Origin of the sequence: Veillonella sp. 3_1_44 (genome assembly GCF_000163715.1) — a bacterium.
In the GTDB taxonomy this organism is placed as follows: domain Bacteria; phylum Bacillota; class Negativicutes; order Veillonellales; family Veillonellaceae; genus Veillonella; species Veillonella parvula_A.
The window spans coordinates 537,874-595,544 of the sequence record NZ_GG770199.1 but is presented as its reverse complement, the minus strand read 5'-3'; the positions used below and the strand labels follow the sequence as shown (position 1 = coordinate 595,544).

The following is a 57,671-nucleotide window of genomic DNA, read 5'->3' as shown; positions in this document are numbered from 1 at the left end:
TAGGTGTTTTTGTTGAGGTGCTTTCAAATAGAGAGAAGAGGCGCCCATAACTACGAGATAGATTATACCGAGGATAATGAAATTATCTACCAATCCAACCTGAGCTACGAGGTATTGCATAAGAGGCCCCGCAATGAGTGAAGCAAATCCAAAACCCATAATGGCTAAGCCGGTAGCAAATCCTGGGCGATTTGGAAAGTACTTTACGAGCGTAGACACTGGTGTTATATAACCAATGCCTAGTCCAATACCACCAATGATGCCGTAGAAGAGGTAGAGTAAGGTAAGATTATGTATGCTAAGTGCATAGGCCGTACCGAATAATCCGGTTACCCAGAATAACATAGCGAGAAGGCCACTTTTTTTAGGACCTATTTTTTCTGCAAAGGATCCAAGAAAACCCGCAGATAGTCCGAGCATTAAAATGGCTAATGAGAATGTCCATGTTGTTTGCGATAAGGTAAAACCCATATCTACCATGATTGGACGTGTAAGTACGCTCCATGCGTATACGCTACCAATGGATATGTGTAGACCAATGGCTGCTAATGCAATAAACCAACGATTTCTCATAAGAAAACTCCTTTCGTATAAATGAGATACTCAAATATAGATAAAGAAGCCTTTGTTACGAGAAGTCAATAAAAAAGACCATCTGAACAAAAGCTTGCCCAGACGGTCGGCTATCACACGATGTGTGTGCTACTGTGCATGTAGTCAATTCTACGCATCCGTCAGCCCAGTAGGAATATATCATAAATATAGCAATTGATAATATGTTTTGTCGGTGATCTAAGTCACTATCGTATGCACTATGAAGATTTATAATTGAAACAAGGAAAAAAATCCTTGGATTTCTTTCCTTGTTTAGATATGATATAATTTATATCAAAGTGAGGCATAAATGGTTTGGACGCCAGCTCTCGCTTCTCGAAAATGTATTTGAAGAAACGGGCTGACTTCACAGTCGGGCCTTTTTTCATGCGTTCACACACCGCCAATCCTCGAGTTGATTAGCAAAGGCTGGACATATTTAGAGGCCTCAAGTTCAATATAGTGGTGTTAATAATTAAAGTAAATAGATAAGAGGTTCCTAATAGTCACTTAGGTGACCAATAGGAACCTCTTTCGTTTTGTAATCGTTTTCATAAAATATGTTAAAATACAGTTAATACTACTGTTCAATAGGGGGGACGTATTTATGAAACATTGTATTACATTACTAAGTCTTGGGTTATGTTTAGTGTCACCATTGCTTTCACAAGCTAGCGATATAAAGCCTCTGATACATGTTACGAATGTACATAATGGCCAATATGATGAGGCATTAGATGCTATTACAGACACAAAGATTTATGGCCCTTATCAATTTCGAGTATTAAAGGATGCTATTGAAACGCAGGGCGAAACAAAGGACATTAATGGTAGGGTGTTTAGAACCTCTGATGGGGTATTTATGCATGTAAAGGCTAGATCCGTTGATAATGGCAGTACATCCTTAGATAAAGAGGTTAAGAAAATTATTAAAGATAGAACGATTCCAGAACCTACAGTTAAGATGGTATTACCTGTTAAGCATGATGTAATAGAGGTCAACAATGATGGCGTGCGTAGTTTATTTATGGAATTTATGTATGGGTGGCCATTAGAGTATCGAACGGATATGGTATTAGTTACAGATTATGGAGATACTAGATACTACTATAATTTACAGTTTTATCGACATAAGTTACCTAAAGGTATTCGTATTGAACAGTTGCGCCAAATGATTATGGATGCGCAGTTCAGTCATAAATAAGCTATAATCCTTCAGATCCCAATATTTGTTCAGCCTATTATATTCAGTGGGCCTACAATATTTAGCTAAATAGGTATAGTAAAAGCAAATAGTAAAGAGGTTCCCAATAGTCAACTAGTGACCATTGGAAACCTCTTTTATTGTGTTTGTATTATATAGTTATAAAACTATTACAAAATACTTTTACCCATAGGGAATATAGTTTTACCGAATACTTTGTTTACAAGTACCGCACCGGAACCGTAGAAGCCCAAGAGGGAGATGAATAATTCAGACCATGCTGTAAGAGCGAAGAAGCCTGTGCGACCACCTAAAAATAAGTCTGTTGAAAGTCCGAAGAATAGGAAGCAGATAAGAACCATGATAGTAAATACAACTTTGTTTGTTTTCAAAGATGCGATTGTACCAAAGATGGAGAAAATCAAAAAGCCTAAAAATGCGAATGCTAATTGTGTTACATCAAAACCTTTTTGTAGTTCTGCACCAAAGGCGCCCATTTGAATGAGCCATACACCTGCCATAGTGGACCAGAATAAGCCGTATGCACCGAATACAACGGAACCGAAAGCATTGTTCTTCTTGAAATCAAAATAACTTGCAATTATTTGGCCCAAAGAACCTAATAAAACTGCCCAAGGGATAAAAACGGATGTTGTTGGGCCAGACCAGCCTACGCGGGACGTGGATACCACAAAACATACAACAGCGAGACCAAGTAGACCAAGACCAGTAGGATCCGCTACATTTTCACTCATTTCAACTTTTCTTACTTCCTTTCCATTTGTTTCTCATTTCTCCGTCAACTAACTACAACTACACAGTCAAATCTTCACATGATTACAACTATTGTTATCTCCTATTAAATACTGTGTGTACTGAATTGACAGATAACCATTGTGAAAGTACTGCCTCATAAATGTAACATATATCACAGTTTTAGGGCAATAGAGTGAGTCATAGATGTATGCCTAAAACGCATATAAAGAAATACGTTAAAAACATATAAAAAGCGAAGAAATAATGAGGAATAAGATTTTAACCTTATATATTTCTACGCTTTTATCAGAATTAGTATTTAATGTATATAAATTTGTTATAGATTAAGGAGTACAATGCTATCTAGGATATTATTTAACTCTTGTCGATGTATTTGGTGCATAGGACCTAGGTATTTCCTAATTGAGTTCAATTATGAAATTATATTCACATAATCATTTATTAGAATTAGTGATAAATGATGTGTTGATATATGATGTACGTTGAGAAAATCAAAAGGCTTAGCGCATAATTTTTAACATTTTGACAAGCCCTATGTAATAGGCGTACCCTTTAATTAGAAACATTTGTTATTATGTGATGTATTTTTTGTGTTGTTATGTAAAAGGGGCGTAGAACATGGAAAAGAAAATGGGGCAACAGCCAAGCAGGTATAAAGCTCTCTTGACTGCTGTTTTAGTAACAAGTACGTGCGGTTGTTTATGGGGTAGTCCTGTTTATGGCGAAACTCCTGTTACTGATGGTAATGGTAATGAGTATTTAGCTAGTGATAATACCAATATTACCGGTAAAAAGAATACGGTAACTAGTGGTAAAAATGCTACTATCGTAGGGGATAATAACACAATCAGTAAAACCTTTCCAAACGAGAAGGGGAAACCAGTTAACTCCATGGGCAGTGAAGATGTGCGAATTGTAGGTTCAAACAATACCGTTCAAGGTAGTCGTAGACAGCATGTTATTGGTGACAATAACACATTAATTGCTCGTGATAAGGGAACTGTTACGGATTATAAGCATAAAACAGGGCGGGAGTCGAATACGTCTGATTTGACAATCGGTAGAGGCAATTTCCTTCGTGGTAATGATACCTATCGAAATGAATGGGATTCATTGACCGTTATTGGGAACAATAACAAAGCTGAATATAGTGTAGAGTCTGCTGGCGGTCCTGCTGCAGGTATTGTTATCGGGGACAATCAAAATCTTGATACCATAAGAGATTCTGTTGTTATAGGCAGTATGTCTCCGGCGGAACAGGCCGAAAAATCAGAAAGTGATCCGAGGGATAAAAAATATACAGTCGGTAGAAGTAGTACTATCATTGGATATCACTCAGCCAATTCTTCAGGAGGCAGTGTAGTCATTGGTAATCACTCAAAGGCAAATAGTATTTTCCAAACCCTAACCGGTCATGGTTCCGTTATAGAGGGCGGAACGGAAATGAGTCGTTCATCGGGAGCATTTTCGTCATCCTATGGTAGTTTTAATAGTATTGAAAGTACTTCAACTGAAAATGATGAAGCCGATAGTATCGGTAATACGATAACCGGTAGTTTGAATAGAGCCTCTGGATCAACAGGAACCATGATTGTAGGTTCCGGGAATGAAGTAACAAATTCTAAGGCCTCTGTGATACCTCTTCCTGAATTAGGGACTACTTTGGGGAACTTTTATCTTGAAAGCGCTGAAATAGCCGGTATGGATAAGATAAATGGAAATCATGAAGGAACCGTAGAGGCTGGTCGTAAAAACATGAAGGCCTATATGGCGGGTCATGCCGGAGCCGTATCTATTTTAGGCAATAGTAATAGCGTTGATTATACGATGCGTTCCCAAATATCGGGTACTAATAATGCGTTAAAAGGCCAAGAAGGGCACATGAATGTTTATAATAACATGAGTGGATATGGCAATGAAGGTAGTAACATTAGCCGAACTACAATAGTTGGGACAGGTAATAGTCTAAAAAATGGCGAAGACAATGTGGTTATCGGTGATTTTCATAAGCTTGATGGTGGCAAACATAATGTCGTACTAGGCTCTATGGCTTCAGAGGAAAAAGAAGTAACAAAGACCCTTAAAAATTCTTGGGATGGTAGTGAAACTAAATATACGGTTAAGGAAATAGTTCCTACGAGACGCAATACGGCTAATATTGAAAATGCTGTTATGCTCGGATATAATACGGATGTTAAAAATAATGGTGGTGTAGCGTTAGGTAGTGATTCAGTAGCCTCTAGAGATAAAGGGATTGCTGGCTATGATCCTTCTAGAAATGCTACCTCTACAGAAGGTTCCCCAACTTGGAAGTCCACAGCAGCAGCCCTTTCGGTAGGAGATTCAACAGGGAATACGGTTTTGACACGCCAAATTACGAATGTTGCAGCCGGTAGTGAAGATACAGATGCGGTCAATGTAGCTCAATTAAAACGGATTGCCACAGAATCTGCATCTACTATGGAACACCGATTCAGTCAAGTGGATACTCATATTAATCAGGTGGATAGTCGAGTTAAGCGTGTAGGGGCAGGCGCGGCAGCACTAGCTGCACTACATCCACAGGAGTTTGATCCATATGATAAATGGAATATTGCTGCCGGGTATGGCAATTATCGTGGCGCTAATGCCATGGCGCTTGGTATTTTCTATCGCCCTAATAGTAAAGCTTTATTCTCTGTTGGCGGAAGCTTCGGTGGAGGCGAAGATCTCCTTAATCTAGGTGTTAGTTTGAAATTTGGCAAAGGTAATCCTTATGCGGAGTATTCCAAGGCAGGGCTTATTAAGGTTATTAACGACCAAGATGAAAAGCTTAAACAACAAGACGAAAAAATCAATACCATGCAAGAACAAATTAATAAAATGATGGCTAAATTAGATCTTTAATATAGCTTTCTGTATTTATACACAGCCGACTATGTTACAATAATGTAATGTGGTTGGCTGTTGTATTATGCGAGGTAACTTATGACTGAAATTCAACTTGTGACCATCAGGAACCTCTTTTGTCGTGCAAGTAATTTATATAGTTATAAAACTATTACAAAATACTTTTACCCATAGGAAATACAGTTTTGCCAAATACTTTATTAACTAATACAGCACCGGAACCGTAGAAGCCCAATAGGGAGATGAATAGTTCAGACCATGCTACAAGAGCAAAGAATCCTGTGCGACCACCCAAGAATAGATCTGTTGAAAGACCAAAGAATAGGAAACAGATTAGTAGCATAATAGCGAATACAACTTTATTTGTTTTCAAAGATGCAATAGTACCAAAGATAGAGAAGATTAAAAAGCCCACAAAAGCGAATGCTAATTGTGTTACATCGAAACCTTTTTGAATTTCAGGACCGAAGGCACCCATTTGAATCAACCAAATACCAGTCATAGCGGACCAGAATAAACCGTATGCACCGAATACAACGGAGCCGAAAGCATTGTTCCTCTTGAAATCAAAATAACTTGCCATTAATTGGGCCAAAGAACCTAATAAAACTGCCCAAGGGATAAAAACGGATGTTGTTGGGCCAGACCAGCCTACGCGGGACGTGGATACCACAAAACATACTACAGCGAGACCAAGTAGACCAAGACCAGTAGGATCTGCTACATTTTCGCTCATTTCAACTTTTCTTACTTCATTTTCCATTTGTTCCTCATTTCTCTGTCAACTAACTACAACCATACAGTAAAATATTCACATGATATTGTGCGGTTATCTTCTGTTCAATACACTAGCTATTGAATTGACGGCGTATCTATGTGAAAGCACTGCCCTACAAATGTAACATACATCACATTTTTAAGACAATAGATCTGGTATAGGAGCTATGCGTAAAATATATAATGTGAAAAATGAAATAAAATTGAGTAAATAAAAGAAAAACCGTACAAAATGAGAAGTTTAAAATTTTAACTCCTATTTTTGTACGATTTTAATTTATAAATCTCTTATGTATATGAACTCTTATGTATATGAATTTGCTATAGATTATTGATAAGAATTTAGAATATATCAATGACTATACTCAATATATGAGTAGTGCCTTGAATATGACTAATCTTATTATAAATTCTATGAAACGGTGTATATATTATTTATTTAAGGTTTCAATAATGCTTAGAATATCATCTGCTTTTCGGGCAATATGTGTTACGCCTAGTTCTTGGTGGAGGGATTCTTCTCTAAAGCCCCATGTAACACCGATACAGAGTAGACCAGAGTTTTTCGCAGTAGCTACGTCAACTTCAGAGTCACCTACATAAATAGATTCTTCTGGTGTAGACCTTAGTTCTTTTAACGCTTGAAGTACCATGTCTGGTGCTGGTTTACGTTGTAAGCCAGGTCTTTCACCAATGGCAACAGGTAAGCGGTCGCCAAAGTACTCTTTATTGAGTGGTGTTACACCTTCTTGGATTTTGTTGGATACGATAGCTAATTTATAGCCCTTTTCACGTAATACATCTAGCATATCTAGGATGTCTGGGTAGGGCGCTGTTGTGTCTTTTAAATGCTTACCATAGTAAGCTTTGAATTCCTCAATGTATGGCTCTAATTCATGATCAGCTACTGTACTTGGGAGACACTGACGCATTAAATATGTTACTGCATTACCGAGTGCTGCTTTTATCTCTGCTAGAGATTTTTCCGGGAAGTTATGTGTACGTAGAACATGATTTACGGCGTTAGCTAAATCTGTAGCCGTATTGAGCAATGTGCCGTCGCAGTCAAAAACGATAGTCGTATATTTCATAGGAGCCTCCGATATTAAATCAATATGTACTTTTTAAGTATATGATAAATATGTAGAAAATCAAGAGAATAGACCTATTAGTTACTATAATTGTGTTACAATAATAAGGAGTATAAGTACAGTGTATAGGAGGCGTAGTATGACTGAAATACAAGCTCTTTTATTGATAAAATCTATTCTTGAATCCGCAGATATTCACGGTATTGAACATATGTTAAGTGAAGATTGTGAGTATCTGTCTACAGGCCGTGGCATCATTGGACGAAACCGCAATGAAACTGTTGAGTTTTTGTCCTCTATGACTGAGTCCATCAAGGCTGATAATGTGTCTGTTACGTGCAAGGTCATGCATATTACCGATGTGTATGAGGAGGATGCGCTATTTCACGAGGGTCGTCATGGTTTAACCGTTTCCTATGAAAACAACGATAATTACGTGTATATGATTTTTGTAGATGTAAATGATAAAGGCCTTGTAGATCGTATCGTTTCAAGCCAAGAAAATTATAGTATTGAGTATGATGATCTTCGTTTTGGCGCTGATGAAAGCGAATATGCTTTTATTTCTGCACCAGCTACTGTGAAAGACTGGATTACAGCCCTTAGCATGTGGTTAGAAACGGCGAATGTAGATATTGATGATTTCTATCAATATATCGATGAAGATACGCGCGTTGTATTCCAAAAGGGTGATGCTGAATCTATTACCCTTGAAAGCGGTCTTGATGTAGAGGATTACTTTGATCAATTAATGAACCAACACTTTGATGCAGTGCCTCATATTATTCGCGATGAAGAAGATGGATTAATCTTAACCTACGGCCCTATGAGTGCCATTGCTACCCTCAATGAAGAAGGTGCACTAGTACTTATCAGTATTTATATCGATACACGCGATGAAGATGAAGCGACTGATGAGGTTGGTTATATCGAAGAGGACTTAACGAAGGAAACTATTATTGAAGAGGCTCTATATTAGTCGATACTACTCATTTGATATATCTAATCTAATTAGGATTAATAGATAAAATAAAAACTACCAGTTAAACATATATCTTTTAAACAGATCTTCTGCTATGGAAGGATAAGCCACTAGATATTATGAATAACTGGTAGTTTTTTGTATTATTTACATTTCATCATGGTCTTTAATGAGACCAGCTTTTTTCTTTTTCCAATAGGAGTAGTAGAATGGCAAGATTACGATACAGCCACCTAGACCCCATAATAATTGGTTAGTTTGAGCTTGTGCTAACATCCATAGGGATGTGCCGATAGCGATGACTGGGATTAAGTAGCCACCAGGGATTGTGTAGGAACGAGCTTTGTCTGCCCATTTACGACGGAAGATAATAACAGCCAAACACGTTGGTAGGTATTGTGTAAAACGAGATACCGCACTAATGGCTGCTAGTGTTGTAAAGGAACCAGACCAGGCAAGTAATACACTGGCAATGGCAGTAACGATAGCTGCTATATATGGTGCATTATAACGATTACGTTTTACCAAAGCACTTGGTAGCATACCATCTTCCGCCATGGATGTTGCCACACGAGGCGCATAGTAAGCTTCAGCAAAGTTGATACCACCCATAGAGATTAAGGTACCTACTAATACGATATACATACCAATAGGACCAACGATCACGTTGAATGCATCTTGTACTGGAGCCTTGGTATTTGCCAAGTCAGTACCAAGTACGCCAATAGATACGGCGAGGATTGCCATATACAGGATGGATACAAGTAGCATACACATGATAATAGCACGTGGTAAATTCTTTTTAGGATTTTTCATATCCTCTGCAGCAATGGCAATAACTTCAAACCCTGTATAGGCAAAGAATAGAAGAACCGCAGCTTGAGCAAATGATCCATCTACATAGATGTCTTGAGGGAAGACTGGTGTAAAGTTAGCTCCATTTATAAAGAAAATACCAATTGCAATAAATAGGGCAAGAGGGACTAGCTTAGAAATAGTGATTAAGTTGTTAACGAATTTGGATACGTTAACACCAAATATATTTACAATGGTAAGTCCTACAATTAAGATAAATGAAATGACATCCTTTGCAAAATCACCACTTAAAGCTGGTACTGCAGCACCTAATGCTGTAGCAAAGCCAACGGCCATAGCCGCCCAGGCAATAACGGTGACGATCCATTTTAGAACGCCTACTTCAAAGGCCCAGAAATCACCTAATGCATGTTTTGCATAAAGGTAAGGACCACCATTGCGTGTAAATAAACTGGCTGCTTCAGCAAAGCAAAGGGCGATACAACCTGCGATAACGGCGTCAAATAAGAGTACACCTAGGCTAGCGGAACCAATTATGGAATATGCTTTATTAGGCAGTAGGAAAATACCTGTTCCTACAATACCATTGATGCCAAGGAGTACAATACTCCAAAAACCAAATTTTCCTGTTTCTTTCATGATACAATCTTCCTACTATTTAGTTACATTTTCTTGAGTTGCTTTTACGAATGCAGTAAATACACGCTTTGCATTTTCGTCATTTGTAGACATCATTTCTGGGTGGAACTGACAGGCTACTAACCAAGGATAAGATGGATCCTCTAAACCCTCTACAGTACCATCCTTAGCTTTAGCTACAACATGTAATCCTTTACCGACGCTTTTAACTGTTTGGTGATGATGGGAGTTCGTAATCCAAGTGTTACAACCTATAGCACCAGCCAGTTTTGATTTGGATTCAATATCTACCGTATGGGTACCTAGAGACGGTGTTTGATTCTGAGAGTGTTTTATTGTACAGTTTTGATCATATTTTAAATCTTGGAATAAAGAGCCCCCACGATATACGTTTAAGATTTGTAAGCCACGACAGATACAAAAGATGGGAATTTGTTTTTCTTCTGCTGCTTTGATTAAAGCAAAGTCGAATTGATCGCGCTCTGGAAATACATCGCCAAGACCTTGCAAAGGTTCTTCTCCATAGTGAAGAGGGTATACATCATGACCGCCGGATAATAACAAGCCGTCAAGCTTTGCTACCGTTTCGCGAGCTACATCAAGATTTTGGGTAAATGGAATTATAACAGGAATGCCACCAGTTTCCTCAATAGAACGAGGATAGTCTTGGTTTACGTAAGAACGCAATAAATCTACGTAAGGACCACCATTATCTCGTAAGATATTGCCAGATATGCCAATAAATGGTTTCGTCATAATATCACCTCATATGTGTAAAAATCTGTACAACCTGATGTTAGTGTATCAGATTTTTATGGATAAAAACACTACTAATAGATATAATTATAAGCCTTATAATTGAGAAAATATGTTAAAGTTGATACATTTTACTATATTTTCTTTCAAGATATAGTTGTATAAGTTTATTGCGAAACATGATATGATAAACTACGAATGAACTGTACGGGAGGTTTACTATGGTTTTTCTAACATCTTTGCAAAGTATCATACCTATTGTGCTACTTATTTTGTTAGGATATATATTAAAAGGGCGGGGCATGTTTAATCCCACATTTAGTGGTAATTTATCGCGATTTATCATGTCGGTTGCATTACCAGCGGGAGTATTTGTATCTGTATTACATCACCTACATACTTCAGATATATGGAATTTACGATATGGCATGTTAGTGGTTGTCTTAACATATGTTATTGCATATATCGTAGCTTTCATTATGATGAAAATGCTGAAAGTTCCTAAAGGACGACGTGGTATTTTTATCAATATGGTAGTAAATGATAACTGCTTATTTATTGGGTTACCAGTGCAAATTGCACTCTTTGGGCAAGATGCGCTGCCGTATTTCCTTTTATATTACATCGGTAACACTATTTCCGTATGGATGGTAGGGGTATTCCTTATAGAACTAGATCCACTACCAAATTCTGAAGTAGATTTTAATAATGGTTCCCATAAGATTGATAGTATAAATAATAGGTTAGTATCTACTAAAGGTAAAAGTAAGAAGCCTAAATTTGATTGGAAGAAGTTATTACCACCACCTTTGATAGGTTTTTTTGTGGCATTAATCTTCTTGTTCTTTGAAATTCCTTTACTTCCAATTTTGCATACTACCTTGAATTACTTAGGCGATATGGTAACCCCATTGTCGTTAATCTATATTGGTATTGTGCTTCATGATGCTGGCTTAAAAAGTATGCGTTTAAATAAAGACTCCATCGGTGGGATTGTAGGACGATTTGTCATATCCCCGATTATCATGTTCTGTTTGATTACGGCTTTACAATATGGAGCAGGCATTGTTCTAGAACCAATTGCAATCATTACCTTTGTTGTACAATCAGCAGGACCTGTTATTGCAGTATTGCCAATTGTAGCTAATGAATCAAAAGCTGATTTACCATTTGCTACAGGTTTAGTTATGATTAGTACCATACTATTTGTTGTAGTAATTCCAATTATAATGGAAATTTTAACAATGATAGGTATACAGGCTTAAAATAAGAAGAAGATTAAAATAAGTAAATAAAAAATAGGTTCCTAATGGTCATATAGGTGACTATTAGGAACCTATTTTTATGTAAGTATATATAGCTTATCTAAAGAATCTACCAACGAGTGGCATGCTAGCACCATCGTTTTTATTGAGGCCTTTTAAAAGGACCATGATAATAACGTAGAGCAATAAGCCTTCGATACCAGTGAGTATAAAGTTAGCCCACATTGGTAAGATATCTGTTAAATAGTGGTAACTCAAGAAGATGAGTATACCCATAACACCGGCACTGACCACGTTTTTCCAAAGAAGGGAAATATCGAGGAAGTAGCCTGTGTATTTTTTGATATAAATCAAGTTGAGTAATGCGGCAAAGCCTATATCAGCAACGGTTGCCCAGGCGGCACCGCCGATGCCTAGCCAAGGAATAGCAGTCAGTGTCCAGTTAAGGATAACCTTGATTATGAGGGAAATTCCCATATTTATGACTGGAATACGTGGCCTGTTGAGCCCTTGTAAGATACCTGTTGTTACTTGATGTACACCTAGGAAGAATATAGAGAACGCCGTGATTTGCGTTGCTAGTTCTGCCTTAGGCGCATTGTAAATCAGTGTAACGGTGGGGGCAGCCAGTACATACAATAGCACTGTAAATGGTACGGTTGCCATAAATGTTAGTCGCATAGAGCCTGCAGTGCGATCATATATACCTTGATGATCTCGTTTGGCAAAGGCATGAGAGATAGCTGGTACAATGCTTGTCGCAAGGGCTGCGGTAATAATGGTAGCTAAGTTGATGAGTGGTACTGCCATCCCGGTAAGGTAACCGAAGAGTTCTGTTACTTCGTTCATCGGGAACCCCGCATCTAATAAGCGACGTGGTACGATAAGTAAATCGAGATTCGCCGTCAACGGTAACATGATACTTGCTAAGGAAATTGGTATGGACAATGTTAAGAGTCGTGACAAAATTTCTTTAGCTGATTCACGAGGGCCATCATAGCTTTCACCAGTACTACTAGCCTTAGGTAATTTGTAGTAATAATACAACAGCACCAGGAAGGCTCCAAAAGCACCTACACCTGCACCCAAGCTAGCACCACCTGCTGCGGCTGGTAAACCGTAAGGCAATAAAATAGCAGCAGCACCTAGCATAACGATAACCCGTAGCAATTGTTCTACAATTTGGCTAATCGCTGTGGGCGTCATCATTTCATAGCCTTGGATATACCCGCGGAAACAGGAAATCCATGTTACAAAGAATACTGCCGGAGCGAGCGCGATGATAGAGTAGTAGGCACGGCTTTCAGCAATGAGACCACTAGAGATTAACCAATCTGCACCAAAGTACATGGCAAGACTGGCGATAAAACCTGTTATAGTCAACATTGTAAAAGAAATATTGAATACTCTCTTAGCACCACCAAAGTCGTGTAAGGCTAATCGTTCTGCCGTCAAAATAGAGATGGCAATCGGCACACCTGCGCTCGAAATTTGTAATAGTAACAAATAGATAGGAAAGGCCATCTGGTAGATACCGATGCCTTCACCACCCAAGATACGGGATAGAAGAATCCAGTTGATACTACCGATGGCTTTCACTACGAAACCGGCAATTGTTAAAATTAAGGTTCCTTTTAAAAATCCACTAGTCATTGATTATAGTTTGTTAGAAGAACCTAATACATTTTTGATTTTGTGAGCTACCATGCCTTTAATAGCATCACGAGCAGGTCCTAAATATTTGCGTGGGTCAAACTCAGATGGGTTTTGAGCCAAGTATTCGCGTACAGATGCAGTCATAGCAAGGCGAAGGTCTGTATCAATATTGATTTTGCAAACCGCCATTTGAGCTGCTTTGCGAAGCATTTTTTCAGGTACGCCTTGTGCACCAGGGATGTTGCCACCAAATTCATTACATTTTGCTACGAATTCAGGCAATACGGAGGATGCCCCATGCAATACGATTGGGAAGTTAGGCAATAATTCGCCAACTTTTTTTAAACGATCAAAATCGAGGTAAGGGTTGCCTTTGAATTTGTATGCACCATGGCTAGTACCAATAGCGATTGCTAAGGAGTCTACACCTGTGAGATGGACAAACTCAGCAGCTTGTTCAGGATCAGTGAAGCGAGCATCTGCATCAGATACGTTTACATCATCTTCAACGCCTGCTAAACGGCCCAATTCTGCTTCTACTACAACGCCGTGAGCGTGAGCATATTCAACAACTTGTTTTGTGATTTTTACGTTTTCATCGAAATCATGATGCGATGCATCAATCATAACGGATGTAAAACCACCATCTACACAGTCTTTACAAATTTCGAAGGAATCGCCGTGGTCAAGGTGAAGAGCGATTGGTAGATTGCTGTCTTCAAGAGCGGCTTCCACAAGTTTTACAAGGTAAATATGTTTAGCATATTTACGTGCGCCTGCAGATACTTGCAAGATAAGAGGAGATTGTTCCTCTTTTGCTGCATCTACAATACCTTGTACGATTTCCATGTTGTTTACATTGAAAGCGCCAACAGCATAGCCGCCTTCATAGGCTTTTTTGAACATTTCTGTAGTAGTAACTAATGGCATGTTGTCCTCCTTGGCCATAGGGCCTGTTATATCATGTTATTAATACTGTGACTGCTAATATTTCTAGCTTGTAAGAACTAGATGAATTTCTGTTATTGCAATCATATATCAATTCAAGTTAAGTATATCAAGAAACACTATAAAGGGCCAATATTTTTTGTATAACTTATGCATAAATTTCGTCTTATTTTGTGACCCATGTGGGGTATTTCTGTGTGTTAGCATTTATTTAGTGGTGTTATATCAGCTCAATCGTTCAGCAATACATTCATATCCTCTGGCATCTCTGCATGCAGTTCGAGCCATTCATTTGTTATGGGATGGTAAAAGCTTACGTGCGATGCATGCAGTGCTTGGCGTTGAATAAATTCTAGATGACCACCGTATAAGTCATCACCAGCTAGTGGATACCCTAGTTGAGATAAATGAACTCGAATCTGATGAGTGCGCCCTGTGTGTAATAAGCATTGCACATGAGTAAAGTGATTATAAACTATTATAGAGTTGTCAGCTGGACATATATTACTATTATTAATCATATCATCAGAGTTGTTTTTACTATAGTTAAATTTGCTTGTATTTTTACTAACCACTGTTATATCCGTGCGAGCCGGCTTTCCTTGGTCTGTACAACAACGCTCAATGATACTGTCTGGTTTACGACCTATAGGCCAGTTAATGCTTATACGCACAGAAGGGAGATGCCCTTCTACAATGGCGTCGTAGATTTTGTAAAAATGGGTGTGTTTTTTATCAAAAGCATGTTGTACTACGGATGTCTTAGCAATGATGACAATACCAGAAGTATTCTTATCTAATCGATGTACGGGATGGAAATCATAATGCTGATTTGTTTCTTGGTAGTAATGAAGTACACCATTTGCCAGTGTATGATTCCGTACAGTAGAAGTGGGATGCATGAGAATCCCTGCCGCCTTATTAATGACTAAGATATACTCATCCTCATATATGATATCTAAACTCATAGGGCTTAGGCTAAACTCTTGCTCTGGTGTTAACTTCATAACGAGATGATCGCCACCGTGAATGAGCGTATTCCAAGTAGCAAATTTACCATTAACTGTTATGATGCCTTCATTTCGTAAACGGCGTCTCATGCGCTGGGAGATATGCTGTTGTTTTATAACATGATTTATAGATTGTGTGTGTACACCAGAATCTACAATTAAGTCGATTATTGTTGCTGTTTTCATACGTATTATTATAACAAATAAAATATAAATGAAGAATTTTTCATAATTCGTTGTTTTTATGAAGGTCCATATAGTATAATTTGAATTATTAAATTTTATACATTATTTATGTGTGAACTTTTTTTACTGTAAAACTGTGTGTTTAGTTATAACAGTATATTTTATGAACTATATATGTATGTTAAGGACTGTATGGTTATAGCTTATTCTATAAAAGGAGAGGTTTATGAATATTAACAAGAAATCTGTATTAGTCGCATGTGTGTTAGCGGCTATGTCTACAACAACTTTTGCGGCGTCCACTACGACATCTACTAGTAGCACAACGGTAACAAACCAAGACACACCAACATCTACTAGTACACGTGTAACTCGTGAGGAACATACAACGACTACATCAACTTCTACTGTTCGTACAGAGAGCTCTAGCTCTTCTAAAAGCACTAAAGCTAGTGTAGGCGTAATGACTCCTCAAAAACTTGAAGAACGTAGTGCACTTTCTGGCTATATCGCAGCTGATGTGGCGAGCGCATTAAACCCTTATCGCAATGCTCCTAAATCTTTAAAATCTGGTAAAGGCACTACTTTCAAAAATGACGAAGTGCTTGAACATGGTGTATTGGCAGCTATGAAACAAGGTGGTAAATGGGGTGTTATCCGTCCAGATGGTACCGTTGCTATTGAGCCTAAATATAAAGAAATTAAAGATGTTGATTATAAAACGGGCAATGTGTTAGCTCAAGTAGATAAGAAAACAGACACTTGGGTTACCCCTAAGGGTGTAGAAATCTCTGAAGAGGAAGCTTTAAAAGAACGTGTTAAACAAGAAGCAACTCAAGAGTATGCAAGTGATTCTTATGTAGAGTTTAAAGAAAAAGGTAAATATGGCTTTAAAACTACTGACGACAAAGTAGTGATTGCTCCACAATTCCGTCAAATCGTGACTGGATTTAGCGAAGACCGTGCTTTTGTTAAAAATGCTAAAGGTAAAATTGTAGCTATTGATGGTACTGGTAAAGAATTATTTAATGCTCCATCGAAAGAGGTATATAGATACCGTAATGGTCTGGCTGAATACCGCCGCTCCGTGAGTGGCTTTAATTTAGGTGGCCTTGTAGGTGGCTTCATCGTGGGCGGTATCCTTGGAGGTGCGCTTTTAGGTGGTCAACATTATCACGTAGGTGGTTTTGCCTATGATGGTGCAAAACGTGGCTATATCGATCGCTCTGGTAATATTGTTATTGACAGCAAAAAAGATAAAGTATGGCCTATCACAGCTTATGGCACAGTAATTAAAGATGCTGGTAACTTATATTTTGTGAACCGTAAAGGTGAAGTTGTTATTCAACCAGGCGATTACGATGCAGGTGAAATGGATAAATTAAATGGTCTATTAGCGTTAAGAGACAATAAGACTGAGAAATGGGGCATTTTCGATGTATCAACAGGTAAGCAAGTAGTAACCTTTAAATATGATTCTATTTCCTTTGCAGGGACTGATCGTTTAGTAGTTGTGAAAGATCATGTTAAAAACCTTATCGATATGAATAGTGGTAAATCCTTGTATTCTGCTCAAACAGAAGCAACTATTGAACCGTTCAACAACGATACTGTAACATGGGTTCATACTGGTAAAGAGGGCTATACAATCATAGATAATAATGGTCATATTTTATTTAGAGATACAAACAAACTTATTGAAGACGCTAAGTCCTTTAACCATGGTTTCAGCTCTGTTAAGTCTAAAGGTAAATGGGGAATCATGAACTCCAAAGGCGAATGGCTTGTACAACCTACATATGATGCGGTAAACGTTTTATAATATAATTGGTTGTAGAATTCCTTTGAATTTGTATTGTCTTTAGTTTTGGCTTAATTAGTATTTTAGTTATAGTTCTTAGCTATAAACTAAATACAACGTAATATCGTTATACAGAAACTAGCAATGTACATATATTATGTATGTTGCTAGTTTTTTTATTATTTGTCTTGTGTATTGCATAACCGTATTAGAGAACTTTCACTATACTTATAAAAACCTTATTAATACATAGCTAACAATTATAATTAAGAAAATCGATTTACCTAGAAAATAAGCGTATTTTAAGGTATAATTATAGAGATGTATTCTGATTTGGTGTAGTTTTACACTTTCACTTGGAATATGAGGATGATGAAAGTAATGCTATGAACCTTATGCCCAACAGGTTCAGGTGTAGGAGGTATAAAATGGCTAAAGATTGTTCCTTTGACGTTGTGTCTGAAGTGGATATGCAGGAAGTGGATAATGCGGTAAACCAAGCAAAAAAAGAAATTGGTACGCGTTATGATTTCCGTGGCTCTAAAGCGGAAATTAGTCTTGAAGGCGACACTATCAAAATCATCGGTGATGATGAATACAAATTGAATGCCATTATCGATGTATTAAAAGGCAAGATGGTTAAACGTAATGTAGCGATTAAAAATCTTGACTACGGCAAAGTTGAACCAGCAGCAGGTGCAACAGTTCGTCAAATCATTACGATTAAAAAAGGCATTACTAAAGAAAATGCTAAAGAAGTAGTAAAAGCAATTAAAAACATGAAAATTAAGGTGCAAGCCTCTATCCAAGAGGATCAAGTGCGCGTATCTGGTAAGGATAAAGATGATTTGCAAGCAGTAATCCAAATGTTAAAACAATTGGATATCCCTGTAGAATTGCAATTCGTTAACTTCCGTTCTTAATACTATATGTCCATAGGATAGGTTAGTTAGACTCGTTTGTGTCGCTAATACTATCAGTGTAGGAGGCCTTATGAAAGTGGAGGACATGAAGGGTGGATATACCACAGGTTCATGTGCTACGGCAGGTATGAAAGCTGGTTTATTGGCCCTCTTAGATAAGAATATTGTGGACCAAGTGGTCATTGAGAACCCTCAAGGGCAGTACATTGAGGTTCCTATTAAAGCGGTAGAGATTATATCCGATACAGAGGCGAAGGTGACCGTCATGAAAGACGGCGGCGACGATCCTGATGTAACTCATGGAAATGATGTAGAAACGACAGTGTCCCTTGACAATACTGGTGAACTTCGATTTCGAGCTGGCTTTGGTGTAGGTACTGTAACGAAACCAGGCCTTGCTATGCCACCAGGAGAACCGGCTATCAATCCAGGGCCCCGGGCAATGATGAAAATAGTTTTTGAAGAACATTGTGTCCATGGTCAAGGTGTGACGGTAACCGTTAGTGTTCCTAATGGTAAGGTATTAGCTAAGAAAACATTAAATCATACACTTGGTATCGAAGGTGGCATTTCTATTATTGGTACTACAGGTATTGTTAAGCCTATGAGTGAAGAAGGGTTTAAGAACTCGTTAGTACCACAGCTGAAAGTTATGAAGGCTAACGGATGTGAAACAGCTGTTCTCGTACCGGGGCGTATTGGTCAAGATCTTGCAGAGCAAGTATTAGGTATCCATAAGAACCAAATGGCAGAAACGAGTAACTTTATCGGATTTATGCTAGAAAAGGCTGTACAGATTGGATTTAAGCGAATCCTAATTATCGGTCATATCGGTAAGTTAATCAAACTAGCTAGTGGTAGCTTCCATACTCATAATCGCATGAGTGATGGCCGTATGGAAAGCATCGTGGCCTATGCAGCCTTAGAAGGGGCATCGCAAGCGGTTTGTGAAGAGTTATTTAATTGCCAAACTACAGAGTCTACATTCCCTATATTGGAGCGAGAAGGCCTGACTGGTGTGTACCAACGTGTTGTAGATCGTGCATCTCTACGTAGTGAGCGTTATATAGCTAACGAAGCAGAGGTGGGGATCATTATTACGACCTTAAAAGGTGAGATTTTGGCAATGGATAAGCATGCAAAAGAGATAGGAGAACTTGAACATTGGCACATACCTTGTATATCGTAGGCATTGGTCCGGGTAATCCTGATTATGTGGTGCCTAGAGGCCTTAATTTAATTAAACATGCTACAGTATTGGTAGGCAGTGAACGGTCCTTAGAGGACTTTCAAGAGCCTGGACAAATTACATATCCTGTAACGGGTAAACTTAGTTTATTAGCCGAACAAATTGAGCAGGAGCTCAAGAGCCATGACGTGGTGGTCATGGTTAGTGGTGATACAGGCTACTATAGCTTGTTGCCCTATTTAAAGAAGAAATTTACTGCTAATCCTATTGAGGTGGTACCAGGTATTAGTTCTATGACCTTTGCCTTTGCCCGACTCAATGAGGTATGGCATGATGCGGATTTAATGAGCTTTCACGGTCGCCAACCGGCACCAGAGAAACTCGTATATGAAGTAGGTAAAAAGATGGGATTCTTGACGGATCCTGAATATAATCCAGCGCATATTGCGCGTATTTTAATAGATGCAGGTTGGCCAAAAGAAACGAGAGCGGCAGCCCTTGAGCGCTTGAGTTATGATGATGAAAAAATCGTAGACTCTACGCTAGAGGTGTTAACTGAGCTTGAAGGCTTTGGTCATTCTGTAATGGTGGTACTAGGATGAGACATTTTTTCGGAATTCCTGATGAGGAGTTTATCCGCGGCGATGTGCCGATGACGAAGTGCGAAATTCGCAAAGCCGTTATGAATGAGGCACGCATCGAGGAGGATAGCATAGTCCTTGACGTAGGTGCTGGTACGGGCTCTATTTCTATTGAAGCAGCCTTGGCAGCTCCTAAAGGGCATGTATATGCAATTGAGCGCTTTGATAAAGGTATCGACCTTATCAATGAGAATATAAAGAAATTCAATGTAAATAATATGACCGTAATCAAATCCAAAGCTCCTGAAGGCATGGAAGAATTGCCAGAGCTTGATGCGGTTATCATCGGTGGTAGCGCTGGTGGCATGACAGGCATCATGGACGAAGCGCAACGTCTTTTAAAAGTAGGTGGCCGTCTAGTAGTAACTGCTGTAACGATGGAGACTGGTTATACAATCTTGAAAGAGTTGAAAGGTCGTCCTTTCACGTATGAAGGTTACCAAATGTCCATCAGCCGTTACCGCAAGGCTGGTCCCTATCATTTGTTAGACCCATTGAGTCCAATTTTCATTGTATCTGCAACGCGTATCGCAGAAGGAGAGTAATATGGTTGACGTACATATCGTAGGTGCAGGCCCTGGGGATCCTGAGTTAATTACTCGCAAAGGGTATCGTTTAGTGCAAGAGGCAGATGTTGTAATTTATGCGGGTTCCTTGGTAAACCCTGCCATTTTAGAGGCTTGTAAACCAGGTTGTGAAATTCATAACAGTGCTACGATGAACCTTGATGAGGTTTTAGCTGTTATGAAAGCTGCCGTTGAGGCTGGTAAACGTGTAGTTCGCCTTCACACAGGTGATCCTGCTATTTACGGTGCTATTCAAGAGCAAATGGATGCATTGGCTGGCATGGGCATTTCTTATGAAGTCGTGCCGGGTGTAAGCTCTTTCCTTGCTACAGCAGCGGCTTTGAAACAAGAGTATACATTACCAAATGTATCTCAAACAGTTATTATTACGCGTATGGAAGGTCGTACACCGATGCCTCCAAAGGAAAAATTGCGCATGTTAGCATCTCATGAAGCGACAATGTGTATTTTCCTTAGCGTTCAAATGTTAGATAAGGTTGTAGCTGAACTCATCGAGGGTGGTTATGACAAAACAACTCCAGTGGCTATCGTGGTAAAAGCGTCCTGGCCAGACCAACGCATTATCCGTGGCACATTGGAAACCATTGCGGATATTGTAGCTAAAGAAGGCGTATTGCGCCAAGCTATGATTGTAGTAAGTCATGTATTAGATAGTGAATACGAATTATCTAAACTCTATGACAAAGGCTTCGCTCACATGTACCGCAGTGCTAAGGACTAGTATGATGAAAGAACTAGAAACTGGTGCGCCTATGACGGGAGCAAAGAAGAATAGAACGGCTATTCTCTCCGTTTCTGAACGAGGTGCGAAGCTAGGTCAACGCATCAAGTCTTTGGTGGCACCTCATGCGGATTGCTTTGAAAAGGAAAACCGTTCCTCTGGTGGAGAGGCTATTTATTTTGATTCCCTCAAAAATCATATTGGACAGATTTTTAAGGATTATGACCAAGTACTATGTATTATGGCGCTTGGCATCGTAGTGCGTATGATTGCACCATATATTGAACATAAATCCAAGGATCCTGCGGTAGTCGTAATGGACGAAGTAGGACACCATGTGATTAGCTTATTATCTGGTCACCTTGGGGGCGCTAACGAATGGACGCAGTCCATTTCGCTGGCCATCGATGCGGACCCGGTCATTACAACGGCAACGGATGTAAACGGATTGCCAGCGCCTGACGTCTTGGCGCGCCATGAGCATCTGTTAGTAGATGATTTTCAAACCTTAATTAATGTGAACTCTGCCATCGTTGGGGGAGAGCGCGTTGATTATTATATCGATGCAAGCTTAGAGAATGCTGATCATTTAGAGGAAGCTACAAAAGCTTATATTGGTGAACATGGCATAGTTCACGTTGTTTCTTTGGAACAACTAGATTCTATTCCATGTAAAAATGAAAGCGCTGAAGAGGGTGCTTCTCGCGTTGTCATTACGGACAAAGTAATGACCGAGTATGGTCATCAATTGATTTTACGCCCTCGTACCTATACGATGGGGATTGGCTGTCGTCGTGATACGCCAAAGGAATTAATCCTTGATGCTATACAACAATCTTTGACTGCACATCAGCTTTCACCAAAGAGCCTTGTAACGGCCGCATCGGTCATCGTTAAACAAGACGAAGTAGGCCTCTTAGAGGCTATGCAAATAATGGGGTGGCCTATCGTGTTCTATACACAGGAGGAGATGGCACCACTCATTGAAGAAGAAGAATTAAAAGAATCTAATTTTGTAAAAGGAACTATAGGAGTAGGAAACGTATGCGAGACAACGGCATTACTAGCGGCCAAGAGCCGAACACTAATACAGCACAAAACAATTTATCCCAAAACAACGGTAGCCATTGCACAGGTAACATCAAAGTAATTGGCATAGGCCCTGGCGATGAAGAGTTTATGACGCCTCAAGCACGCGAAGCTATCTTAGCGGCTGACCGTGTTGTAGGTTATTTGACTTATCTTGACTTGATTAAAGACCTCATTGAAGGCAAAGAAACTGTAGGTACTGCAATGATGCAAGAAGTAGATCGTTGCCAACAAGCTGTTGATTTAGCGGTAGAAGGCCATCAAGTCGTAGTTGTATCATCTGGTGACTCTGGCGTATACGGCATGGCAGGTCTTGTGTTGGAACTTGCTAATAAAGTACCAGCAGAAAAACGTCCTTCCGTAGATATCGTACCTGGCCTTAGTGCTGTAAACGTAGCGGCTTCTGTTTTAGGCGCTCCGTTGATGCATGACTTTGCAGTTATTTCTCTTAGTGACTTGATGACTCCATGGGATTTAATTAAAAAACGTGCTGACCTTTGTGCACAAGGTGACATGGTTATCTCCTTGTATAACCCGCGCAGTAAAAAACGCGTTACTCATTTAGATGAAGTTCGTGAAATCGTTCTTAAATACCGCGATCCTAAAACACCTGTTGGCATCGTGCAAAAAGCAGGTCGTCCAGGGCAACACATGGTAATTTCTGACCTTGAGAATTTCACAAACGAAGAAGTGGATATGCAAACACTTGTTATTATCGGCAATAGTCAAACCTATGTTGAAAATGGTCGCATGATTACACCTCGAGGCTACAAATTATGATTTGGGTCATCGCTGGTACCTTAGATGGTCGTACCTTAGCGGTAGACATCCAAGAACGGACAGGTGAAGAGGTTCTCGTTACTGTTGTGAGTCAATATGGGGCAGAGCTTGCTGCCCATAAAGGCATTACTGTTCATACGGGCCGTCTTGATCAAGAGGCTATGCAAAATTTGATTAAGAAACACAACGTACGTTTATTAATCGATGCAAGCCATCCGTATGCGGCTATTGTTACAGCTACGGCCCAAGATGCAGCAAAAGCTGAAGGTATTCCTTTTGTTCGCTTTGAACGTAAAGAGGTGCCATTGCCAGACTATGATAAATTACATATTGTAGTGGATGAGGTAGAAGCCGCTAATTTAGCTGGCAAATTGGCAAAGGAAAACAATAAACATGTGTATTTGACCACAGGTAGTAAGACAATGCATATCTTTGCTAAATCTGAGGCTTTACAAGATTGTGAAGTATGGACACGTATTTTGCCGACTGCAGAGGTGTTACAAATGATGGAAGACCTCAACGTGAGTCCTAAGCGCATTGTTGCTGTTCAAGGTCCATTTTCTTATGATATGAACCGCATCATGTTCCACGATACACAGGCAAGCGTTGTAGTTATGAAAAACTCTGGCCTTGTAGGTGGTGCTGATACAAAATTACAAGCTGCTATGGATCTTGGTATCCATGTTATTGTTATCGATCGTCCACGTGTTAAACTTGAAAGTCACGTGGTATCATCAAATGATGAATTCTTTAAATTATGGGAGGACACTAATGGATTACGTTAAAAATCCTAAAGCTATTGAAGATAAAAGCATGGAAATCATTTATGATTATGTAAAGGATTTAGGCTTAACAGATGATGAAGTGCGCGTTGTATCTCGTACAGTACATGCGTCTGGTGATGTCGAATATGCTCAACTCGTAAAAATGAGCCCTGATGCTGTTCAAAAAGGTATTGAAGCATTGGATAATGGTGCAGACATTTATACAGATGTAGAAATGGTTCGCACAGGTATTTCTAAGCCAGCTCTTAAAATTCGCGGCAATGAAGTGCACTGCTTAATTAAAGACGAAAATGTAGCTAAAATGGCTAAAGAATTAGGTGTAACTCGTTCCATTGCGGCTATGCGTACCTTTGGTAAACAACTAGAAGGACAAATCGTTGCTATCGGTAATGCACCAACTGCATTGTATGAAGTGTTGCGCCTTGCTCTTGAAGAAGGCATTAAACCAGCTCTTATTATTGGTATCCCTGTAGGCTTTGTAGGTGCTGCAGAATCCAAAGATTATTTGATGGAAGTATCCCCAGTTCCTTACATCACTGTAAAAGGCAACAAAGGTGGTAGCCCAATAGCTGCCTCCGTATGTAATGCATTGCTTTACACAGACGTAAAACGCAATGACATGCTTTTTGTAGAAGGTAAAGAATCTAAATAATACAAAACCCGAATCGTGTTTTAGTAGTTTTGCGATTCGGGTTTTACTGTATATATTTTTCACAATAATTAGCTAAACATAAATTAGCTAAACACGATAATTATACTATATTAAATTTCTTATAATATAGTTAATTTTGAGAGGGGGTTCATATGGCATCTAGTAATGAACGAAAATTATTTCGTGTATCAGTGATTTGTATCTTAATCATCGCCGTTATTATGAGCATGATTATATCTCTTATTTGGGGATCAACACCCGTATCATTAGCTGAGATTTGGCATACATTATGGTCTAGTGAGCTAACTGACACATCTTCACAAATTATTTGGAATATTCGATTGCCTCGCAATATTGTAGCCGCGTTAGTGGGGGCTTGTCTAGCTGTATCTGGTGCAATTTTGCAAGCAGTTATGAAAAATCCCCTAGCAGATCCACAGATTGTAGGGGTATCCTCTGGTGCAGGACTAGCTGGTGTTATCATATTTATTTTATTTCCTGGATATGATTATATAGTTCCTTTAGTGGCCTTTTTAGGTGCTATGGCTGCAGCACTCATGGTGTATGCATTAGCATGGAAAAATGGAGTGCGACCTAGTCGTATTATCTTAGCTGGTGTTGCGGTCGCAGCCTTTTTAGGCTCAGGTATTTCAGCACTACTTGTATTCTACGGTGATCGTGTACAAGGGGCATTGCTTTGGATGGTAGGAGGACTCGCTGCACGCAGTTGGCCTCAAGTAGAAGTGCTGTTTCCATATGCCATAGTTGGCCTTATGTTTGCCTGTTTAGGAGCTAAACGACTTACCATTTTAAGTTTAGGTGATGAAACTGCAAAGGGATTAGGCCTTAAAGTAGAACAAACACGGTTTATTATGACTGCAGTGGCGGCTCTTTTAGCGGCTGGTGCTGTAAGTATAGCTGGGCTTATCGGATTTGTAGGTTTGGTTATTCCCCATATGTTACGTCTTATAATCGGTAACGACTATGCATATTTACTGCCTGGATCCGCATTATTAGGCGCCCTAGTTCTTGTTGTCAGTGATACAATAGGACGTGTTATGTGGAGCCCTATAGAGGTACCAGTGGGTATTATTATGGCATTCTTTGGAGCGCCGTTCTTCTTGTATCTCTTGAGGAGGGATAACTAATGAATACTGCTATTGATGTAAAACAGTTATCCGTAACTCTTGGTAATCGTCATATTCTACATGATATTAATGTATCGGTACCTATTGGTAAAATTACGACATTAATAGGGCCTAATGGTTGTGGTAAAAGTACGCTTTTACGATCTATGATTGGTTATATCCATAGTCCTCATGAATGTATTACCATATTTGATAAACCGTTACAATCATATTCTCAAAATCATCTGGCACGGCAAATGGCATTTTTGCCACAAGTACCGAATATGCCAAAGGATATGACTGTAGAAGAATTGGTATATTGCGGACGGTATCCATACCAAACATGGTGGAAAAACACGGCTAAAGAAGATCGTGAAATCGTTGATTATGCATTAGATATCACAAAAACGAATCATTTGCGAGAACAATTAATCCCATCCCTATCTGGTGGTGAACGGCAACGCGTTTGGATTGCTATGGCGCTAGCACAGCAACCAAAATTATTAGTCTTAGACGAACCAACAACATATTTAGATATTAATCACCAATTAGAAATTATGGAGTTATTGAAACGATTAAATAAGGAACAAGATTTAACCGTTCTCATGGTACTTCATGAACTAACACAGGCGGTTCAATATTCACATTATATGGCTATTATAAAAGAGGGTCATTTAGTAACGTCAGGAGAGACAAGTAAAATTATATCGGATGAATTGTTTAGAGATGTATTCTCTGTAGATGTACAACTTGATACATTTGATAATAAAAAATATGTACGCGTAAAAGGATTAGTTGAGTAGCTTGATACTAATAAAAAAGAGGGCATTCCCTATTTGGGGGATGCCCTCTTTCGCATGACGTAATATATTAGAATGTAACATTAATACCGTATGCTTCTTTAACTAAACGTGCCATAGCTTCAGGTGTTTGTAGACCTGGGTTTAATAGGAATAGTTTAGATGGTAAGTATATTACGCGGTTATTTTGTACGGCTTTTAAATTAGCCCATGCAGGATTATCTGTCATAGCTTGTTTCATAGCTTTGGTAATTTCTTCTTCTTTACCCATTGTAACAACAAAGATAATATCAGGGTTATCTGCTGTCAATGTTTCAAGAGAGTAAGGGACCGTTTTGTCCTTGGTTGTGCCATCTAGGTGAGAGGAGACAACATTTGTCATACCTAGTTCTTTTACCATTGATGCAGTAACTGCTTCATCAGTTTCGGCAGTTACACCCTTTCCTGTGGCACGTAACACGGCAACACGTGCAGGTTGTTGATTCTTAACTGCATCTTTTACCTTGGTAATATTGTTTTCATAGGTAGTAATAACAGACTTAGCCTTATCTTGATGATTAGTTAATTCACCAAGAAATGTTAACATTGGTACATTATCTTTAATACCATCGTAATCAAAAAGTACGGTTGGAATATTATTAGCTTGTAATTGGGATTCATATTTTTTATGTTGATTTACTAAACCCAATACTACATCTGGCTTCAAGCCTAATAATTGTTCCATGTTGATATTTGCAGTTTGACCAAGAGCTGGTAGAGCTTCTAACTCTGGTGCTAGTTTATCCGTTGTATTGGCACGGCTAATAGCCTTACCATCGACAGCATAAAGCATAGATAAAACAGAATTAGATAATACAGCAATTTTTTGTGGATCCTTTGGTACAGTATAGGTTTGGCCATTAAAGGTCAATTCCTTCGTAGTAGCAGAAGAGCTGGATGTGGTTTTACCACACCCAGCTAGTGCTAGTACAATCATAACCAAAGCGATACTACCGAGTAGTAGTTTTTTCATGATGTACTCCTATGAATGTTATATATGCAATAACGATCTTAGTTATATTGATTATTTTTCTAATGCATCCCAAGCTTCGTTAGCACGTTCAACAAATAAGTTACGGATGTTTTGGTTTTCACCTAAACCATGGATGTAAGTGTCAACTTTGAAGCCTTCTTTTTCAAGAATGGATTTGTGGGAATCTGGTTCGTTACCAGCCATGTCGTTGTTTGCATGGTCACCAGCAACCATCATGAAAGGCATCAATGTAACATGTTTAATACCATGTAATTTCAATTGAGGGATAACTTGTTCAAGATTTGGTGTACCTTCTACTGTGTAGATGAATACATTTTTCATGCCAAGAGTATGGATACGGTCTTGAATTACAGAATAGTATGCATTGGAAGGATCTGGAGTACCATGAGCCATGATAAGAAGACCATCTTCTTTACCTAATTTAGGGAATTGGGATTGAACAGCTTTTAATGTTTCAATAACTTGGTCAGTTTGGTTTTCTTGACCCATCCAGTACATAAGAGAAGTACCGAGTGTCATTTTTTTGAAATCATTTTTGTATAAATTATATACTGCTGCATCGTAGTTATATTCCATACCAGGAATTACATCTAGAGATGCCAATGCAACGCGAGTGTAACCATCTTTTTTAAGTTCAGCTAAAGCTTCTTCAGGTGTAGGGTATGTTATACCTTCTTTTTGTTGGATACGATCACGAATAATATGGCTTGTGAAAGCAGTTATCACTTTAGTATTTGGGTGTGCTGCCTTAATAGCATCTACAGTAGCATCGATTGTTTTCACACGAGTATCTTTATAAGTTGTACCAAAGCTCATAACAACCATAGCATCTTTGTTTGGCAAGTTTTGTAAAGCTTCTGTATTATGTGTACGAACACCAATTGCAGCGGCTTCTTTCAATGCTGGTGTAGGATCTTTTACTTCCTCATTTAATTGATATGCAGCATTAGATACAACTGGTGCACCAAAGGATACTGCAAGACCTAGAATAGCGGATGCTAAAGCTAATTGTTTTTTCATTTCTATACTCCTATCTATAACTATAACTACACTAATATGCAATCATTTACATAGTTCTATTATATGAAAACTATGGATTCATCGCATATATATAACCTTATTTCAATCGTAACAAAGCGGAAAACAGGTGTCAATAAACCCTATACCCCTAGAAGTATAAGGAATTTGAGAGATTATTAATAAATTAATGTGATGAATAAAGTATGATAGTACATTTTATAATTATATTCTTGTTGGTTATAAGGATATGAATATGTGAATATATGAGTAATTTTATTTTAAATATATTTTGATGGGGCCCCATAATATTACTACAACTAAATTAATCGTTATAAATATTAATTTTGATATTTTTTCTCATTGACTTCTATAGATTAATCTTGTACTATTATTACATAGTAGTTGATAACAATTTTCAATTGTGAAAGTTGTTTCATGTATGAGTAATATGGAGGTCACATATGAAAGGCATAATTATTGCATCCTTTGGATCAATTTACCAAGATGCTGTGGAGAAATCCATTGGCAGTATAGAGAAAAAAGTACGTTCCATGTATAGCGATATGGAGGTACGCCGTGTATTCTTATCTGATGCATTAGTAGAGAAGTGGAATGAGAAGTACGAAGATAAGATTTCTTCTTTCACAGAGGCTATGCAAGATTTCGCTCGTATGGGTATCGATGAGGTGTACATTCAACCTATTACCTTGGTGGCAGATCAGTGTTACCAACAAATGCGCAAACAAGCATTAAAATTTTTACATAGCAATGAATATGGTTTTAGCCAGGTAAATATTGGTAAACCATTGCTTACCTCTTTAGGTGTAAAAAATTATGCCGATGATTATGAAGCAACATTAGAAAGCATTGTTCGTCACGTTAATACAAAAGCACTTAATAAATCTGTTGTGCTCATGGCGAATGGTCAAAATCAATTAGAGTTCAGTACATTGCAATTAAAAGCTATGTATGGAGCAGCGCCAAACGTAGTAGTATTTACTACAAATGGTTTCCCTACTTTTAAACAAGCTCTTACTTTCTTGGATCGTATGGGGCATAAAGATTTATTAGTTGTACCATTGGCTCTCATAGGTTCTACACATTTAATGGACTATCTTGGCGGTGAACGCTCCGATTCCATTTATGCTTTACTCGCTGAGGAAGGCTACAATGTTGATATCTGGAATGAAGGGCTTGGGGAAAATCCATATGTACAAGATTTATTCTTGAAACATTTAGGTCAAGCTATCCGCATGTCTGATCGTAAACGGCCCATGCCTAGAGAATCCGTCAAACCTGTCATGACAAATTCTCGCTTAGAAGCGCAAGGTTTGATTTCTTGATGATATTTGTTATTACATAATTAGACATACAACACTCCACTCTTTCACATTAATAAAAATCCTCCTTGTTGGACATCCAATGAGGAGGATTTTTACATTTACCATGAAAGATAAGAATAATTTCTATTTTATACGTACCACGGTATGCCCCTATAGAATGGTCTATGGTATGATTAAGATACATTATTAGTTAATATAAGGAGACATTCATGAAACAAGCTATCTTAGTTGTTGCCTTTGGATCCACTGTGGACAGTGCTCGTGAACATAATATCGATTCCGTAGTAGAACATATTCGTAAATCGTATCCGGATTATACTGTAGAATTAGCTTTTTCCTCTCGTATCATCGTTAAGCGCTTACGTGAGCGTGGTATTGAGATTCCTACTGAACAAGGGGCGTTAGAAAAACTGATTCAAGAAGGTTATACACATGTATATGTGCAGCCACTTCATTTCACCGGTGGTGAAGAGTTCGATAAATTAAAAAATAATGTCCTTGCTCATGAAGGTGAAGGTCAACTCGAAGTATTGCGTGTAGGTAGACCTCTCGTATACTATATGGGACAAGAAGAGCACCCAGATGATTACCAAATCTTGATTGACCGTTTCATTAAATCTCTTAATATTTCCAAAGATGATGGTTTGTTATTGGTCGGTCATGGAGGTCTTGGTTCTGGCAATTCTTCATATGGTAATTTACAGTTTAAGCTAATCCGTAATGGACTTACGAATGTGCGTATTGCTGTACTTGAAAACGCACCATATGTGTCAGATGTAGCAATGCCTTGGGAATGGCTTGATGGTAAACGTCCAAAAACAATTTATGTACATCCTTTATTATTGGTACTCGGGGATCATGCACAAAATGATCTCTTTGGTGACGAAGAGGATAGTGTTGTTAATGAACTTTCTGGAGCAGGATATGCGGTTAAACCAATTCATAGTGCTCTAGGTGAATATGAAGCGATTCATGATATTTTCCGTCAACATGTGCAAGATTGTATTGATGATTTGTATGGCAAACGTAGCCCACATCGTCCTGCAATTCCAAATATTAAATAGTATCTTTGTATATATTGTATAAATTGGTTATAATAAAAGATATTGCAATTATAAATAGAAGTGAGACTATAAGAATAGGAGATACCCATGAAAGGTAAATTATATGGTATTGGCGTAGGCCCTGGCGATTCTGAATTAATGACTGTGAAAGCTGCTCGCATCGTAGGTGAAGCAGATATTATCATCACACCTAAAACAGAAAAAAAAGATGGTTCCGTAGCCCTTGATATCGCATCCCCATATATCCAAGAACATACAGAAATCGTTCCCGTAGTATTCCCAATGGTGTTGGATGATTCTACGCAAGAGGAAGGCTGGCAAGAGGCTAAACGCGTTATCTTGTCTTACTTAGATGAAGGTAAAAGTGTTGTATTTTTAACACTAGGTGATCCTATGTTCTACAGCACATATATGTATGTATACCGTTTGATTGAAAATACAGGTCATGAAATTGAAACAATTCCTGGCGTTACTGCATTCTGTGCAATCGGATCTCACCTTGGCTACCCAATCGTAGAGAAGGAAGAAGTATTGGCCATCGTTCCAGCTACAGCGCCTAAAGAAAAAATCGATGCTGTATTGGCTGTTGCAGATGATGCAGTTATCATGAAGGTATATAAAAACTTTGATGAAGTACAAGAAACCTTGATTAAACATAATATGGCAGATGATGCGGTTATGATTAGCCGTGTAGGTTTGCCTGATGAGCAAGTATTCGTAGGTTTAGATAATATACCAAAAGATACTAAACTCAACTACTTATCAACAATTCTTGCAAAACGCAAGGATCGTTAACAAACACGTCGTATTACGAGGTAATATCTATGAACACAGTACAGATTCCACGTGTTGTCATTGCTGGTACCAACTCTGGTGTTGGTAAAACAACTATCGTAGCGGGCTTATTGGCCGCTTATGCAAATGGTGGACGTACGGTGCAATCTTTTAAAGTGGGCCCGGATTATATTGATCCGGGCTTTCATAAAATTGCATCCGGCCGTGACAGCTATAATTTAGATACGTGGCTCGTGCCACCTCACAAGTTAACTCCTTTCTTTGCTACTATGGCGCACGATGTAGACCTTGCCATTATTGAAGGTGTTATGGGCCTTTACGATGGTGGTCGAGAAGGCGTTAGTTCTACGGCTCAAATTGCTAAACAGTTAAATGCACCGGTGGTGCTTGTTATTGATTGTAAGGCTATGGGTGAAAGTGCGGCAGCTATTGCTAAAGGGTTCCGTGACTATGACCCAGAGGTAAACTTTGGCGGTGTCATTTTGAACCGCTTAGGCTCAGCCAATCATGAGCGTATGGTTCGTGAAGGGATGGATAAAATCGGCGTACCTGTTATTGGTGCCATTTATCGTGATGATCGTATGCATTCTCCAGAGCGTCATTTAGGACTTACACCAGTTACTGAAATCGATCCAACAGAGGCGATTAATACGATTCGAGAAGCTGTTGAGAAGATGGTAAATCTCGATGCACTATTGGAAATTGCTACCAATGCACCAACTATCGAACTACCAGATTCTATAGATGTTAAATCCATTGAAAAACGTGTGAAAATCGGTGTAGCTTATGATGAGGCATTCTCTTTTTATTATCCAGCTAGTCTTGCTGCGTTAGAGGAAAAAGGGGCTGAGCTTGTTTACTTTAGTCCGCTTAATGATTCGGTAATTCCCGATGTAGACGGACTTGTATTTGGGGGTGGCTTTCCAGAAATGTTTTTATTCCAGTTATCTAGCAATGAGTCTATGAAGGAATCTATCCGCCAAGCTAATGCACAAGGTATGCCTATTTATGCCGAATGTGGTGGCCTTATGTATCTTTGTGAAAGCATTCATGACTTTGAAGGCTCTGTATATAAAACTGTAGGTATTGTACCTGCCAATTGTGTGATGCAACAAAAGCTTCAAAAGGTGGGGTATGTTACAGCAACTGCAAAGAGAGATACTTTATTAGGCGCTATGAATACAGCTATTCGTGGTCATGAGTTCCATTTCTCTACAATGGAGCCAACTATAGATGACTTCCCATGGGCTTTTCATTTAGAAGGAGGCCGTAAACTTCAATCGTATGACGGCGGCTATGCAACAAAAAATGTATTAGCTTCTTACTTACATTTGAACTTTGCTGGCTCTGATGAAGGGGCACAACATTTTGTTGATACATGTGCTGCTTACAAATCCCAAAAGTTATAGATGTGTAGATGTATTTAATAGATTTATATGACTATGTGTTATCACAATTACATTCTGCGGGACAGGTCGTATTAAAGGAGCTATTATGGAAGAACGTGGATTAATTCTAGTTAATACAGGGAATGGTAAAGGTAAAACAACAGCGGCATTAGGCGTTGTTTTACGTGCTGTCGGACAAGGTTTCAAGGTTCTTATATTACAATTTATTAAGAGCGGTAATGGTTATGGTGAATTGGCAGGTCTCGCTAAACTAGGTGATCAAGTTGAAATTCGCTCTATGGGAAAAGGTTTTATTTACTATAAACGTGATGAAGTAGGAGAAGCTGAGCTTGCTCGCCACAAAGAAGCAGCACAAGCCGCTTGGCGTACATTAGTAGAGGAAGTAAACTCCGACAAATGGGATCTAATTGTTATGGATGAAATAAATAATGCCATTAATTATGAGCTTATCGATGTGCACTCTGTAGTGGAAATGCTTAACAATAAGCCAAAAAGACTTCATGTTGTTTTGACAGGCCGTTATGCTAAACCTGAAATCATTGATATGGCGGATACTGTAACAGAAATGAAGGTAGTAAAGCATGCTTATGAAAAGGGCATAAAAGCGGCTAAAGGTATAGAATTTTAATTTAATTCAAAAAAATCGAAAAAAATCGAAAAAGAACTTGCTAAAACTATATCGAAAATGTATAATATAGTCATAAGCACAGAGGTGCTCAATATTCTTGACATTAAGTATGTATATAAGACTAACCAGGAGGTTAACTATGGCTGTACATGATTACATTAAATCTGGCGATTTCGCTACTGAAAAACACGTTCCTGTTATCGAAACAGTTGACACTGTAAAAGCAGGTGAAACATTCCACGTTACTTTATCCGTAGGTAAAGACATTGCACATCCAAACACTGTAGAACATCACATTGATTGGATTAAATTGTACTTCGTAGCTGAAGGCACTCAATTACCATTCGAAGTTGGCGCTATCGAGTTCAACGTTCATGGTGACGGTGCAACTGCAAACGAAGGTCCTGTAGCAGCAGTTTCTGAAGGTACTTTAGCAGTAGCTTTGAAAAAATCCGGTAAATTGATCGCTGTTTCCTACTGCAATATCCATGGCTTGTGGGAATCCGAAAAAGATATCGTAGTTGCTTAATTAACTATTACAACTAATAAAGACCAGTCCTAGGGCTGGTCTTTTTGTATATCTATGTGTTTACATAGTTTAATAATGAGGCAAAGTTAAACTTTTAATAGTAGATATTTAATGGCATTATGGCTAATACATGTTAGGATTGTTTAATGCATATTCATAATATTATAGACATATTATTTGATTTTTAATGTCCGCATAAAAAGGAGTTTTGTATCACTCCAGTGGATTAATTGCTGTACATCCCTTTACAGTGCTATTTGTTTGTGGTAAAGTATATGCATATTGATATTTAGTAAACATAGTTAAATGAGGGATTATTGTGGCCTTAATCGTTAAAAAATTTGGTGGTAGTTCCGTAGCTACACCAGAAAAAATATTTAATATTGTTGATCGCGTTCTTCGTGAGAAGCAAGCTGACGATAAAATCGTTCTTGTTGTATCTGCTATGGGTGATACAACTGATGACTTGGTGGCCTTAGCTAAACAAGTTACATCCAAGCCGTATGGTCGCGAAATGGACCGCTTGTTGTCTACCGGTGAACAAGTAACAATTGCATTGATGGCAATGGCTTTTAACGAACGTGGTCAGGAATCTGTATCCTTAACAGGTGATCAAGCAGGTATTACAAGTAGTGATACGTTTAATAAAGGTCGCATTTTGGGCGTTGATCCTAATCGTGTGTTTGAAGCTTTGGATGAAGGTAAAATTGTAGTAGTTGCTGGTTTCCAAGGTATAACTGAATATGGTGATATGGTGACATTAGGCCGTGGTGGCTCTGATACAACAGCTGTTGCATTGGCAGGTGCTATGAAAGCGGATGTATGTGAGATTTTTACGGATGTAGACGGCGTATATTCTACAGATCCTCGCGTGGCGAAGGAAGCTTTCAAATTAGAAGAAGTAACGTATGGTGAAATGCTTGAAATGGCACGCCTTGGTGCAGGTGTAATGCAACCGCGTGCTGTAGAAATGGGTTTCCGTTATGGTGTACCTATTCATGTACGTTCTACATTTAGTGATAAACCAGGTACTATTATTCGGGAGGATTATACTGTGGAAGCAAATAAACACGTAATTACTGGCGTAGCTGATGATACAAATACAGCAAAAGTAGCCCTTGTAGGCGTTGAAAATAAACCAGGCGTTGCAGCGACTGTATTCAAAGCATTAGCTGCTAGAAACGTTGACGTAGATATGATTGTTCAATCTATTCGTTCCGTGGGAGAACCAAAAACTGATCTTATCTTTACAGTAGCTATGGATGATGTGGTATTAGCTCGAGAAGTATTAGAAGAATTACAAAAAGCAGTAGATATTGAAGCTGTTAATATTGACGAAAAAATGGCGAAAGTTTCCATTATTGGTGCAGGTATGTTAGGACAGCCTGGTGTAGCTGCGCAAATGTTTGATATTTTGAGCCAAGAAGGTATCAATATTGAAATCATTTCTACTTCTGAAATTAGTATTTCTTGTCTTGTTGCTGAAGATCGCGTAAAAGATGCTGTTCGTGTAATTCATAATGGCTTATTGTTAGATCAACGAGGTTAATCATTGCATGGATAGTCTACGTAGTTTTATGGATGAAATGCTCAATGACCAAGGTCGTAAGGAAGGTTTCATTAGCGATCTACTAGGAAATCTAAAAAATCAGCCTATTCCAACATTGGAACAAGCTCAAACTGGTTACACAACAATGAGTAATTTACATGGTATCTTCTATGATTACGATAAATCTGAGGTTACTATTACTTACAAGGTTGTACCAGATATGTATCAACCATATACATTGAGTTTTATACAATTCGAAGCCGTGTTAGAAGGCTTATTAACCTTGCGTCGCAATCAAAAGTGGCAGATGCAACATAATAAATAATATGAACCCCATGGGAATACTTGCCTATGGGGTTTTATAATTCGATAATTATTCTTAACATCTATATATAGAGTCATCGATATGATATAATAAATTATTCAGAGAGAAATCATTATATTAGTATAGAAAGAAGGGACAGCATGGAAATAAATAAGGTTTATTCTGGCTTTCGCCTTGACCGCATTGAGCGCATTGATGAGATTAATGGTACCGCTTATGAAATGAAACATGAAAAGTCTGGTGCTCGTTTAATTTATATTGATTCACCAGATTCTAATAAAGTATTCAATATCGCTTTTAGAACAACACCACATAATAGTACTGGTGTTGCACATATTATGGAACACTCCGTTTTATGTGGTTCTCGTAAGTTTCCTTTAAAAGAGCCATTTGTTGAGCTTGTTAAGGGATCTTTAAACACGTTCTTAAACGCTATGACTTACCCTGATAAAACAATGTATCCTGTAGCCAGCAAGAATGATAAAGACTTCCACAACTTGATGGACGTATATCTTGATGCTGTATTGTATCCACGCGTTCGTGAAGATGCGGAAATCGTAATGCAAGAAGGTTGGCATTATGAATTAGATAGTGCGGACGATGAACTTACCTATAAAGGTGTTGTATTTAATGAGATGAAGGGTGTTTATTCCTCTCCGGATTCCGTTCTAGAACGCCAAATGATGCGTGAACTTTTCCCAGATACCACTTATGGTGTTGATTCTGGTGGAGATCCTGACCATATTACAGACTTAACTTATGAAGAGTTCCAAGAGTTCTATCGAGTTCATTATCACCCGTCCAATAGCTATATCTTCCTTTATGGTGATATGAATATTGAAGAGCAATTGGCATTCTTGAATGATGAGTACTTAAGTCATTTTGATGCTATTGAGGTTAATACAGAGGTTGGTATACAAACGCCATTTACGGAAGGTAAAGTGGTAAGTTATCCATATAGCGTAGGTTCTGAAGAGCCAACCGACAACCGAACTTTACATTCCTTTGCCTATGTTTTACCTGATGTAACACCTGAGCATAGCTTGGCTTTTGAGGTATTAACACATGCATTGTTGACATCTCCTGCGGCTCCTCTTAAACAGGCTTTGGTGAAAGCCGGTATCGGTTCTGATGTGAGTGGTTATTATCTTGATAGCATTCGTCAACCTTTGTGGACCGTGCAAGCAACTGGTTCTAATCTCGATAAACAAGCTGACTTGCAGCGTATTGTGGAATCTACATTACAAGAACTTTGTGATAATGGTTTAGATAAAGAATTATTAGAAGCTTCCTTGAATAGCATTGAGTTTGCTCTTCGTGAAAGCGACTTTGGTGGTCGCCCAATTGGTCTTGCTTATGTTATCCGTATGATGGATAATTGGCTATATGACAATGACCCACTTGAGTTATTACACTACGAAGAAGCATTAGTGAATATTCGCAAGGGCTTATCCGGTACGTACTTTGAAGATTTAATTCGTCAATCTATCTTAAATAACAATCATAAAGTGCTTGTTTCTATTTATCCTGAACGTGGTCTTCAAGAGCGCAAGGATGCAGAGGTTAAAGAATATTTAGCTTCTGTAAAAGCTAAGATGACTCCAGAAGAAATCGAAGCGATTGTAGAGCAAACAAAACGACTTAAACTTCGTCAAGAGGCTCCAGATAGCGACGAAGCATTAGCGTCGATTCCATTGCTTGAATTATCAGATTTAAATCCTAATATTGAAGAAGTAGAACGTCGTGAAAGTAAAATTGGCAATACTACAGTACATTTTGTACCTACTTTCACAAAAGGCATCAACTATGTAGGTCTTTACTTTAATTTAAGTTGTCTTACAGAAGATGAGTTGTTCTATGCCGATATTCTAAGTGATATTATCGGTCGTATCAACACATCTGAACGTGGCTATGAAGCATTGGCGAAAGATATCAATATGAATCTTGGTGGTTTAAGCTCAGATATTACGGCTATTAGCAAAGATGGTAAGCGTGATGAATTTACGCCTCTCATGATTGTTCGAGCTAAAGCCTTGCATTCTAAATTACCTGACTTATGCCGTTTGATTAACGAAGTAGTACAAAAAGCAGATTATAGTGACCATAGACGCTTGACCGAACTTGTTCAAGAAAGCAAAGCTATTTGGGATAATGAAGCGTTTCGTCGTGGCAACTCCATTGTAAGTCAACGTGTTATGGCACAAGTATCTGCAGTTGGTAAATTCAGAGATAATGGTAACTTTGGTTACTATCAAAAGATTAGCGAATTGGCTTCTAATCCTGCGGCATTACCATTATTGCCGGAAAAATTAGCTGATGTGGCTCGTAAGATTTTCCGTGCTAATAATGTGGATATCATGTTCGTTGGTGAAGAAGGCGAATTAGAAGCCTTTGAACATCTCATGAAACCATTGATTGAAACTTGGGATACTACTGACTTAAGTAATGATACATTAAAAATTACACGTTTGTCTGGTAATGATGGTATCGTTACAGCTGGTAAGGTTCAATACGTAGCTCAAGGTGGTAACTTTATAGACCATGGGTATAAACACGTAGGCCCAATGAGTGTATTGGAAACGATTTTACGTTATGAGTATCTTTGGATTCGTATTCGTGTACAAGGCGGTGCTTACGGTGCCTTCGCAAACTTCTATGACGATGGTAATATGATTTTCTGTAGCTATCGCGATCCAAACTTGGTAGAAACATTAAATGTATATAAAGAATTACCTCAATACCTTCGTGAGTTTACGTTGACTGATCGTGAGATGCGTAAATATATTATCGGTACTATGAGCTCTTTAGATTTACCAATGACTCCTGCGTTGCGTGGTCCACGTGCGATGGGGATGTATTTTAGCGGTGCTAAACTAGAGGATAAGGTAGAGTTTCGTAAACAAGTTATCGCTTGTAAGCCAGAGAATATCGTTGCTTTAGCAGATGTGGTTGAACCAGTGTTGAAGGACAATCATATTTGTACAATGGGGAACGAACAAAAAATTAAAGACGCTGGTAAGGTATTCGATAACATTATTTCTCTAGGATAATCGTTTTATATCATGTATAGTGGCATATTCTGTGTAAGTTTACGGGATATGCCACTTGTTTTGTACTGTAGGAGGGCATCATGAAAGGTCGATTTGCTCCAAGCCCCACAGGATATATTCATCTCGGAAATGTATGGATAGCCCTCTTATCTTATATTTCTACGAAGCAACAAAAAGGGCAGTATGTTGTGCGAATGGAGGATATAGACATCCAACGCTCTAAACGTGAGTTAGGGGAAGCTCTATTAGATGATTTAGAGTGGCTAGGATTTGAATGGGATGAAGGACCTCGCGTTGGTGGACCAGAATCAACATATTGGCAAAGTGAACGACAAACATATTATGGAGACGTATTAGAACATCTTGCATCAGAAAAACTAATTTATCCTTGCTTTTGTAATCGCACAAGATTGCATTCTATTGCTTCGGCGCCCCATGTAGGAGAGGTAGTACATCGATATGATGGTCATTGCCGTCATCTAGAGGATAAATTGATAAAAGAGTTTATGATGTCTAAGGAGCCATCTTTGCGTTTAGCCGTTAATTTCTGTGATATAGATTTTGTAGATCGTTGGCAAGGCTTTCAACATATTCATTTGGAAGGTGAATTAGATGATTATGTATTGCGTCGTGGTGACGGTATGTATGCCTATAATTTAGCTGTTGTACTGGATGATATTTCTATGGGGATAACGGAGGTCATTCGTGGAGACGATTTACTAGAGACTACAGGGCAGCAAATATATTTATATAGAACATTACAAACCAGTTTCAAATCTAAAAATATACAACTACCTTCTTATGGGCATGCTCCATTATTAATTGATTCTGAAGGGCATAGATTATCTAAGCGACAAAAGAGTATTACTATTCGTGAATTACGTGAAAATCAATGGTCTCCTAATAGGATTTTAGGTGAGCTGGCTATTGTAGGGGGCTTAGTTGAAGCTCATACATTAAGTCGTAGAGAAATCAGTTTATCTGAATTAATTGAGATTGATTTAAATGTACCTAGTCTTAGTCAGAAAGCGATTGAGATACAAATTAAAGAATAGAGTAATAAAATAGTATTGATTTATGTTATAGGATGTTTGCTAAAAGAGAATAATTCTTTAACTATATAATTCGATATAATATATTGACAATATTCGATATTTATTTATAATAGTATATAAGAGGTGGTCGAAATGACAATTCAACAAGCTTTAGATCAAAAAGTATGGGCCGTTATTGGAGCTACCCATAAAACCGAGAAGTTCGGTTATAAGATTTATAAATGTCTTAAAGATCACGGATATGAAGTATATCCAGTCAATCCTAATATTGCAGAAATAGATGGAGACATTTGTTACTCTAGTCTTTCTGCACTTCCCGTTGTGCCTGCTGTGGTAGATTTTGTTGTACCAGAAGCAGCGGGGTTAGCTGCACTTGATGAATGCAAAGAACTTGGCATTTCTGTTGTGTGGTTGCAACCGGGGGCGGATAAACCATCTGTTGTTGAAAAAGCACATGCTTTAGATCTGCATGTCATTCAAGATTGTGTATTAGTTCAATTACCGTAGGAGGGTACAATGAGCGAATTAAAAGATTTAAAAACTGCTGAATATCAAGATTTAGTAAACCAAGGTGGTGTTACTGTTGTTGACTTCTGGGCTCCATGGTGCGGTTATTGCGTACGTATGATGCCAATCATTGAAGAAATTGCAGGTGAGCTTGAAGGTAAAGCTAACTTTGTAAAAGTAAACGCTGATGAAGAACCAGAATTAGCACGTAACTTACAAGTTGAAGTATTGCCTACATTCGTTATTCTAAAAGATGGTGAAGTAGTAGACCGTAAAATTGGTTTCTTGCCTAAAGGCGATCTTCAAGCGGCTATCGAATCTAAATTCTAATACTATAATTAAAATCATATAAATAGAGGAAAACCTCATCAATGTATGTGTTGTACATTGATGAGGTTTTTTTGCTTTTTTAATATAGACCTAAATATATTTAACGTTTATGCGTTACTAAACATAATACATTGAGTTCCTAAACATAATACATCTAAAAGTGGGGTTTATGTCCATTTAAGGATTGGTATTATGCAATTGTGGTGGAGAGTGGTTTAAATTGTTTATTTTTGAATATTTAATCGAACATATGTATTGTAGAAAAGAGGAGAAAAATAGAGATTAAACAAGAAAAATATAAAAAAGTGGGATAAAAATAGATTTTTTGTTGTGAAAGGTGGGGAATTGTGGTAGAATTTACCATATAGTGGTGGATAAGAAATAGTAAAGGGCGGTGATACATATGTTCATGGGCGAATATAATCACACCATTGATACAAAAGGGCGGATGATTATACCTGCTAAAATACGTGAACAACTAGGCGATTTGTGCATCGTTACAAAAGGCCTAGATAACTGCTTGGCTATTTACACCGAAGAGGCATGGAAAAAAATTTCTACAGCTTTACAATCACAATCCTCCACTAAAGCTAGCGTGCGTGCTTTAAAACGTTTTGTTTTTGGTAGTGCCGCTGAACTTGAATATGATAAACAAGGTCGTGTCCTAATTCCTGTACCATTACGTGAATATGCAAGCCTTGATAAACAGGCTGTTATTGTAGGTGCTGGAGACCACGTTGAAATTTGGAGCCGTGAAAAATACGATTTCTATGATGAGCAAGTAGCTGAAAGTATGGAAGAATTAGTTGAAGGGCTTGAAGGGATTATGTTATAGGAGGCTATGATGGAATTTAATCATACTAGCGTACTCTTACGTGAAACAGTGGACTCCGTCGTAACTAATCCAAAAGGCATTTATGTGGACTGTACCCTCGGTGGGGCAGGACATGCTCACGCAGTGGGTGAGATGCTAGATCCAGAAGGCATGATTATCGGTTTAGATCAGGATGAAGATGCTTTGAGTGTAGCTCGACAGCGTTTATCTGATTTGAAATGTCAGGTGTTAACGATACCTACAAACTTTTCTAACTTAAAAGAAGCCCTCCAAAATGCGGGCATTTATGAAGTCGATGGTTTTATATTTGATCTTGGTGTATCCAGCTATCAACTAGATACTCCTGAACGAGGTTTTTCATATATGAATGATGGACCTCTTGATATGCGAATGGATAAAGATGCACCTCTCACGGCAGAGGAAATTGTCAATGAATATGACAGTGAACAATTACTACAAATTATCCGCGATTATGGGGAAGAACGATGGGCTAAAAGAATTGTCGAGTTTATTGTTGAAGCACGTCAAGAAAAAAGAATTACTACTACTGGCGAGTTAGTTAGAATTATTAAGAATGCAATACCTGCAAAGGCGCGACAAGATGGACCTCATCCGGCAAAACGGACGTTTCAGGCCATACGTATTGAAGTAAATAGAGAGTTAGCAATTTTGCATGATAGTTTTGTAGATGCTGTATCGATGTTAAAACCAAAGGGAAAGATTGGAGTTATTACATTCCACTCCTTGGAAGATCGAATTACAAAGCAAACTTTTAAAGAGTTAAGTACTGCATGTATATGTCCTCCACAATTGCCTGTGTGTGTTTGTAATCACAAGGCAGTTGTAAAGGCAAAGAATAAGGCTATAGAGCCAAGTATAGGGGAGATTGAAGTTAATCCGAGAGCTAGAAGCGCTAAATTGCGCGTAGCAGTAAAGTTGTAGATTTGGAAGGGGTTAAGTGTTATGTTAGCGAGAAAGGCTGTTGTGGGCCAAGTAAAAGGTGATATGTTGGTCATTGCACAAGGGAGAAGACGTAGTGCAAACGTAGCTTTAGATTTAAGCCCTATGATGTGGCAAGTTGTATATGGTATTGCTGCATTAGTTGCATGTTTGCTTATTATGATGGTTATGAATGCATACAGTACAAAGTTGGGCTATGAGGTAGTTAAAACACAGCAAGCTGTAGTACAATTAACAAAAGATAACGATGCATTGGACGTTGAAGTGGCTTCCTTGAAGTCTCCTGTACGTATCCAACAAATCGCAGAAGAACAACTAGGAATGGTTTTGCCTGATTCTTTTGTTTATAGCACAAAAAGCGCTGTTACTGAACGTAATGTACAAGAGAAACAGCAAATTATAGACTAGCAGGCGAAGCAGCTCGTATTGGGCTGCTTTCCTTTGCGTGTAAAGGAGATTGTATATGAAACACTTACAAGATATAGTAAAAACCTTACATGCACCGCATGTAGAAGGTAATACAGCTGTTGAAATTTTAGATGTTACTGCTGATTCTCGTGCTGTAAAAGCAGGTAGTTTATTTATTGCTTTAGATGGTGCCACTGTAGATGGTCATAACTATGTAAATAAAGCTATTGAGGCTGGTGCAGTAGCTGTACTAGTATCTAAACCGGTGGACGTAAGTGGTGATGTTTGTGTTATCACTGTTGAAGATACACGTGCGGCTATGATGGTCTGTGTACCGTACTTTTTTGATTATCCAGCCAACTCTATGCGCATGATTGGCGTTACTGGTACTAATGGTAAAACGACTACGAGTCATATGATTCGTCATATTTTGAAAGCTCAAGGTCATAAGGTTGGTGTAATTGGTACCGTTCATATTATGATTGGTGATACATCATATCCGATTCATAATACGACACCTGACGTAGTAGATTTACAACATATCTTGCATCAAATGGTAGAAGAGGGTGTTACATATTGTGTAATGGAAGTATCTTCCCATGCATTGGCTTTAGGACGCGTATCTGGTGTTGAGTATGATACGGCAGTATTTACAAATCTTACACAAGATCATCTAGACTTTCACAAAACATTTGAAAATTACTTGGCAGCTAAATGTAAACTATTTGAACAGGTTAGCAAACCAAACCAAGTAAAATCTGGTAAGGGTGCTGTCATTAACATCGATGATGCCTATGGACATCGGGTTGTTGAAAAAACTACAGCCCCTATCATTACCTATAGTATTGATGGTAGCGGCACATTGAATGCTCATGACGTTGATATGACGCCAAAGTCTAGCCGTTACACGGTATCTTATGATGGTCATGACTATACAGTTGCAATGAATACGACTGGCTTGTTTAATGTGTATAATACATTAGCAGCTATTGGTGCCTGCCTATTAGAAGGTATTTCCATGGAAGACATCGATAAAGCGTTGAAAACATTTAGTGCTGTACCTGGTCGTTTTGAATTGATTGAAGAAGGTCAACCATTTGCTGTTGTTGTAGACTATGCACATACACCAGATGGGTTAGAAAATATTTTACAAACAGCAAAGGCTATTCAAGAAAATCGTATTATTGTAGTCTTTGGTTGTGGCGGTGACCGAGATGCAACCAAACGTCCTATTATGGGACGCATTGCGGCACAATACGGTGATGTTGTGTATGTTACATCTGATAATCCGCGTACAGAGGATCCTGTACAAATTGTTAAAGATGTGGAAGTAGGCGTTAAAGACGGTCTTCGAGAAGGAACTCACTATGAAGTTATCGTTGATCGTCGAGAAGCGATTCAACATGCTATACAAAATGCACAACCTGGGGATATTGTACTGATTGCAGGTAAGGGGCATGAGGATTACCAAATCTTAAAGGATAAAACGATTCATTTCGATGATCGTGAAGAGGCGCGAGCAGCTCTCAAGGAGATTTAATATGGCAGAATTTACATTGTCTCAAGTAGTGGAAGCCACACAGGGGGCAAATGCACATACCGACAATATTAAGTTTTTAGATATATCTACTGATACGAGAACTATTGAATCGGGATTTTTATTTGTAGCATTAAAAGGCGACACTTTTGATGGTCATGATTTTATCAATACGGCTATTGAAAAAGGTGCCACAGGAGCTATCGTTGAAAAAGGACGTGCTGTAGAAGGCATTGCTTGTATCGAGGTAGACAATACTTTGGTAGCATATCAAAATTTGGCACGTTATCATCGTCGCCGTTTTGATATTCCTGTAGTTGCTATTACCGGTTCATCTGGTAAGACTACAACAAAGGAAATGGTGGCAGCCGTACTTGGTACAGAATTTAATGTATTAAAAACTGAGAAAAACTATAATAATGAAATTGGCTTACCAAAAACCTTGTTACGTTTGACCGCTGAGCATGAAGCCTGTGTTGTTGAAATGGGTATGCGTGGCCTCGGCCAAATTGAAGAACTGGCGTTGATTGCAGAACCAACGATGGGGATTATTACCAATGTTGGTACTAGTCATATCGAGCTTTTAGGCTCTCGCGAAGCCATTGCTGAAGCAAAAGGTGAGTTGATTCGTTGCTTGCCTGAAAATAGTGTGGCTATCCTTAATGAGGACGATCCATATGTAAAAGCAATGGATAGCTTAGCTAAAGGTAAAACTATTACGTATGGTATTGAACGTAATGCTACATGTATTGGTAGTCATTTGCGCTATAAAAAAGATGGTATTAAGTTTACCTGTAAGTGTTATGATGAAGTTTTTGATATCTTCTTGCCTATGATTGGTGAACACAATGTATATGATGCATTGGCGGCTATCGTCGCAGGTCGTGTGTTAGGTATAAAATCCAATACAATTCGTAAAGGTTTGAGCGAGTTTACTGGAACTCCAATGCGTCAAGAAATCGTTCCGTTTGAAGATATTGTTATCTTAAATGATGCTTATAATGCAAATCCATCATCCATGGCTGAAGCGATTAAAGCTCTTGGTCAATTGGAAGGTAAACGTAAAATTGCAATGCTCGGTGATATGCTCGAGCTCGGCGACTTCTCTGAAGAAGCACATCGCGAAATTGGTCAATTACTTGCTGAAGAAGGATATAGTGTTGTATTTACCTTTGGTGATGCTGCTGCCTTTATTGCAAAGGAAGCGAAAAAAGCGGGTTTAACTACATTCCGTTGTAAGAGTCATTTAGAAATGGCAAATGCATACAGTGATATTCGTGAAAAAGGGGATGTTATCCTTGTGAAAGGTTCCCGTGGTTTACGAATGGAGCGCGTTGTTGAAGAATTAAAGGATCGAGAATAATAGGTAACGGCTAGTTATATCTAGCCGTCCTATTTATTAATAAGTAGAGGATTCATATGATAAATCACATTCTGTTAGCCTTCGTAGCGACTTTCATCATTACGGTAGTGCTAGGTAAAATTGCTATTCCTATGTTGCGTTCTTTGCACGCACAACAAAGTATTCGTGAAGAAGGCCCTGAAAGTCATCAAGCGAAAGCAGGTACGCCAACAATGGGCGGTGCTTTCATGATGGTTGCCCTTGTTATTGGCGTGGCATTGTTTGCACCATGGAATGTGGGTACAGGTATGTTATTATTTTTAACACTGGGTCATTGTTTATTAGGTTTTTTTGATGATTTTGTAAAAGCAGTAAAGAAACGAAATCTTGGTTTAACAGCGAAGCAAAAATTACTTGGACAATTTATATTGGCTGCCGTATTCTGTTATTGCATTACTGAGATTATGGTTGTTCCTACCACATTATGGATTCCTGTTGTAGATATACAATTACAATTGGGATGGGGTTATTATGTATTGGCATTTTTGATTATTGTAGGAGCTACAAATGCAGTAAATTTAACAGATGGTCTTGATGGTCTTGCTGGTGGTACATCAGCAGTGGCGGCGATAGCATTCTCTGTTATTGGTCTGATGGCTGCATCGATGACAAATTCTATCGGTGCTGAAAGTGTTGCGTACTTTGGCGCTATAATAGCAGCTGTATGTCTTGGCTTTTTGGTATATAATGTGAACCCTGCAAAAGTATTCATGGGGGATACAGGCTCTTTGGCATTAGGTGGTGCCTTTGCAGCAATGGCTATTTTGACTAAAACAGAATTGCTACTTGTGGTGATTGGTGGCATTTTTGTTATGGAAGCACTATCTGTTATTATTCAAGTTATTTCTTTCAAAACACGGGGTGTGCGTGTATTTAAGATGAGTCCTATTCATCACCATTTTGAACTTTCCGGATGGGCAGAACAAACAGTTGTTAATCGTTTCTGGTTTGGTGGAGCTGTTTTAGCCGTTATTGGTGTACTTTTAGCGACTATAACTTTATAAGATAATACTTAACGGAAGTTGTAAATAATGGTATGCTTATTAGATAGGATACATTAATTTTATAAATAATTTAGGTGATATAGATGGAATATGGAGATAAACATATACTTGTTCTTGGCGCTGGAGCTAGCGGTATAGGTGCATCTTGGGTATTAGCCCAAGTAGGTGCGCATGTTGTGTTAAATGATTATAAGCCTATGACACTGCCTACGGCTGAGGAGAAACGACTTGTTGCTGCAGGGGTAAATATTATTACAGGACGTCAAGATGAATCCTTGCTAGATGGCGTGGATCGTATCGTTATTTCTCCAGGTATTTCTTTAGACATTCCAATTGTAAAAGCAGCACAGGCCCGTGGTATTGACGTGGTCAGCGAAGTAGAATTAGCTTATGAAGTATCTAAATCACCTATCGTAGCTGTTACAGGTACAAATGGTAAGACTACGACAACAACCTTATTAACTAAAGTACTAGAAGGCTCTGGAAAACCAGTTCACGTCGGTGGAAATATTGGTGATTCCCTTAGTGAAGTGGCGTATTCTATGCCTGCAGACGGTTTTTTGGTAGCCGAATTATCTAGTTATCAATTAGAGACAATCAAGCATTTTAGGCCTATTGGGGCTATTATTCTCAATATTACTCCAGATCACTTAGCTCGTCATAAGACGATGGAAAACTATATTGCTGCGAAGGAACGCATCTTTGAAAATCAATTAAGTACAGATTATTTAGTGTTGAATATAGATGATCCCGTTGTAGCTGATATGGAACATCGTGCGCCTAGTCATATTCTAAAAATTAGTCAAAAAAAAGCCGTAGAGAATGGCGCTTATTATGCTGATGGGCAATGTTATATTGCTAAAGATGGGGTAGCAAAATTTGTTATTGCAGATGAAGATATTCATATTCCAGGCAGTCATAATATTGAAAACATATTGACCGTTATTGCTTTATCTCATGCATTGGGCGTACCTGTAGAAACAATTCATCGTATTATTAGTGAGTTCCATGGCGTTGAACATCGTTTAGAACGCGTTAAGACGATTGATGGTATTACATTTTATAATGATTCTAAAGCGACTAATGTAGATTCTGTGGTTAAAGCATTAGAATCCTTTGATCAACAAGTTATTCTATTAGCTGGTGGTCATGATAAAATGACGCCTTTAGAAGATTTTATGCAGCTAGTTAAAGAGCATACTAAAGCTGTTATATTTATGGGGGAAGCGGCAGATCGTTTTGAGATGGCTGCAAAAGAGGCTGGTGTGAAGCCGATTTATCGTGCTTTATCTATGAAAGAAGCCGTAGAACAAGGCTATAAATTGGCAGAGACTGGCGATATTGTGCTATTATCTCCGGCTTGCTCAAGCTTTGATTGGTACAGCTGTTTTGAAGAGCGTGGAGATGACTTTAAACGTTGTGTTCATATGTTGCAAGAGGGAGGACACCATTAATGAAACGTGTTATTATTTCAGGTGGTGGCACTGGTGGACATATATATCCAGCAATAACTATATATAAGGAAATTATGAAACAGAATCCTGATGCAAAGGTGTTATATGTTGGTACCAAGCAAGGTCTCGAGGCTACATTAGTTCCTAAAGAGGGGATAGAGTTTACTACAATTCCTGTGCAAGGCTTGCAGCGTCAATTATCGTTAGGTACATTAGTCACATTAGGTAAAACTGCTTTAGGCATTGTAAAAGCTAATGCTATAGTTTGTAAGTTTAAACCTGATGTGGTTATTGGTACTGGGGGTTATGTATGTGGTCCTGTTCTCTTGGCTGCAGCATTACATAATATTCCTACTATAATTCAAGAACAGAATGTCATAGCAGGCATTACTAATAAAATTCTGAGTCGTTTTGTTGATGTGGTAGCCCTAGGCTATAAGGATGCAGAAGCATCGTTTTCTAAAGCAAAGCGCGTAGTCTATACAGGGAATCCTGTTCGTCCAGATGTGCTAGTTGATTCGAGAACATCGGGACGTAACTATTTCAACTTAAGTGATGATACCTTTACAGTACTCATAGCTGGAGGTTCTCGAGGGGCGAGAACTATTAACAATGCTATGATAGATGTACATAAACACTTTCAAGGTGTGAAAGGTATTAAATTAATCCATATTACGGGAAACGGAGAATATGAATCTGTTTTATCCCAATTGGGCATTACCGATGGGGATGGTTTAGGTAGTTCATCTTTGATTTTGCCGTATTTACATGATATGCCAAAAGCACTAGCAGCAGCCGATTTAGCAGTATTTAGATCTGGTGCTATAGGTCTTGCAGAATTAGCAGTTCGCGGTATTCCATCCGTATTGATACCGTATCCATACGCAGCGGAAGATCATCAAACCTATAATGCACGTATCTTTGTACAAGAAGGGGCGGCTCATATGATTGTAGATAAAATGTTGAGTGCTCACGATTTGATAGGGGAAATCGAGATGTTTATGGCCAACCGTGATTTGTTGGCACAAATGGGAGACCGAGCATTGCAATTGGGGAAACCGAATGCGGCTCATGATATTGCAAAATTAGCTTTATCTATTGCAAAGTAACAAGGAGAGGTTTTATGTTAGACGGTATTCACAAAATTCACCTTATCGGTATTGGTGGATCTGGTATGCGTGCGATAGCGAATATTTTGATTCAAAAAGGTTATGATGTATCTGGTTCAGATATTGCTGAATCTGCAGTGATTTCTAAGTTTAGAGATATGGGTGCCACGGTGCATATCGGTCATAATAAAGAATATGTAAATGGTGTTGATGCCATAGTTCGTTCTACAGCGATTCGTGAAGACAATCCTGAAATTGTTGCTGCTAAAGAGCAAGGGATTACCATTTTACATCGTTCTGATATTGTAAAGGCTGTATTAGATGTAACAGATGGTATCGCAGTAGCTGGTGCGCATGGTAAAACATCTACAACCTCAATGATTGGACAAATTTTAGTGGAGGCTAATGCGGATCCTACAGTAATTATCGGTGGCGAAGTAGATTATCTCAAAGGTAGCAGTTGCCTTGGGAAAGGCCATTTTTCCGTTGTGGAAGCGGATGAGAGCGATGGTTCATTTTTAAAATTGCATCCACATACTATCGTTATAACTAATATTGAAGATGATCATATGGATCATTATAAAACTATGGATAACTTGTTAAACGCTTTCTGTGAGTTCGTCGAAACGTTACCAGAAGCAGGCAAAGCTATCGTATGTGGTGATAATGAAAATATTCGTTATGTTATGAGCCGCGTAAAACGTACTTTTATTACGTATGGGTTAGAGGATAATAATGATTATGTAGCAAAAAATATTCATTATGTGGACTCTTCCTTGGTATATGATGTATATCATAAAGGCATTAATATAGGCCGCATCAGCTTGTGCGTGCCTGGAGAACATAATGTATTAAACTCATTGGCAGCCTTTATTGTGGCTCATGAATGTTGCGGTGTAGAGAATCGCTTTATTACAAAAGCGTTAGGTAAATTTATCGGTGCAAAACGACGCTTTGAAACAAAAGGTCATGTTGCTGGCGTCTGGGTTGTCGATGATTATGCACATCATCCAACAGAAATTAAAGCGACCTTAAGAGCAGCAAAAGAGCTTGAAAAACATCGCGTTATTTGTGTGTTTCAACCGCATCGGTATACACGTACAAGCTTGTTGAAAGATGAATTTGCCACTGCTTTTACAAGTGCTGATGAAATATATATGACAGATATTTACAGTTCTGGTGAAGATCCGATTGCAGGTATCGATGGACGTACTATTCCTGACGCTGTTGAAGCTGCTACACATAAGGTTGTACATTATGTACCTTCTGTTGATGATATACCAGCTGTATTGGCAAAAATTGTGCGACCTAATGATCTAGTTATCACAATGGGTGCCGGCTCTATTAATCAATATGGACCTAAATTATTAGCTATATTGGAGGAAGGCTTGCAATGAAAGATAGAAAAATAATCGTATTGATGGGTGGTCCTTCCAAAGAGGCTGAAGTATCTCGCCGTACTGGCGCTGCTATTGCGGAAGCACTCGAAAGTAAAGGGTATAATGCCCAAACATTAGAACTTAATCCTCGTACTGTTTTAAAAGACATTGAATCCTTAGGTGGAGAGATTGTATTTAATGCAATTCACGGTCGTTATGGTGAAGATGGTGCATTACAAGGCTTACTTGAAATGGCAGAAATTCCATATACTGGATCGGGCATCATGGCTCATGCGGTAGGAATGAATAAAAAAGTAAGCAAAGATGTTTTCAAAGGGGCTAATATTCCAACAGCTACTTCTGAATCCTTTAATGGTAATTTAGAATCTGCAGAAGCTATTATAGGACATATTCGTAAACAGTTTACGATTCCTGTAGTGGTGAAATCTGCCACTCAAGGCTCTAGTATTGGCGTTACCATCGTTCGTGATGAGGCACAATTGGAGGCTGCTGTTACAGAAGCGCTAAAATATGATCCGATTCTTGTAGTAGAGCAATTTCTTGATGGTCGCGAATTTACAGTATCCGTTCTTGACGGAAAGGCATTGTCAGTAATTGAAATACGTCCACATTCTGGGGAGTATGACTATACCAGTAAATATACTGTAGGTGCTACAGAATATTTAGTACCTGCGCCTATTAGTGAAGAAATGACTGCTGAGATGCAACGCATAGGGGAACTTGTGTATCGCGAAGTACAAGGCAGTGGGGTTATTCGTGTTGATATTATGACAGATCATGCAGATAATATGTATGTTCTAGAATACAATACTGTGCCAGGTATGACGGCAACGTCTTTAGTACCAAAGGCAGCTAAAGAAATGGGAATTGACTTTCCAACATTATGTGAAAAGATTCTATTAACAGCTAGTATAGGGAAATTTTAAGGGCTGAATAGAACATAAGGAGTTATCTATGGATGACAAGCAATACCATCCATCCAACTCTGGGGAGATGCAGTCTTCTACACCTGTTCATGATGAACGGGCTGTATTTAGAAAACGAGTGTTAAAAATCGGTGGTGCAGTTACTCTCGTGTTGGTGGGATTGTTTACACTACCTATTCCTTTTGGATCCTTAAAAATTATAGGATCGGATAAGGTAACTGTACAAGATGTAATGGTAGCAGGGGATATTCATGAACCTGTAAATATATTGCAAATTAGTACAGAGAAATTAAAAACTAGATTGGCGAAAGACTTACGGGTTGAAGAGGCCCAAATTAGTTATCAATTGCCATTTACAATGGTTGTACGTGTCATAGAGCGCAAAGCTGTTGCAGTTGTACCAGCTCAGTTTGGTTATTTAACACTTGACAGTAAAGGTCAAGTGATTGCATCAGAGCCTGCAATACAAGATACGTCGGTACCAATGATATCAGGTGTTAAGGCGGGAAATATTTTGTTAGGTGATACCGTTGTTGATAAGCCCATTTTAGCGGCTCTTGAATACTTAAACTCTCTTGATGAGAGCACCTTCAAGACTATTGCAGAAGTCAATATAGGAGATCCTGATGCAATAATGGCTTATACCGTATCGGGGGTGCAAATTAGATTAGGAGATAGTAAAGACTTACCTAAAAAAGCCGAGTTAACTCAGTCTATGTTACAAGATATTAAGACAACACATAGCAATGTACAATATATAGATGTTAATGTTTCATCACCATATATAAAAACTGATGTAATACCGGAAGTTAAAAAGCATCAGACTGGAACAAAGACAACAGAAAATTCATCTACTAAGAAGGATGATAAAAAACAAGATAAACAAGGTCATGTTGAAGATAAAAGGTAGATGATTGTCGTGAGACACGAACGGTGGGCAATAGCCTTAGTCAGTTGTATATTGGGTTTCATGGTTGTTACTCAATATAAGATGACTCAAGATAATATAGAAGAAAATATCCGTTTACAACGGGCTGGTGATTTAGCCGTACAATTACGAGAGGCCCAAAGTGAACGTGATGCATTATTAAAACAAATAGAAGAACTTAAACAGTCTGGTGCTAGTAGCAATGTTAAAGCAGATGAACAGTTGATGATGAAAGCGGCTTTAACTAATGTTAAAGGTACGGGTGTTAGTGTATTAATTGAGGATAGCTTAAAGCCAATTCAAAGTGGTGAAAATCCTAATTTATATGTAATTCATGATGAAGATATTTTACGTATTGTTAATGAATTGCGAGCTGGTGGGGCTGAGGCGATAGCTATCAATGATCAACGTCTCATAGGGACTTCTGAAATACGATGCTCTGGCCCGACTATTACTGTGAATGGTAAGGTTTTTGGGGCGCCTTTTACAGTTAAAGCAATTGGTGATCCAAAAACATTAAATTCTGCGCTCACCATGCGAGGCGGTGTGGTAGATTCCTTGAAACACTGGGGCATAAAGGTAACCATAAAGGAAGAAAATGAAATAGCTATTCCAGCTTTTACAGGAACCTTCAGAGAAGAGCATATAAAGCCTAATGAAACAGGAGGTAAAGAATGAATATTTATATCTTTGCCATTGTTGGTTTAATTGTAGGTACTACATTAGGGTGGCTTTCACCATTTCATATACCTATAAGTTATGCAAATTACACATCAGTCGCTGTTCTGGCTGCACTAGATGCTGTATTTGGTGGTAGCCGGGCTGCATTGGAACGAACCTTTGATCTTAGTAATTTTGTACTTGGGTTCTTTTCAAATGTTGTGTTAGCTGTTATTCTTGTATATGTAGGTGACCTCATAGGAATTAACCTATATTACGTAGCTCTTATTGGCTTTGGATTGCATGTATTTATTAATGTAGGCGCTATACGAAAGATTATTATGACTAAGCGATTCTAATAAATCACATTCTATATAGTGGAAAGTTTTTAAATTTTAGTGTAAAATAAATGTAATTGTTATAAGATTGTCAGTATATAAATCGATACATTGGGACGTATATTGATACGATAGATAACGATAAGAGGAGGAAGTTCAATGTCTGATTTTGCAAATATTAAAGTTATCGGTGTTGGTGGCGGCGGTAATAACGCTGTTAATCGCATGGTAGATAGCGATCTTAAAGGTGTTCAATTTTTATCCGCTAATACTGAAAGCCAAGTGCTTGAATTATCTAAAGCGGATGTAACGATTCAAATTGGCGAGAAGGTTACAAAAGGTCTTGGTGCAGGCGCAAATCCACAAATCGGTGAAGAGGCTGCTCAAGAAAGCCGTGAAGAAATTATAAAAGCTCTTGAAGGTGCTGATATGGTATTCGTAACTGCTGGTATGGGTGGTGGTACTGGTACAGGTGCTGCTCCTATCGTTGCAGAATGTGCTAAAGAAATCGGTGCCTTGACAGTAGGCGTCGTTACTAAACCGTTCGCTTTTGAAGGTAAACGCCGTCGTGCACAAGCGGAAAAAGGCATTGAATTCTTGACTCAAAAAGTAGATACTATTATCGTTATTCCTAATGATAAATTGTTGCAAGTTGTAGATAAAAAATGTTCCTTAAGCGATGCATTCCGTACAGCTGATGATGTACTTCGCCAAGGTATCAAGGGCATTTCAGACTTGATTCAAGTTCCTGGCTTGATCAATCTTGACTTTGCAGATGTTAAAACTATCATGACTGAACAAGGCGAAGCATTGATGGGGATTGGCGTTGGCGAAGGTGAAAACCGCGCTGCTGACGCAGCTAAAATGGCTATTAATAGCCCATTGTTGGAAACATCTATCGATGGTGCAAAAGGCATCTTACTCAATATTTCCGGTAGTGCTAACTTAAGCTTGTTTGAAATTAATGAAGCTGCCGAAATTATTTCTGAAGCGGCGGATCCTGATGCAAATATTATCTTTGGTTCTGTTATCGATGAAAGCTTAGGCGATACAGTTCAAATTACTGTTGTGGCAACTGGTTTTAATTCAAATACTAAGAATGTACCTGAATTCGGTAAAACAACAACTACATCCCGTCCGGCATCCACTACAAATACTAACAGTGGTATCCCTGATATCCCTGTATTCATGAAACGCTAATTTATAGATTGTATAATTATTATACCTATCAATTAGTAACTTATTAAGACATACCATTGGTATGTGTATAGGAGGTAAAAATGAAGAAATTAGTATTATTAACTTTAGCAGCTACAGTTGTAGCCGGCAGTGCATTTGCTGCAGCTCCTGTAACAAAAATTAGTGATGGATCCACTAAGGTACAAGCTGATTATGCTTTTAAACAACACGTATCTAACGGTGGTGGCAATAGCAATGATGGTTTCGGTGTTTCTTTACAACACGACCTTTCCAATAAAGCTGCATTACAATACTCTTACGATAAATTAAATGCAAAAAATGGCGATATTAAAGATCATCAATTAGCATTGGTTTATAAGGTACATCCAAATGTAAATCTATATGGTGCAGGTACTGCGATTCGTACAAATGATACTGAACTTGGTTTCCAAGCCGGTGTTATCGGTCATGTACCTTTGACTAATAAAGTAAACGGCTTTGCTAAGGCTGGTTGGGGTAATGATATTAAGCAAACTTATCAAGTAGGTGCTCAATATGAAGTACGCCCTGATGTAGATTTGAATGTATACTATGGCTATGATAAATATAGCGTAGATAGCAATGATAAAACTGCAAAAGGTTTACACGCTGGTGTAGGCTACTCCTTCTAAGGATGATAAGGACCACTCTTTTGAGTGGTCTTTTTTTATATATTTACTGTTTTATTGTATATTTGTTAACTATTTTTCCTAAATAAGGTACTTAATATATTCTATATATATTTAATAAGTGTTGAGTTACTAATAGTTAGTTAAATCTTCTATGTATACAATATATTTACTGAATATACGTTGTATATTTAAATCAGTTTAGGTATGATAAATGTGTAATATTCATTTCAGATAGGATGGTGCAAGTTATGACAAGTGTTGCTGCAAAGCATGCAAAAGGAAAAAAATTAAAAGACGTAATCTTCGTAACTGCTGGTCAAGCTCAAGCTGATGCTAAAGAAAATGGCCGTGAGAATGTTGTGAATGGTACGTTGGGTGCTATTCATGATGAAGAGGGAAACTTAGTTTTTCTTAAGACCGTTAAAGAAGAATATTTGAGTCTTTCGGATTCTGAACATGTTGGTTATGCACCAATTGCGGGTATTCCAGATTTTTTGTGTGCTGCTGAAAAAGAATGTTTTGGTAATTTCCGTCCAGAAGGTCATATTCGTAGCATTGCTACCGCAGGTGGCACTGGTGGCATTCATCATTTGATTCATAACTATACAGAGCCTGGTGATGAAGTATTAACAGCGGATTGGTACTGGGGTGCATACCGTGTTATTTGTAGTGATACTGGACGTACACTAGTTACGTATTCCTTATTTGATGAACATAATAACTTTAATCATGAAGCATTCCAAAATCGTGTAAACGAATTGGCGGCTAAACAAACAAATGTGGTTGTTATCTTTAACACACCAGGTAATAACCCAACCGGCTACTCTATTGAGGATAAAGATTGGGATTCTATCCTTAATTTCCTGAAGGATTTAGTTGCTATTGGTCGAAATAATGTGATTATTGGTATTGATGTAGCATATCTTGATTACTCTGGTGAAAAAGATGAGGTACGTGCGTTCTTCAATAAATTTAGTCATTTACCAAAAGAAATTCTCACCTGTGTGTGTTATAGCTTATCTAAAGGATTTACTATGTATGGTCAGCGCGTTGGTGCGATGATTGGGATCTCTGATGATGAAGAAATAGCTGATGAGTTTTTCGAAGTTAACAAATCTACAAGTCGTGCCACATGGTCCAATATTTGTCGTCCCGCAATGCGTACAATGGCTAATATTGTGGCTGATCCAGCTAAGTTTAAGGAATATGAAGCTGAACGCAATTGCTATTATCAATTAATTCGCGATCGTGCTGATATCTTTAAACAAGAAGCAGCACAAGTAGGACTTCCTATGTTACCTTACCGCGGTGGCTTCTTTATTACAATTCCTACAGACTCTGCGAATGCTATCTGTGAAGAGTTGAAGAAAGATCATATCTATGTAATTGCATTAGCAAATGGTATTCGTATAGCTGCCTGTGGTATTCCTAAAAAGCAAATGACAGGACTTGCAGGAAAAATTTATACCGCTATGAAACATCTTGGCAAATTATAATAGATAAGTGAAATCATATTAAAAACCACTTGATACATGTAT

At 38.4% G+C, this 57,671-nt stretch carries 55 protein-coding genes (1 of these 55 running past the window's edge); 44 read left to right on the top strand and 11 right to left on the bottom strand.

The genetic code is table 11. The annotated features are described in order from the left end of the window. Nucleotides 1–573 carry the 5' end (the start) of an OFA family MFS transporter gene (locus tag HMPREF0873_RS02795; protein WP_008714197.1) on the bottom strand. Its footprint begins 639 nt before the window's first position, so 573 of the gene's 1,212 nt are visible here — the first part of the coding sequence; the start codon lies at nucleotides 571–573; the stop codon falls past the left edge of the window. A 628-nt stretch (nucleotides 574–1,201) separates the two neighbouring features. Between HMPREF0873_RS02795 and HMPREF0873_RS02790 the strand changes: the two genes are divergently transcribed. Next, entirely contained in the window at nucleotides 1,202–1,798 is a 597-nt protein-coding gene (locus tag HMPREF0873_RS02790) for a hypothetical protein (RefSeq protein WP_038125439.1), read from the top strand. Between the two features lie 170 nt (nucleotides 1,799–1,968). Here HMPREF0873_RS02790 and HMPREF0873_RS02785 read toward each other — a convergent pair whose 3' ends face one another. Next, complete coding sequence (locus tag HMPREF0873_RS02785) at nucleotides 1,969–2,553, bottom strand: acetate uptake transporter family protein (RefSeq protein ID WP_008714193.1); 585 nt, start codon at nucleotides 2,551–2,553, stop codon at nucleotides 1,969–1,971. A gap of 640 nt (nucleotides 2,554–3,193) precedes the next feature. Between HMPREF0873_RS02785 and HMPREF0873_RS02780 the strand changes: the two genes are divergently transcribed. After that, the gene (locus HMPREF0873_RS02780; protein ID WP_024062656.1) at nucleotides 3,194–5,461 is read left to right on the top strand and encodes a YadA-like family protein; all 2,268 of its coding nucleotides are present in this window, start codon (nucleotides 3,194–3,196) and stop codon (nucleotides 5,459–5,461) included. 154 nt (nucleotides 5,462–5,615) lie between these two features. On the opposite strand, the gene HMPREF0873_RS02775 is transcribed toward HMPREF0873_RS02780, so the two are convergent. Both HMPREF0873_RS02775 and HMPREF0873_RS02770 read right to left on the bottom strand, forming a co-directional pair. Continuing rightward, nucleotides 5,616–6,227 carry an acetate uptake transporter family protein gene (locus tag HMPREF0873_RS02775; RefSeq protein ID WP_008714190.1) on the bottom strand — a complete coding sequence of 204 codons (612 nt, stop codon included), beginning with the start codon at nucleotides 6,225–6,227 and terminating at the stop codon, nucleotides 5,616–5,618. A gap of 445 nt (nucleotides 6,228–6,672) precedes the next feature. Further along, nucleotides 6,673–7,332, bottom strand: a complete 660-nt coding sequence (locus tag HMPREF0873_RS02770) for an HAD family hydrolase (RefSeq protein ID WP_008714188.1) — start codon at nucleotides 7,330–7,332, stop codon at nucleotides 6,673–6,675. A 139-nt stretch (nucleotides 7,333–7,471) separates the two neighbouring features. On the opposite strand from HMPREF0873_RS02770, the gene HMPREF0873_RS02765 reads away from it, so the two are divergent. After that, nucleotides 7,472–8,311: a hypothetical protein gene (locus HMPREF0873_RS02765; RefSeq protein ID WP_038125437.1), complete on the top strand. Its 840-nt coding sequence runs from the start codon at nucleotides 7,472–7,474 to the stop codon at nucleotides 8,309–8,311. A gap of 150 nt (nucleotides 8,312–8,461) precedes the next feature. On the opposite strand, the gene HMPREF0873_RS02760 is transcribed toward HMPREF0873_RS02765, so the two are convergent. Both HMPREF0873_RS02760 and HMPREF0873_RS02755 read right to left on the bottom strand, forming a co-directional pair. Next, nucleotides 8,462–9,769, bottom strand: a complete 1,308-nt coding sequence (locus HMPREF0873_RS02760; RefSeq protein ID WP_008714183.1) for an APC family permease — start codon at nucleotides 9,767–9,769, stop codon at nucleotides 8,462–8,464. Nucleotides 9,770–9,784: 15 nt separating this feature from the next. Further along, nucleotides 9,785–10,525, bottom strand: a complete 741-nt coding sequence (locus HMPREF0873_RS02755; protein WP_008714182.1) for a gamma-glutamyl-gamma-aminobutyrate hydrolase family protein — start codon at nucleotides 10,523–10,525, stop codon at nucleotides 9,785–9,787. 221 nt (nucleotides 10,526–10,746) lie between these two features. On the opposite strand from HMPREF0873_RS02755, the gene HMPREF0873_RS02750 reads away from it, so the two are divergent. Continuing rightward, the gene (locus HMPREF0873_RS02750) at nucleotides 10,747–11,790 is read left to right on the top strand and encodes an AEC family transporter (RefSeq protein WP_038125434.1); all 1,044 of its coding nucleotides are present in this window, start codon (nucleotides 10,747–10,749) and stop codon (nucleotides 11,788–11,790) included. A gap of 96 nt (nucleotides 11,791–11,886) precedes the next feature. On the opposite strand, the gene HMPREF0873_RS02745 is transcribed toward HMPREF0873_RS02750, so the two are convergent. The 3 genes from HMPREF0873_RS02745 to HMPREF0873_RS02735 form a co-directional block, all read right to left on the bottom strand. Further along, nucleotides 11,887–13,443 (bottom strand): polysaccharide biosynthesis protein, encoded by a 1,557-nt coding sequence (locus tag HMPREF0873_RS02745; protein WP_008714178.1) that lies wholly within the window; start codon nucleotides 13,441–13,443, stop codon nucleotides 11,887–11,889. A gap of 3 nt (nucleotides 13,444–13,446) precedes the next feature. Beyond that, nucleotides 13,447–14,376: a class II fructose-1,6-bisphosphate aldolase gene (gene fba, locus HMPREF0873_RS02740; RefSeq protein ID WP_008714176.1), complete on the bottom strand. Its 930-nt coding sequence runs from the start codon at nucleotides 14,374–14,376 to the stop codon at nucleotides 13,447–13,449. A gap of 248 nt (nucleotides 14,377–14,624) precedes the next feature. Beyond that, the gene (locus tag HMPREF0873_RS02735) at nucleotides 14,625–15,590 is read right to left on the bottom strand and encodes an RluA family pseudouridine synthase (protein ID WP_008714175.1); all 966 of its coding nucleotides are present in this window, start codon (nucleotides 15,588–15,590) and stop codon (nucleotides 14,625–14,627) included. A 226-nt stretch (nucleotides 15,591–15,816) separates the two neighbouring features. On the opposite strand from HMPREF0873_RS02735, the gene HMPREF0873_RS02730 reads away from it, so the two are divergent. The 12 genes from HMPREF0873_RS02730 (at nucleotide 15,817) to HMPREF0873_RS02675 (ending at nucleotide 26,688) form a co-directional block, all read left to right on the top strand. Continuing rightward, the gene (locus tag HMPREF0873_RS02730; RefSeq protein ID WP_038125432.1) at nucleotides 15,817–17,412 is read left to right on the top strand and encodes a WG repeat-containing protein; all 1,596 of its coding nucleotides are present in this window, start codon (nucleotides 15,817–15,819) and stop codon (nucleotides 17,410–17,412) included. A 407-nt stretch (nucleotides 17,413–17,819) separates the two neighbouring features. Then, entirely contained in the window at nucleotides 17,820–18,314 is a 495-nt protein-coding gene (locus tag HMPREF0873_RS02725; protein ID WP_004696277.1) for a YajQ family cyclic di-GMP-binding protein, read from the top strand. A 70-nt stretch (nucleotides 18,315–18,384) separates the two neighbouring features. Continuing rightward, a complete protein-coding gene (cbiD, locus tag HMPREF0873_RS02720; RefSeq protein WP_038125431.1) occupies nucleotides 18,385–19,503 on the top strand; it encodes a cobalt-precorrin-5B (C(1))-methyltransferase CbiD in 1,119 nt (372 codons plus the stop codon). Further along, a complete protein-coding gene (gene cbiE / locus HMPREF0873_RS02715; RefSeq protein WP_008714169.1) occupies nucleotides 19,479–20,105 on the top strand; it encodes a precorrin-6y C5,15-methyltransferase (decarboxylating) subunit CbiE in 627 nt (208 codons plus the stop codon). The genes cbiD and cbiE overlap by 25 nt, the downstream gene beginning before the upstream one ends. Further along, complete coding sequence (cbiT, locus tag HMPREF0873_RS02710; protein WP_004697307.1) at nucleotides 20,102–20,689, top strand: precorrin-6Y C5,15-methyltransferase (decarboxylating) subunit CbiT; 588 nt, start codon at nucleotides 20,102–20,104, stop codon at nucleotides 20,687–20,689. The genes cbiE and cbiT overlap by 4 nt, the downstream gene beginning before the upstream one ends. A 1-nt stretch (nucleotide 20,690) precedes the next feature. After that, on the top strand, nucleotides 20,691–21,452 hold the full coding sequence (gene cobM, locus HMPREF0873_RS02705) for a precorrin-4 C(11)-methyltransferase (protein WP_004696269.1): 762 nt from the start codon (nucleotides 20,691–20,693) through the stop codon (nucleotides 21,450–21,452). Between the two features lie 4 nt (nucleotides 21,453–21,456). Then, on the top strand, nucleotides 21,457–22,602 hold the full coding sequence (locus tag HMPREF0873_RS02700; RefSeq protein WP_050756199.1) for a cobalt-precorrin 5A hydrolase: 1,146 nt from the start codon (nucleotides 21,457–21,459) through the stop codon (nucleotides 22,600–22,602). Nucleotides 22,603–22,631: 29 nt separating this feature from the next. Then, a complete protein-coding gene (gene cobJ / locus HMPREF0873_RS02695; RefSeq protein WP_004696265.1) occupies nucleotides 22,632–23,321 on the top strand; it encodes a precorrin-3B C(17)-methyltransferase in 690 nt (229 codons plus the stop codon). After that, on the top strand, nucleotides 23,318–24,106 hold the full coding sequence (gene cobK / locus HMPREF0873_RS02690; RefSeq protein ID WP_008714166.1) for a precorrin-6A reductase: 789 nt from the start codon (nucleotides 23,318–23,320) through the stop codon (nucleotides 24,104–24,106). Before cobJ ends, cobK begins: the two co-directional genes overlap by 4 nt. After that, entirely contained in the window at nucleotides 24,093–24,758 is a 666-nt protein-coding gene (locus tag HMPREF0873_RS02685) for a precorrin-8X methylmutase (protein ID WP_004696261.1), read from the top strand. Before cobK ends, HMPREF0873_RS02685 begins: the two co-directional genes overlap by 14 nt. 152 nt (nucleotides 24,759–24,910) lie before the next feature. Continuing rightward, nucleotides 24,911–25,906 (top strand): iron ABC transporter permease, encoded by a 996-nt coding sequence (locus HMPREF0873_RS02680; RefSeq protein WP_008714164.1) that lies wholly within the window; start codon nucleotides 24,911–24,913, stop codon nucleotides 25,904–25,906. Continuing rightward, the gene (locus HMPREF0873_RS02675) at nucleotides 25,906–26,688 is read left to right on the top strand and encodes an ABC transporter ATP-binding protein (protein ID WP_008714162.1); all 783 of its coding nucleotides are present in this window, start codon (nucleotides 25,906–25,908) and stop codon (nucleotides 26,686–26,688) included. The genes HMPREF0873_RS02680 and HMPREF0873_RS02675 overlap by 1 nt, the downstream gene beginning before the upstream one ends. A gap of 67 nt (nucleotides 26,689–26,755) precedes the next feature. On the opposite strand, the gene HMPREF0873_RS02670 is transcribed toward HMPREF0873_RS02675, so the two are convergent. After that, nucleotides 26,756–27,697, bottom strand: coding sequence for an ABC transporter substrate-binding protein (locus HMPREF0873_RS02670; protein WP_004696256.1), 942 nt, complete (start codon nucleotides 27,695–27,697; stop codon nucleotides 26,756–26,758). 51 nt (nucleotides 27,698–27,748) lie between these two features. After that, nucleotides 27,749–28,738, bottom strand: a complete 990-nt coding sequence (locus HMPREF0873_RS02665; RefSeq protein WP_004696254.1) for a sirohydrochlorin cobaltochelatase — start codon at nucleotides 28,736–28,738, stop codon at nucleotides 27,749–27,751. Between the two features lie 461 nt (nucleotides 28,739–29,199). Between HMPREF0873_RS02665 and HMPREF0873_RS02660 the strand changes: the two genes are divergently transcribed. From HMPREF0873_RS02660 to HMPREF0873_RS02525, 28 genes are all read left to right on the top strand, one after another. Further along, the gene (locus tag HMPREF0873_RS02660) at nucleotides 29,200–30,081 is read left to right on the top strand and encodes a sirohydrochlorin cobaltochelatase (protein ID WP_008714159.1); all 882 of its coding nucleotides are present in this window, start codon (nucleotides 29,200–29,202) and stop codon (nucleotides 30,079–30,081) included. 209 nt (nucleotides 30,082–30,290) lie between these two features. Continuing rightward, nucleotides 30,291–31,145, top strand: coding sequence for a sirohydrochlorin cobaltochelatase (locus tag HMPREF0873_RS02655; protein ID WP_038125428.1), 855 nt, complete (start codon nucleotides 30,291–30,293; stop codon nucleotides 31,143–31,145). Nucleotides 31,146–31,232: 87 nt separating this feature from the next. After that, nucleotides 31,233–31,940 carry a precorrin-2 C(20)-methyltransferase gene (gene cobI / locus HMPREF0873_RS02650; protein ID WP_004696248.1) on the top strand — a complete coding sequence of 236 codons (708 nt, stop codon included), beginning with the start codon at nucleotides 31,233–31,235 and terminating at the stop codon, nucleotides 31,938–31,940. Nucleotides 31,941–31,969: 29 nt separating this feature from the next. Then, nucleotides 31,970–33,349 (top strand): cobyrinate a,c-diamide synthase, encoded by a 1,380-nt coding sequence (locus HMPREF0873_RS02645; RefSeq protein WP_008714158.1) that lies wholly within the window; start codon nucleotides 31,970–31,972, stop codon nucleotides 33,347–33,349. An 85-nt stretch (nucleotides 33,350–33,434) separates the two neighbouring features. Beyond that, the gene (gene cobO, locus HMPREF0873_RS02640) at nucleotides 33,435–33,977 is read left to right on the top strand and encodes a cob(I)yrinic acid a,c-diamide adenosyltransferase (protein WP_008714156.1); all 543 of its coding nucleotides are present in this window, start codon (nucleotides 33,435–33,437) and stop codon (nucleotides 33,975–33,977) included. Nucleotides 33,978–34,116: 139 nt separating this feature from the next. Then, nucleotides 34,117–34,506 (top strand): class II SORL domain-containing protein, encoded by a 390-nt coding sequence (locus HMPREF0873_RS02635; RefSeq protein ID WP_004696242.1) that lies wholly within the window; start codon nucleotides 34,117–34,119, stop codon nucleotides 34,504–34,506. Between the two features lie 319 nt (nucleotides 34,507–34,825). Beyond that, a complete protein-coding gene (locus HMPREF0873_RS02630; RefSeq protein WP_004696945.1) occupies nucleotides 34,826–36,055 on the top strand; it encodes an aspartate kinase in 1,230 nt (409 codons plus the stop codon). 7 nt (nucleotides 36,056–36,062) lie between these two features. Further along, nucleotides 36,063–36,380: a hypothetical protein gene (locus HMPREF0873_RS02625; RefSeq protein WP_004696238.1), complete on the top strand. Its 318-nt coding sequence runs from the start codon at nucleotides 36,063–36,065 to the stop codon at nucleotides 36,378–36,380. Between the two features lie 140 nt (nucleotides 36,381–36,520). After that, a complete protein-coding gene (locus tag HMPREF0873_RS02620) occupies nucleotides 36,521–39,430 on the top strand; it encodes an insulinase family protein (RefSeq protein WP_008714154.1) in 2,910 nt (969 codons plus the stop codon). 80 nt (nucleotides 39,431–39,510) lie between these two features. Then, nucleotides 39,511–40,485: a tRNA glutamyl-Q(34) synthetase GluQRS gene (gene gluQRS / locus HMPREF0873_RS02615; RefSeq protein WP_008714152.1), complete on the top strand. Its 975-nt coding sequence runs from the start codon at nucleotides 39,511–39,513 to the stop codon at nucleotides 40,483–40,485. A 132-nt stretch (nucleotides 40,486–40,617) separates the two neighbouring features. Beyond that, nucleotides 40,618–40,992, top strand: coding sequence for a CoA-binding protein (locus HMPREF0873_RS02610; RefSeq protein WP_004696231.1), 375 nt, complete (start codon nucleotides 40,618–40,620; stop codon nucleotides 40,990–40,992). A 9-nt stretch (nucleotides 40,993–41,001) separates the two neighbouring features. After that, nucleotides 41,002–41,322, top strand: coding sequence for a thioredoxin (gene trxA / locus HMPREF0873_RS02605; protein ID WP_004696229.1), 321 nt, complete (start codon nucleotides 41,002–41,004; stop codon nucleotides 41,320–41,322). Between the two features lie 403 nt (nucleotides 41,323–41,725). After that, nucleotides 41,726–42,157: a division/cell wall cluster transcriptional repressor MraZ gene (gene mraZ / locus HMPREF0873_RS02600; RefSeq protein ID WP_004696227.1), complete on the top strand. Its 432-nt coding sequence runs from the start codon at nucleotides 41,726–41,728 to the stop codon at nucleotides 42,155–42,157. Nucleotides 42,158–42,166: 9 nt separating this feature from the next. Beyond that, nucleotides 42,167–43,099 carry a 16S rRNA (cytosine(1402)-N(4))-methyltransferase RsmH gene (rsmH, locus tag HMPREF0873_RS02595; protein WP_004696226.1) on the top strand — a complete coding sequence of 311 codons (933 nt, stop codon included), beginning with the start codon at nucleotides 42,167–42,169 and terminating at the stop codon, nucleotides 43,097–43,099. Between the two features lie 21 nt (nucleotides 43,100–43,120). Continuing rightward, nucleotides 43,121–43,525 carry a cell division protein FtsL gene (ftsL, locus tag HMPREF0873_RS02590; protein WP_004697156.1) on the top strand — a complete coding sequence of 135 codons (405 nt, stop codon included), beginning with the start codon at nucleotides 43,121–43,123 and terminating at the stop codon, nucleotides 43,523–43,525. A gap of 55 nt (nucleotides 43,526–43,580) precedes the next feature. After that, nucleotides 43,581–45,065, top strand: coding sequence for a UDP-N-acetylmuramoyl-L-alanyl-D-glutamate--2,6-diaminopimelate ligase (locus HMPREF0873_RS02585; RefSeq protein WP_038125422.1), 1,485 nt, complete (start codon nucleotides 43,581–43,583; stop codon nucleotides 45,063–45,065). Nucleotide 45,066: 1 nt separating this feature from the next. Next, on the top strand, nucleotides 45,067–46,425 hold the full coding sequence (gene murF / locus HMPREF0873_RS02580; RefSeq protein WP_038125420.1) for a UDP-N-acetylmuramoyl-tripeptide--D-alanyl-D-alanine ligase: 1,359 nt from the start codon (nucleotides 45,067–45,069) through the stop codon (nucleotides 46,423–46,425). A 56-nt stretch (nucleotides 46,426–46,481) separates the two neighbouring features. Next, entirely contained in the window at nucleotides 46,482–47,468 is a 987-nt protein-coding gene (gene mraY / locus HMPREF0873_RS02575; RefSeq protein WP_008714144.1) for a phospho-N-acetylmuramoyl-pentapeptide-transferase, read from the top strand. An 83-nt stretch (nucleotides 47,469–47,551) separates the two neighbouring features. Continuing rightward, nucleotides 47,552–48,922 (top strand): UDP-N-acetylmuramoyl-L-alanine--D-glutamate ligase, encoded by a 1,371-nt coding sequence (murD, locus tag HMPREF0873_RS02570; protein ID WP_008714142.1) that lies wholly within the window; start codon nucleotides 47,552–47,554, stop codon nucleotides 48,920–48,922. Next, the gene (murG, locus tag HMPREF0873_RS02565) at nucleotides 48,922–50,031 is read left to right on the top strand and encodes an undecaprenyldiphospho-muramoylpentapeptide beta-N-acetylglucosaminyltransferase (protein ID WP_008714140.1); all 1,110 of its coding nucleotides are present in this window, start codon (nucleotides 48,922–48,924) and stop codon (nucleotides 50,029–50,031) included. The genes murD and murG overlap by 1 nt, the downstream gene beginning before the upstream one ends. A 14-nt stretch (nucleotides 50,032–50,045) precedes the next feature. Then, entirely contained in the window at nucleotides 50,046–51,428 is a 1,383-nt protein-coding gene (murC, locus tag HMPREF0873_RS02560) for a UDP-N-acetylmuramate--L-alanine ligase (RefSeq protein WP_008714138.1), read from the top strand. Beyond that, nucleotides 51,425–52,357: a D-alanine--D-alanine ligase gene (locus HMPREF0873_RS02555; RefSeq protein ID WP_004696208.1), complete on the top strand. Its 933-nt coding sequence runs from the start codon at nucleotides 51,425–51,427 to the stop codon at nucleotides 52,355–52,357. Before murC ends, HMPREF0873_RS02555 begins: the two co-directional genes overlap by 4 nt. Before the next feature lie 28 nt (nucleotides 52,358–52,385). Next, complete coding sequence (locus HMPREF0873_RS02550; RefSeq protein ID WP_008714136.1) at nucleotides 52,386–53,267, top strand: cell division protein FtsQ/DivIB; 882 nt, start codon at nucleotides 52,386–52,388, stop codon at nucleotides 53,265–53,267. Beyond that, nucleotides 53,268–53,963, top strand: a complete 696-nt coding sequence (locus HMPREF0873_RS02545; protein ID WP_004697175.1) for a DUF881 domain-containing protein — start codon at nucleotides 53,268–53,270, stop codon at nucleotides 53,961–53,963. Continuing rightward, nucleotides 53,960–54,304 (top strand): small basic family protein, encoded by a 345-nt coding sequence (locus tag HMPREF0873_RS02540; RefSeq protein ID WP_004696202.1) that lies wholly within the window; start codon nucleotides 53,960–53,962, stop codon nucleotides 54,302–54,304. The genes HMPREF0873_RS02545 and HMPREF0873_RS02540 overlap by 4 nt, the downstream gene beginning before the upstream one ends. A 138-nt stretch (nucleotides 54,305–54,442) precedes the next feature. Beyond that, nucleotides 54,443–55,483, top strand: coding sequence for a cell division protein FtsZ (ftsZ, locus tag HMPREF0873_RS02535; protein WP_004697140.1), 1,041 nt, complete (start codon nucleotides 54,443–54,445; stop codon nucleotides 55,481–55,483). An 80-nt stretch (nucleotides 55,484–55,563) separates the two neighbouring features. Continuing rightward, nucleotides 55,564–56,133 (top strand): outer membrane beta-barrel protein, encoded by a 570-nt coding sequence (locus tag HMPREF0873_RS02530; protein WP_004696198.1) that lies wholly within the window; start codon nucleotides 55,564–55,566, stop codon nucleotides 56,131–56,133. A 248-nt stretch (nucleotides 56,134–56,381) separates the two neighbouring features. Further along, the gene (locus tag HMPREF0873_RS02525; protein WP_008714133.1) at nucleotides 56,382–57,629 is read left to right on the top strand and encodes an aminotransferase class I/II-fold pyridoxal phosphate-dependent enzyme; all 1,248 of its coding nucleotides are present in this window, start codon (nucleotides 56,382–56,384) and stop codon (nucleotides 57,627–57,629) included. Nucleotides 57,630–57,671: the final 42 nt, after the last annotated feature.

What these genes read in the sequence shown, in the direction of transcription:
- HMPREF0873_RS02790 (WP_038125439.1), top strand. Translation starts at nt 1,202, where the DNA reads ATGAAACATTGTATTACATTACTAAGTCTTGGGTTATGTTTAGTGTCA.
- mraZ (WP_004696227.1), top strand. Translation starts at nt 41,726, where the DNA reads ATGTTCATGGGCGAATATAATCACACCATTGATACAAAAGGGCGGATG.
- HMPREF0873_RS02760 (WP_008714183.1), bottom strand. Translation starts at nt 9,769, where the DNA reads ATGAAAGAAACAGGAAAATTTGGTTTTTGGAGTATTGTACTCCTTGGC.
- HMPREF0873_RS02675 (WP_008714162.1), top strand. Translation starts at nt 25,906, where the DNA reads ATGAATACTGCTATTGATGTAAAACAGTTATCCGTAACTCTTGGTAAT.
- cobJ (WP_004696265.1), top strand. Translation starts at nt 22,632, where the DNA reads ATGACGCCTCAAGCACGCGAAGCTATCTTAGCGGCTGACCGTGTTGTA.
- HMPREF0873_RS02700 (WP_050756199.1), top strand. Translation starts at nt 21,457, where the DNA reads ATGAAAGAACTAGAAACTGGTGCGCCTATGACGGGAGCAAAGAAGAAT.
- HMPREF0873_RS02555 (WP_004696208.1), top strand. Translation starts at nt 51,425, where the DNA reads ATGAAAGATAGAAAAATAATCGTATTGATGGGTGGTCCTTCCAAAGAG.
- trxA (WP_004696229.1), top strand. Translation starts at nt 41,002, where the DNA reads ATGAGCGAATTAAAAGATTTAAAAACTGCTGAATATCAAGATTTAGTA.
- HMPREF0873_RS02645 (WP_008714158.1), top strand. Translation starts at nt 31,970, where the DNA reads ATGAACACAGTACAGATTCCACGTGTTGTCATTGCTGGTACCAACTCT.
- HMPREF0873_RS02730 (WP_038125432.1), top strand. Translation starts at nt 15,817, where the DNA reads ATGAATATTAACAAGAAATCTGTATTAGTCGCATGTGTGTTAGCGGCT.
- HMPREF0873_RS02530 (WP_004696198.1), top strand. Translation starts at nt 55,564, where the DNA reads ATGAAGAAATTAGTATTATTAACTTTAGCAGCTACAGTTGTAGCCGGC.
- HMPREF0873_RS02670 (WP_004696256.1), bottom strand. Translation starts at nt 27,697, where the DNA reads ATGAAAAAACTACTACTCGGTAGTATCGCTTTGGTTATGATTGTACTA.
- HMPREF0873_RS02625 (WP_004696238.1), top strand. Translation starts at nt 36,063, where the DNA reads ATGGATAGTCTACGTAGTTTTATGGATGAAATGCTCAATGACCAAGGT.
- HMPREF0873_RS02680 (WP_008714164.1), top strand. Translation starts at nt 24,911, where the DNA reads ATGGCATCTAGTAATGAACGAAAATTATTTCGTGTATCAGTGATTTGT.
- HMPREF0873_RS02780 (WP_024062656.1), top strand. Translation starts at nt 3,194, where the DNA reads ATGGAAAAGAAAATGGGGCAACAGCCAAGCAGGTATAAAGCTCTCTTG.
- HMPREF0873_RS02745 (WP_008714178.1), bottom strand. Translation starts at nt 13,443, where the DNA reads ATGACTAGTGGATTTTTAAAAGGAACCTTAATTTTAACAATTGCCGGT.
- murG (WP_008714140.1), top strand. Translation starts at nt 48,922, where the DNA reads ATGAAACGTGTTATTATTTCAGGTGGTGGCACTGGTGGACATATATAT.
- HMPREF0873_RS02635 (WP_004696242.1), top strand. Translation starts at nt 34,117, where the DNA reads ATGGCTGTACATGATTACATTAAATCTGGCGATTTCGCTACTGAAAAA.
- HMPREF0873_RS02735 (WP_008714175.1), bottom strand. Translation starts at nt 15,590, where the DNA reads ATGAAAACAGCAACAATAATCGACTTAATTGTAGATTCTGGTGTACAC.
- mraY (WP_008714144.1), top strand. Translation starts at nt 46,482, where the DNA reads ATGATAAATCACATTCTGTTAGCCTTCGTAGCGACTTTCATCATTACG.
- HMPREF0873_RS02685 (WP_004696261.1), top strand. Translation starts at nt 24,093, where the DNA reads ATGGATTACGTTAAAAATCCTAAAGCTATTGAAGATAAAAGCATGGAA.
- HMPREF0873_RS02770 (WP_008714188.1), bottom strand. Translation starts at nt 7,332, where the DNA reads ATGAAATATACGACTATCGTTTTTGACTGCGACGGCACATTGCTCAAT.
- HMPREF0873_RS02620 (WP_008714154.1), top strand. Translation starts at nt 36,521, where the DNA reads ATGGAAATAAATAAGGTTTATTCTGGCTTTCGCCTTGACCGCATTGAG.
- HMPREF0873_RS02755 (WP_008714182.1), bottom strand. Translation starts at nt 10,525, where the DNA reads ATGACGAAACCATTTATTGGCATATCTGGCAATATCTTACGAGATAAT.
- cobM (WP_004696269.1), top strand. Translation starts at nt 20,691, where the DNA reads ATGGTTGACGTACATATCGTAGGTGCAGGCCCTGGGGATCCTGAGTTA.
- fba (WP_008714176.1), bottom strand. Translation starts at nt 14,376, where the DNA reads ATGCCATTAGTTACTACTACAGAAATGTTCAAAAAAGCCTATGAAGGC.
- HMPREF0873_RS02725 (WP_004696277.1), top strand. Translation starts at nt 17,820, where the DNA reads ATGGCTAAAGATTGTTCCTTTGACGTTGTGTCTGAAGTGGATATGCAG.
- cobK (WP_008714166.1), top strand. Translation starts at nt 23,318, where the DNA reads ATGATTTGGGTCATCGCTGGTACCTTAGATGGTCGTACCTTAGCGGTA.
- HMPREF0873_RS02765 (WP_038125437.1), top strand. Translation starts at nt 7,472, where the DNA reads ATGACTGAAATACAAGCTCTTTTATTGATAAAATCTATTCTTGAATCC.
- HMPREF0873_RS02585 (WP_038125422.1), top strand. Translation starts at nt 43,581, where the DNA reads ATGAAACACTTACAAGATATAGTAAAAACCTTACATGCACCGCATGTA.
- rsmH (WP_004696226.1), top strand. Translation starts at nt 42,167, where the DNA reads ATGGAATTTAATCATACTAGCGTACTCTTACGTGAAACAGTGGACTCC.
- cbiD (WP_038125431.1), top strand. Translation starts at nt 18,385, where the DNA reads ATGAAAGTGGAGGACATGAAGGGTGGATATACCACAGGTTCATGTGCT.
- HMPREF0873_RS02785 (WP_008714193.1), bottom strand. Translation starts at nt 2,553, where the DNA reads ATGAGTGAAAATGTAGCGGATCCTACTGGTCTTGGTCTACTTGGTCTC.
- HMPREF0873_RS02660 (WP_008714159.1), top strand. Translation starts at nt 29,200, where the DNA reads ATGAAAGGCATAATTATTGCATCCTTTGGATCAATTTACCAAGATGCT.
- cobI (WP_004696248.1), top strand. Translation starts at nt 31,233, where the DNA reads ATGAAAGGTAAATTATATGGTATTGGCGTAGGCCCTGGCGATTCTGAA.
- HMPREF0873_RS02775 (WP_008714190.1), bottom strand. Translation starts at nt 6,227, where the DNA reads ATGGAAAATGAAGTAAGAAAAGTTGAAATGAGCGAAAATGTAGCAGAT.
- HMPREF0873_RS02525 (WP_008714133.1), top strand. Translation starts at nt 56,382, where the DNA reads ATGACAAGTGTTGCTGCAAAGCATGCAAAAGGAAAAAAATTAAAAGAC.
- cbiT (WP_004697307.1), top strand. Translation starts at nt 20,102, where the DNA reads ATGAGACATTTTTTCGGAATTCCTGATGAGGAGTTTATCCGCGGCGAT.
- HMPREF0873_RS02610 (WP_004696231.1), top strand. Translation starts at nt 40,618, where the DNA reads ATGACAATTCAACAAGCTTTAGATCAAAAAGTATGGGCCGTTATTGGA.
- cobO (WP_008714156.1), top strand. Translation starts at nt 33,435, where the DNA reads ATGGAAGAACGTGGATTAATTCTAGTTAATACAGGGAATGGTAAAGGT.
- HMPREF0873_RS02550 (WP_008714136.1), top strand. Translation starts at nt 52,386, where the DNA reads ATGGATGACAAGCAATACCATCCATCCAACTCTGGGGAGATGCAGTCT.
- HMPREF0873_RS02655 (WP_038125428.1), top strand. Translation starts at nt 30,291, where the DNA reads ATGAAACAAGCTATCTTAGTTGTTGCCTTTGGATCCACTGTGGACAGT.
- murF (WP_038125420.1), top strand. Translation starts at nt 45,067, where the DNA reads ATGGCAGAATTTACATTGTCTCAAGTAGTGGAAGCCACACAGGGGGCA.
- HMPREF0873_RS02665 (WP_004696254.1), bottom strand. Translation starts at nt 28,738, where the DNA reads ATGAAAAAACAATTAGCTTTAGCATCCGCTATTCTAGGTCTTGCAGTA.
- gluQRS (WP_008714152.1), top strand. Translation starts at nt 39,511, where the DNA reads ATGAAAGGTCGATTTGCTCCAAGCCCCACAGGATATATTCATCTCGGA.
- ftsL (WP_004697156.1), top strand. Translation starts at nt 43,121, where the DNA reads ATGTTAGCGAGAAAGGCTGTTGTGGGCCAAGTAAAAGGTGATATGTTG.
- HMPREF0873_RS02750 (WP_038125434.1), top strand. Translation starts at nt 10,747, where the DNA reads ATGGTTTTTCTAACATCTTTGCAAAGTATCATACCTATTGTGCTACTT.
- ftsZ (WP_004697140.1), top strand. Translation starts at nt 54,443, where the DNA reads ATGTCTGATTTTGCAAATATTAAAGTTATCGGTGTTGGTGGCGGCGGT.
- murD (WP_008714142.1), top strand. Translation starts at nt 47,552, where the DNA reads ATGGAATATGGAGATAAACATATACTTGTTCTTGGCGCTGGAGCTAGC.
- HMPREF0873_RS02545 (WP_004697175.1), top strand. Translation starts at nt 53,268, where the DNA reads ATGATTGTCGTGAGACACGAACGGTGGGCAATAGCCTTAGTCAGTTGT.
- murC (WP_008714138.1), top strand. Translation starts at nt 50,046, where the DNA reads ATGTTAGACGGTATTCACAAAATTCACCTTATCGGTATTGGTGGATCT.
- HMPREF0873_RS02540 (WP_004696202.1), top strand. Translation starts at nt 53,960, where the DNA reads ATGAATATTTATATCTTTGCCATTGTTGGTTTAATTGTAGGTACTACA.